Source organism: Butyribacter sp. (genome assembly GCF_056818865.1).
Genome location: NZ_DBLYGC010000002.1, coordinates 115,344 through 173,014, shown reverse-complemented (window position 1 = coordinate 173,014; position 57,671 = coordinate 115,344). Strand labels below are relative to the sequence as shown.

General features: G+C 36.0%; 52 protein-coding genes and 1 other RNA gene (2 of these 53 cut by a window edge). 10 read left to right on the top strand and 43 right to left on the bottom strand.

Annotated features, from left to right (window positions below):
- The 4 genes from ACZLXV_RS01715 to ACZLXV_RS01700 form a co-directional block, all read right to left on the bottom strand.
- Positions 1-705, bottom strand: the 5' portion of a protein-coding gene (locus tag ACZLXV_RS01715) for a LytR/AlgR family response regulator transcription factor (RefSeq protein ID WP_022225741.1). Its footprint begins 42 nt before the window's first position; 705 of the gene's 747 nt are visible here — the first part of the coding sequence; the start codon lies at positions 703-705; the stop codon falls past the left edge of the window.
- A 156-nt stretch (positions 706-861) separates the two neighbouring features.
- A complete protein-coding gene (locus ACZLXV_RS01710; protein ID WP_367335471.1) occupies positions 862-1,677 on the bottom strand; it encodes an ABC transporter ATP-binding protein in 816 nt (271 codons plus the stop codon).
- A gap of 8 nt (positions 1,678-1,685) precedes the next feature.
- On the bottom strand, positions 1,686-2,654 hold the full coding sequence (locus ACZLXV_RS01705; protein WP_022225739.1) for an ABC transporter permease: 969 nt from the start codon (positions 2,652-2,654) through the stop codon (positions 1,686-1,688).
- Between the two features lie 107 nt (positions 2,655-2,761).
- Positions 2,762-3,808 carry an ABC transporter substrate-binding protein gene (locus tag ACZLXV_RS01700; RefSeq protein WP_482382298.1) on the bottom strand — a complete coding sequence of 349 codons (1,047 nt, stop codon included), beginning with the start codon at positions 3,806-3,808 and terminating at the stop codon, positions 2,762-2,764.
- 267 nt (positions 3,809-4,075) lie between these two features.
- Here ACZLXV_RS01700 and ACZLXV_RS01695 point away from each other — a divergent pair, with 267 nt between their 5' ends.
- The 3 genes from ACZLXV_RS01695 to ACZLXV_RS01685 all read left to right on the top strand — a co-directional run bounded on the left by ACZLXV_RS01695 (position 4,076) and on the right by ACZLXV_RS01685 (position 6,935).
- Positions 4,076-5,626 (top strand): ABC transporter substrate-binding protein/permease, encoded by a 1,551-nt coding sequence (locus ACZLXV_RS01695; RefSeq protein ID WP_482382297.1) that lies wholly within the window; start codon positions 4,076-4,078, stop codon positions 5,624-5,626.
- Positions 5,613-6,377 carry an amino acid ABC transporter ATP-binding protein gene (locus ACZLXV_RS01690; protein ID WP_367335450.1) on the top strand — a complete coding sequence of 255 codons (765 nt, stop codon included), beginning with the start codon at positions 5,613-5,615 and terminating at the stop codon, positions 6,375-6,377. The genes ACZLXV_RS01695 and ACZLXV_RS01690 overlap by 14 nt, the downstream gene beginning before the upstream one ends.
- A gap of 84 nt (positions 6,378-6,461) precedes the next feature.
- Positions 6,462-6,935, top strand: coding sequence for a COG2426 family protein (locus tag ACZLXV_RS01685; RefSeq protein ID WP_482382296.1), 474 nt, complete (start codon positions 6,462-6,464; stop codon positions 6,933-6,935).
- Between the two features lie 93 nt (positions 6,936-7,028).
- Here the strand turns inward: ACZLXV_RS01685 and ACZLXV_RS01680 are convergent, their stop codons facing one another.
- A complete protein-coding gene (locus tag ACZLXV_RS01680; protein WP_482382295.1) occupies positions 7,029-7,181 on the bottom strand; it encodes a hypothetical protein in 153 nt (50 codons plus the stop codon).
- A 78-nt stretch (positions 7,182-7,259) separates the two neighbouring features.
- Positions 7,260-7,727, bottom strand: coding sequence for an ABC transporter permease (locus ACZLXV_RS01675; protein WP_482382294.1), 468 nt, complete (start codon positions 7,725-7,727; stop codon positions 7,260-7,262).
- Positions 7,728-7,765: 38 nt separating this feature from the next.
- Between ACZLXV_RS01675 and ACZLXV_RS01670 the strand changes: the two genes are divergently transcribed.
- Positions 7,766-8,305 (top strand): histidine kinase, encoded by a 540-nt coding sequence (locus ACZLXV_RS01670; RefSeq protein ID WP_022225733.1) that lies wholly within the window; start codon positions 7,766-7,768, stop codon positions 8,303-8,305.
- Positions 8,306-8,457: 152 nt separating this feature from the next.
- On the opposite strand, the gene ACZLXV_RS01665 is transcribed toward ACZLXV_RS01670, so the two are convergent.
- The gene (locus ACZLXV_RS01665) at positions 8,458-8,898 is read right to left on the bottom strand and encodes a hypothetical protein (protein WP_022225732.1); all 441 of its coding nucleotides are present in this window, start codon (positions 8,896-8,898) and stop codon (positions 8,458-8,460) included.
- A gap of 188 nt (positions 8,899-9,086) precedes the next feature.
- Here ACZLXV_RS01665 and ACZLXV_RS01660 point away from each other — a divergent pair, with 188 nt between their 5' ends.
- Positions 9,087-10,352 (top strand): sensor histidine kinase, encoded by a 1,266-nt coding sequence (locus ACZLXV_RS01660; protein WP_482382293.1) that lies wholly within the window; start codon positions 9,087-9,089, stop codon positions 10,350-10,352.
- Positions 10,353-10,446: 94 nt separating this feature from the next.
- Positions 10,447-11,157, top strand: coding sequence for a LytR/AlgR family response regulator transcription factor (locus tag ACZLXV_RS01655; RefSeq protein WP_482382292.1), 711 nt, complete (start codon positions 10,447-10,449; stop codon positions 11,155-11,157).
- A 119-nt stretch (positions 11,158-11,276) separates the two neighbouring features.
- Here the strand turns inward: ACZLXV_RS01655 and ACZLXV_RS01650 are convergent, their stop codons facing one another.
- From ACZLXV_RS01650 to ACZLXV_RS01560, 19 genes are all read right to left on the bottom strand, one after another.
- A complete protein-coding gene (locus ACZLXV_RS01650) occupies positions 11,277-11,723 on the bottom strand; it encodes an RrF2 family transcriptional regulator (RefSeq protein WP_482382291.1) in 447 nt (148 codons plus the stop codon).
- 104 nt (positions 11,724-11,827) lie between these two features.
- Complete coding sequence (locus tag ACZLXV_RS01645; RefSeq protein WP_482382290.1) at positions 11,828-13,471, bottom strand: sulfate adenylyltransferase subunit 1; 1,644 nt, start codon at positions 13,469-13,471, stop codon at positions 11,828-11,830.
- Between the two features lies 1 nt (position 13,472).
- Positions 13,473-14,372, bottom strand: a complete 900-nt coding sequence (cysD, locus tag ACZLXV_RS01640) for a sulfate adenylyltransferase subunit CysD (RefSeq protein WP_022225727.1) — start codon at positions 14,370-14,372, stop codon at positions 13,473-13,475.
- Between the two features lie 22 nt (positions 14,373-14,394).
- Positions 14,395-14,709 carry a 4Fe-4S dicluster domain-containing protein gene (locus ACZLXV_RS01635; protein ID WP_022225726.1) on the bottom strand — a complete coding sequence of 105 codons (315 nt, stop codon included), beginning with the start codon at positions 14,707-14,709 and terminating at the stop codon, positions 14,395-14,397.
- Positions 14,690-16,417 (bottom strand): adenylyl-sulfate reductase subunit alpha, encoded by a 1,728-nt coding sequence (locus ACZLXV_RS01630; protein WP_022225725.1) that lies wholly within the window; start codon positions 16,415-16,417, stop codon positions 14,690-14,692. Before ACZLXV_RS01630 ends, ACZLXV_RS01635 begins: the two co-directional genes overlap by 20 nt.
- A 234-nt stretch (positions 16,418-16,651) precedes the next feature.
- Complete coding sequence (locus ACZLXV_RS01625) at positions 16,652-17,905, bottom strand: fibronectin type III domain-containing protein (RefSeq protein WP_022225724.1); 1,254 nt, start codon at positions 17,903-17,905, stop codon at positions 16,652-16,654.
- A gap of 173 nt (positions 17,906-18,078) precedes the next feature.
- Positions 18,079-20,073, bottom strand: coding sequence for an aryl-sulfate sulfotransferase (locus tag ACZLXV_RS01620; protein ID WP_022225723.1), 1,995 nt, complete (start codon positions 20,071-20,073; stop codon positions 18,079-18,081).
- A 78-nt stretch (positions 20,074-20,151) separates the two neighbouring features.
- Positions 20,152-20,787, bottom strand: a complete 636-nt coding sequence (locus ACZLXV_RS01615; protein ID WP_022225722.1) for a methylated-DNA--[protein]-cysteine S-methyltransferase — start codon at positions 20,785-20,787, stop codon at positions 20,152-20,154.
- 23 nt (positions 20,788-20,810) lie between these two features.
- Positions 20,811-21,788 carry a porphobilinogen synthase gene (gene hemB / locus ACZLXV_RS01610; RefSeq protein ID WP_022225721.1) on the bottom strand — a complete coding sequence of 326 codons (978 nt, stop codon included), beginning with the start codon at positions 21,786-21,788 and terminating at the stop codon, positions 20,811-20,813.
- A gap of 66 nt (positions 21,789-21,854) precedes the next feature.
- Complete coding sequence (gene hemA / locus ACZLXV_RS01605) at positions 21,855-23,030, bottom strand: glutamyl-tRNA reductase (protein ID WP_022225720.1); 1,176 nt, start codon at positions 23,028-23,030, stop codon at positions 21,855-21,857.
- Positions 23,027-24,310: a glutamate-1-semialdehyde 2,1-aminomutase gene (gene hemL / locus ACZLXV_RS01600; RefSeq protein ID WP_022225719.1), complete on the bottom strand. Its 1,284-nt coding sequence runs from the start codon at positions 24,308-24,310 to the stop codon at positions 23,027-23,029. The genes hemA and hemL overlap by 4 nt, the downstream gene beginning before the upstream one ends.
- Positions 24,311-24,393: 83 nt before the next feature.
- The gene (gene hemC, locus ACZLXV_RS01595) at positions 24,394-26,892 is read right to left on the bottom strand and encodes a hydroxymethylbilane synthase (protein WP_482382289.1); all 2,499 of its coding nucleotides are present in this window, start codon (positions 26,890-26,892) and stop codon (positions 24,394-24,396) included.
- Positions 26,893-26,986: 94 nt separating this feature from the next.
- Entirely contained in the window at positions 26,987-27,613 is a 627-nt protein-coding gene (locus tag ACZLXV_RS01590) for a precorrin-2 dehydrogenase/sirohydrochlorin ferrochelatase family protein (RefSeq protein ID WP_482382288.1), read from the bottom strand.
- A gap of 15 nt (positions 27,614-27,628) precedes the next feature.
- On the bottom strand, positions 27,629-29,287 hold the full coding sequence (locus ACZLXV_RS01585; protein ID WP_482382287.1) for a sensor histidine kinase: 1,659 nt from the start codon (positions 29,285-29,287) through the stop codon (positions 27,629-27,631).
- Positions 29,288-29,360: 73 nt separating this feature from the next.
- A complete protein-coding gene (gene murI, locus ACZLXV_RS01580) occupies positions 29,361-30,152 on the bottom strand; it encodes a glutamate racemase (RefSeq protein ID WP_022225715.1) in 792 nt (263 codons plus the stop codon).
- A gap of 211 nt (positions 30,153-30,363) precedes the next feature.
- On the bottom strand, positions 30,364-31,341 hold the full coding sequence (locus tag ACZLXV_RS01575; RefSeq protein WP_367336445.1) for an aldolase catalytic domain-containing protein: 978 nt from the start codon (positions 31,339-31,341) through the stop codon (positions 30,364-30,366).
- A gap of 75 nt (positions 31,342-31,416) precedes the next feature.
- A non-coding RNA gene (gene ssrS, locus ACZLXV_RS01570) (6S RNA) lies at positions 31,417-31,598 on the bottom strand.
- A gap of 64 nt (positions 31,599-31,662) precedes the next feature.
- Positions 31,663-33,174 (bottom strand): sensor histidine kinase, encoded by a 1,512-nt coding sequence (locus ACZLXV_RS01565; RefSeq protein ID WP_482382306.1) that lies wholly within the window; start codon positions 33,172-33,174, stop codon positions 31,663-31,665.
- The gene (locus ACZLXV_RS01560; RefSeq protein ID WP_022225712.1) at positions 33,158-33,859 is read right to left on the bottom strand and encodes a response regulator transcription factor; all 702 of its coding nucleotides are present in this window, start codon (positions 33,857-33,859) and stop codon (positions 33,158-33,160) included. The genes ACZLXV_RS01565 and ACZLXV_RS01560 overlap by 17 nt, the downstream gene beginning before the upstream one ends.
- A gap of 206 nt (positions 33,860-34,065) precedes the next feature.
- Here ACZLXV_RS01560 and ACZLXV_RS01555 point away from each other — a divergent pair, with 206 nt between their 5' ends.
- Positions 34,066-34,785, top strand: a complete 720-nt coding sequence (locus ACZLXV_RS01555) for an Ig-like domain-containing protein (protein ID WP_482382286.1) — start codon at positions 34,066-34,068, stop codon at positions 34,783-34,785.
- 110 nt (positions 34,786-34,895) lie between these two features.
- Here ACZLXV_RS01555 and rfbC read toward each other — a convergent pair whose 3' ends face one another.
- The 8 genes from rfbC to ACZLXV_RS01515 all read right to left on the bottom strand — a co-directional run bounded on the left by rfbC (position 34,896) and on the right by ACZLXV_RS01515 (position 44,048).
- On the bottom strand, positions 34,896-35,459 hold the full coding sequence (rfbC, locus tag ACZLXV_RS01550; RefSeq protein WP_482382285.1) for a dTDP-4-dehydrorhamnose 3,5-epimerase: 564 nt from the start codon (positions 35,457-35,459) through the stop codon (positions 34,896-34,898).
- A gap of 124 nt (positions 35,460-35,583) precedes the next feature.
- Positions 35,584-35,940 (bottom strand): 50S ribosomal protein L20, encoded by a 357-nt coding sequence (rplT, locus tag ACZLXV_RS01545; RefSeq protein WP_022225709.1) that lies wholly within the window; start codon positions 35,938-35,940, stop codon positions 35,584-35,586.
- A gap of 17 nt (positions 35,941-35,957) precedes the next feature.
- Positions 35,958-36,158: a 50S ribosomal protein L35 gene (gene rpmI / locus ACZLXV_RS01540; protein ID WP_022225708.1), complete on the bottom strand. Its 201-nt coding sequence runs from the start codon at positions 36,156-36,158 to the stop codon at positions 35,958-35,960.
- Between the two features lie 80 nt (positions 36,159-36,238).
- Positions 36,239-36,733 (bottom strand): translation initiation factor IF-3, encoded by a 495-nt coding sequence (gene infC, locus ACZLXV_RS01535; protein WP_022225707.1) that lies wholly within the window; start codon positions 36,731-36,733, stop codon positions 36,239-36,241.
- A gap of 279 nt (positions 36,734-37,012) precedes the next feature.
- A complete protein-coding gene (locus tag ACZLXV_RS01530) occupies positions 37,013-38,251 on the bottom strand; it encodes a hypothetical protein (RefSeq protein ID WP_482382284.1) in 1,239 nt (412 codons plus the stop codon).
- A gap of 69 nt (positions 38,252-38,320) precedes the next feature.
- Entirely contained in the window at positions 38,321-39,175 is an 855-nt protein-coding gene (locus ACZLXV_RS01525) for a tetratricopeptide repeat protein (RefSeq protein ID WP_482382283.1), read from the bottom strand.
- 15 nt (positions 39,176-39,190) lie between these two features.
- Positions 39,191-40,474 carry a DUF5716 family protein gene (locus tag ACZLXV_RS01520; protein ID WP_482382282.1) on the bottom strand — a complete coding sequence of 428 codons (1,284 nt, stop codon included), beginning with the start codon at positions 40,472-40,474 and terminating at the stop codon, positions 39,191-39,193.
- A gap of 25 nt (positions 40,475-40,499) precedes the next feature.
- Positions 40,500-44,048 (bottom strand): DUF5717 family protein, encoded by a 3,549-nt coding sequence (locus tag ACZLXV_RS01515; RefSeq protein ID WP_482382281.1) that lies wholly within the window; start codon positions 44,046-44,048, stop codon positions 40,500-40,502.
- 207 nt (positions 44,049-44,255) lie between these two features.
- Between ACZLXV_RS01515 and proB the strand changes: the two genes are divergently transcribed.
- On the top strand, positions 44,256-45,050 hold the full coding sequence (gene proB, locus ACZLXV_RS01510) for a glutamate 5-kinase (RefSeq protein WP_022225702.1): 795 nt from the start codon (positions 44,256-44,258) through the stop codon (positions 45,048-45,050).
- Positions 45,051-45,168: 118 nt separating this feature from the next.
- On the opposite strand, the gene ACZLXV_RS01505 is transcribed toward proB, so the two are convergent.
- The 7 genes from ACZLXV_RS01505 to ACZLXV_RS01475 all read right to left on the bottom strand — a co-directional run bounded on the left by ACZLXV_RS01505 (position 45,169) and on the right by ACZLXV_RS01475 (position 54,300).
- Positions 45,169-46,278: a pyridoxal phosphate-dependent aminotransferase gene (locus ACZLXV_RS01505; protein WP_022225701.1), complete on the bottom strand. Its 1,110-nt coding sequence runs from the start codon at positions 46,276-46,278 to the stop codon at positions 45,169-45,171.
- 57 nt (positions 46,279-46,335) lie between these two features.
- On the bottom strand, positions 46,336-47,232 hold the full coding sequence (locus ACZLXV_RS01500; protein WP_022225700.1) for an ABC transporter permease: 897 nt from the start codon (positions 47,230-47,232) through the stop codon (positions 46,336-46,338).
- Positions 47,201-48,163: an ABC transporter ATP-binding protein gene (locus ACZLXV_RS01495; protein ID WP_022225699.1), complete on the bottom strand. Its 963-nt coding sequence runs from the start codon at positions 48,161-48,163 to the stop codon at positions 47,201-47,203. The genes ACZLXV_RS01500 and ACZLXV_RS01495 overlap by 32 nt, the downstream gene beginning before the upstream one ends.
- On the bottom strand, positions 48,157-50,748 hold the full coding sequence (locus ACZLXV_RS01490; protein ID WP_482382280.1) for a DUF8725 domain-containing protein: 2,592 nt from the start codon (positions 50,746-50,748) through the stop codon (positions 48,157-48,159). Before ACZLXV_RS01490 ends, ACZLXV_RS01495 begins: the two co-directional genes overlap by 7 nt.
- A complete protein-coding gene (locus ACZLXV_RS01485) occupies positions 50,732-51,961 on the bottom strand; it encodes a sensor histidine kinase (protein ID WP_022225697.1) in 1,230 nt (409 codons plus the stop codon). The genes ACZLXV_RS01490 and ACZLXV_RS01485 overlap by 17 nt, the downstream gene beginning before the upstream one ends.
- Positions 51,951-52,646 (bottom strand): response regulator transcription factor, encoded by a 696-nt coding sequence (locus tag ACZLXV_RS01480; protein ID WP_022225696.1) that lies wholly within the window; start codon positions 52,644-52,646, stop codon positions 51,951-51,953. The genes ACZLXV_RS01485 and ACZLXV_RS01480 overlap by 11 nt, the downstream gene beginning before the upstream one ends.
- Positions 52,647-52,854: 208 nt before the next feature.
- Positions 52,855-54,300: a citrate/2-methylcitrate synthase gene (locus ACZLXV_RS01475; protein WP_022225695.1), complete on the bottom strand. Its 1,446-nt coding sequence runs from the start codon at positions 54,298-54,300 to the stop codon at positions 52,855-52,857.
- Between the two features lie 280 nt (positions 54,301-54,580).
- Here ACZLXV_RS01475 and epsC point away from each other — a divergent pair, with 280 nt between their 5' ends.
- Positions 54,581-55,501 carry a serine O-acetyltransferase EpsC gene (gene epsC, locus ACZLXV_RS01470; RefSeq protein ID WP_022225694.1) on the top strand — a complete coding sequence of 307 codons (921 nt, stop codon included), beginning with the start codon at positions 54,581-54,583 and terminating at the stop codon, positions 55,499-55,501.
- Positions 55,502-55,597: 96 nt separating this feature from the next.
- Entirely contained in the window at positions 55,598-56,029 is a 432-nt protein-coding gene (locus ACZLXV_RS01465; RefSeq protein ID WP_022225693.1) for a hypothetical protein, read from the top strand.
- 118 nt (positions 56,030-56,147) lie between these two features.
- Here the strand turns inward: ACZLXV_RS01465 and ACZLXV_RS01460 are convergent, their stop codons facing one another.
- Both ACZLXV_RS01460 and ACZLXV_RS01455 read right to left on the bottom strand, forming a co-directional pair.
- On the bottom strand, positions 56,148-57,077 hold the full coding sequence (locus ACZLXV_RS01460) for a GTP-binding protein (RefSeq protein ID WP_022225692.1): 930 nt from the start codon (positions 57,075-57,077) through the stop codon (positions 56,148-56,150).
- A gap of 14 nt (positions 57,078-57,091) precedes the next feature.
- Positions 57,092-57,671, bottom strand: partial view of a 5'-methylthioadenosine/adenosylhomocysteine nucleosidase gene (locus ACZLXV_RS01455; RefSeq protein WP_022225691.1) — the 3' portion only. The gene runs 107 nt beyond the window's last position; 580 of the gene's 687 nt are visible here — the last part of the coding sequence; the start codon falls outside the window, past its right edge — the gene reads right to left on this strand; it ends in the stop codon at positions 57,092-57,094.

Genomic DNA, 57,671 nt, shown 5'->3' with positions numbered 1-57,671 from the left:
ATTATAAAACTTCTGAATAATCTCCTTCTTGTCTCTCTTTCTTATGGGAACAAGTTTATTGTCCGGCATATAAAAATCATAATCAACAATATCTTTTACCCAAAGAATATTAACAATATAACTCTGATTGCACCTTAAAAACATCTCGGAATCAAGTTTTTCTTCCAGTTCTCCAAGTCTGGCATATACCTTAAATACATTATTTTTGCAAAAAATACTTACAACCCTTCCCATAGATTCAAGACAATAAATATCTCTCTGTCTTATAAAAATCTTCTTCTGCTGAATAGTGACTTCCAGCATCGCTGCTGTGCTGTTTTCCTTTTCAACATCATACTTTTTCAGATAATACACAAGCGTTTCCCTGACTTCTTCAAGCATATACGGTTTCAGCATATACGCCAGTGCATGAACATCATATCCCTCTTTCATATACTGCCCACTGCTTGTCGCATATACGATTTCAACCTGTGCATCTTTTTCTCTTATTGCCTTTCCTGTTTCAATGCCATCTAGCTGTTTCATCTGGACATCTAAAAAAATCAGTTCATAATCGCCCCTTGAATAATTTCTGAGCAATTTTTCACCTGAAGAAAACTCAAATATCTGTACTCCATATCCGATTTCCTTTAATAATCCCTCAATGACGTTTTTCAGGATGCCCCTCTCGATTTCATTATCATCACATAACGCAATCTTTATCATCCCATCACTCTCTTTCCCATTTTAAGTACAACTCTCTGTACCTTTTACCCCAAATAAAACATATAGTTAATTTTACCAAAAAATAACTTTTTTTTCAAAGATAATATCCTATATATAACCCCCTTTTTCGATATGTTTTCGACATTTTTCACCATTTCACTCATTTTCGGCACTTGATAATAAAATACGGTCATTGTCAAGACTTTTTCCTGCATTGTCTTTGAACTTTCTGAGAAGGTCATCAACAGTCAGCTTCGCTCTCTCCTCACCTTTCACATCAAAGACTATGTGTCCTGAGTCCATCATAAGCGTTCTGTTTCCAAGTTCAAGTGCCTGATGCATATTGTGCGTAACCATAAGGCATGTTATATTTCTTTCTTTTATTATATCTTTTGTCAATTTCAGCACCTTTTCCGCCGTCGCAGGGTCAAGAGCTGCCGTATGCTCATCAAGAAGAAGCAGTTTCGGCGTTACCATTGTCGCCATAAGAAGCGTAAGTGCCTGTCTTTGTCCTCCCGATAAAAGTCCGACAGGATTTTTCATTCTGTCCTCAAGCCCCATGCCAAGCAATGAGAGATGTTCTCTGAATTTCTGTTTCTCTTTTTTGGAAATCCTGCTTAAAAATGCAGCTTTTCCAGTTGACGCCCTCAGATAGGCAAGTGCCATATTTTCTTCTATAGTCATATGCGGTGCCGTTCCAAGAAGCGGATCCTGAAAAAGATGACCTATATCCTTACTTCTGAAATACTCTTTTTTAAATGTTATATCCTCACCGTCAAGAATAATAGCGCCTTCATCAGTAAAAAATGCACCTGTTATCGCATTGAACATCGTAGATTTTCCTGCCCCGTTACTTCCGACTATGGTAGCAAAATCACCATGTTCAAGTACAAGATTAAGTCCTGTCAATGCCTTTTTCTCGTTAACCGTACCCGGGTTAAATGTCTTGCATACATTCTTTAATTCCAGCATCTTTTCCATTATACAGCACCTTCTTTCTTTCTTCTGGCAATCTCAGCATATTTATGTTTTGCAAACTTTGCCTTCTCTTTTATGTACGGAAATGCTATTGCAACAGCTACGATAATCGCAGACACAAGTTTAAGACACTCTGCCGGAACATTTATTCTTATTGCTATTGCAACTATAAATCTATAAAGACAGCTTCCGAATACAACACCTATTATTCTTCTAAGCATTGTACCTTTTCCGACAAGTGTCTCACCGATTATCAGACTGGCAAGGGCAATAGTTACCATACCTGTTCCAAGATTTATATCACAGGATTTCTGGTATTGTGCGAGAAGTCCTCCGGATAATGCCGTCATGGCACTTGAAAGACAAAGTCCAACCGTTATCGTAAATTTAGGATTTATACTTGAAGCCTTTACCATCGCATCATTATCACCTGTCGCTCTTATTGACAAACCAAGTCTCGTCCCTAAAAATCCGCTTAAGAGCACGCTCACTATAATTACTATAACTGCAACAAGAATAAGCTTATACCAGCCTTTTCTTACCAATATCTCAACCGCACCTGCACCCATGTGATTTTGTATGAAATCTCTCACAAGTGTAAATATACTGTCACATTTAAACAGATTCATATTTGACGAAAATCCCATTGCAGCAATATTTATTGTATACAATCCCGTATTTACAATAATACCTGCAAGTATTGATTCAACTCCCATTCTCGTCTGTAAAAATGCCGTGATAAAACCTGAAATTATTCCGGCACCCATAGCCATAAACAACGCAAGTATCGGATGACCTGAAATAGTCACTGAGGCTGCGACCGCACATCCAAGCGTAAAACATCCGTCAGTCGAAAGGTCAGCGATATTTAATATACTGAAAGACACAAAAAGTGCAAGAACTACAAGCGAATATATAAAGCCCAGTTCCAAAGCACTCTGTAATATTGAAATAGTAAAAATAGAGCCCATTTTTTCCTCCATGCCATATCAAGCACGCCTAAGCGTGCTTGATATGGGTTATCTTAATAAATTTTAGATACTTCTATAAATGCCACGGATTGCTCCATTGCATAATTTTATTCAAATTCTTTTGCTGTTTTTGTCTCAACAACTTTTTCACACATATCCTTAAAACCGCTGTAATCAAGACCAATCTGCTCAGCAATTTCTGTATTTACTGTTGCGATACCATTGTTGAGTGTTTTTACTGCTGTCTCTCCCGGTTTTGCACTGTTTACAAGAATATCAACTACCATATCGGCTGTCTCTGTACCAAGTTCTTTGTAATTTACACCATAACCCGCAAACGCTCCGTTAAGTGCAAATGAATCGGCTCCTGTGTAGTGAGGTATTTTAGCATCTGCAAACTTTTCATAAATTGCAAGCTCAGCTTTCATTATGGTATTGTCTGTCGGTGTAAATACAGCGTCAACCTTTGCAGCCACAAGTGCATCTGCTGCAAGAGCCACCTCATCATTTGTAGTACCTGTCTTTTCAACCACATCAATGTTATTTTCCTCACAGAATTTCTTAGCGTCCGCTATAGCCTGTTTTGATGAATCCTGGCTCTTGTCATACAACAAACCGATTTTCTTTGTCTTACTATTGGCTTTAAGTATAAGCTTCATAATAGCCTGTGTGTCAATCGCATCACTTGTTCCGGTAATATTTGCTCCCGGACTATCCATGCTTGAAACAAGTCCTGCCGAAACCGGATCTGTCACGGCTGAAAATACAACCGGTATCTGGTTATCCTCTGTAGCTGACTGTGCAATAAGCGCTGTCGGTGTTGCAATAGGAATAATAAGGTCTACCCCGTCAGCTACAAGTTCTGTCATAATCTGATTTAAAGTAGACTGGTCTGCCTGACCGTTGAAAGTATAATCTTTATAACTGAACTTTACTCCGAGTTCCTCTCCTTTTTTATCAAGCTCTTCCTGAACCGACTTCTGAATCTGATTGAGTGATGCATCGTCTACATACTGAACAATACCTACTTTGTATGTCTTTGACCCTGATTTATCATCGCTCTTTCCTGATTTTGAATTTCTGTCTGAACCACATCCTGCCATACATAAAATTGCAAGTACAGCCGTAAGCAATAAAAGTAATTTCTTTTTCATGTTGTGTCCTCATCTTTCATAATATCATAAACATAATTAAGTAAACCATGATTGGAATGTAAAGTCAAGTATATACGCATTTTAAACTTTGCTTTTATACGTATTTTAAACTAAGTTTTTCATTATATTTTTTGACCGCGAAATAAATATATGATATTATAAAATTTATATGTTCCATTGCAATCGGTGGTAAACATGTATCAGCATTTTTCATACCTGCCACTGATTGCAATATAAACGCATTTTACAAATATTGAAAGGACTACGATGATGACAAGAAAGAAAAAAAATCTAATCAGCTATGTGGTATTTGCAGTTGTCTGCGTTGCCATTATCATCGCCGGAATATGTTACAAAAACTATTCTAACGAACAGAAACTTAAAAAAGCCGAGAAAAATGCCATTACATGTGTCGATGACATAACCGGTAAAAAAATCGGTGTTCAAATCGGTACAACCGGTGACATATATGCATCGGATTATGAAGGTGACAAAGAAGGTACTGTTGTTGAACGTTACAATAAAGGTACTGATGCCATACAGGCACTCAAAGATGACAAAATAAACTGTGTTATCCTTGATGAACAGCCATCCCTTGCATACACTGAAAAAAACACTGAATTAAAAATTCTTGAAGAAGAATTTGCAGTTGAAGATTATGCTATATGTATAGATAAGTCAAACGGCGAATTAAAAAGCAAAATAAACGACGCATTAGCTAAGCTTCAAAAAGACGGAACTCTTGCAGACATAAAGAAAAACTATACAGGTAAAGATGAAGAAAAAGGTAAGTTTCCTTATAAAAAGAAAAATGTCTCAGGCAAAAACGGCACTTTAAAAGTCGGTACAAATGCCGCATTTAAACCTTATGAATATTATGACAACAATCAGATTACAGGTCTTGATATAGACATGATGCAGGCTGTATGTGACGAACTTGATATGAAGCTTCAAGTTGAAGATATGGAATTTGATTCAATCATTGCCGCTGTTACATCAGGAAAAGTTGATGTCGGATGTGCCGGAATGACCGTAACTGAGGATCGTCTTAAAAATGTCGATTTCACAGATTCATACACAACAGCAAAACAGGTAATTATCGTAAAAGACTACAAAGCAGCAATAAAAGCTCAGTCTTTAGCACAGAGATTTCACGATAATTTCATATCAGACCACAGATACAACTACCTTGTAAAAGGTTTTGCAAATACTATAGTAATTACAATATTTGCCGTTATCATGGGAATTATCCTCGGCGCAATTATCGCACTTATAAGAACAACTCACGACAACAACGGCACACTGCCTATTCCTAATCTTATATGTAAGATTTATCTTACAGTTGTCCGTGGAACACCTGCAATGGTACAGCTTTTGATTTTCTACTATATTATACTTGTATCAGTAAATTCAAAAATACTTGTCGCAATTATTGCATTCGGATTAAACTCAGCAGCATATGTTGCCGAAGTTATACGTTCCGGTATCAATTCAATAGACCACGGACAGTTTGAAGCCGGCAGAAGTCTCGGTCTTAACTATAGACAGACAATGACTTCAATCGTACTTCCACAGGCATTCAAAAATGCACTTCCTGCACTTTGCAACGAGTTTATAAGCCTTATAAAAGAAACATCAATCAGTGGTTATATTGCTATCGTTGACCTCACTAAAGCAGGTGACATCATACGAAGCAATACATACGATGCTTTCCTTCCTCTTATAACTGTCGCAGTAATCTACCTCGTAATAGTTATTGCACTCACATCTGTTGCAAATGCACTTGAAAGGAGACTTAGAGCAAATGAGCGAAACTAATAATACTTTAAATAACGAAAATGTACCATTGATAAAAGTAAATGATCTTCACAAATCATTTGGAAAACATGAGGTTTTAAAAGGAATTTCGACGGCAATCAAAAAAGGTGATGTTGTAGCCATAATAGGCCCATCCGGATGCGGTAAATCAACATTTCTGCGCTCCTTAAACCTTCTTGAAAGCACAACTGACGGACAGATATTATTTGAGGGCACAGATATTACAGATGATTCTGTCGATATAAATACAATACGTGAAAAAATCGGCATGGTTTTCCAGCAGTTTAATCTCTTTGAAAATATGACGGTACTTGAAAACATTATGCTTGCACCCGTCAAAAGAAAGAAAATGACAAAAGAGGAAGCTGCAAATAAAGCAAGAGAATTACTTAAAAGAATCGGACTTGAAGACAAGGAAAACGCATATCCTTCTGTTCTTTCAGGCGGGCAGAAACAGCGTATCGCAATTATTCGTGCTCTTGCCATGAATCCCGACGTTATGCTCTTTGATGAGCCTACATCGGCACTTGACCCTGAGATGGTCGGTGAGGTATTGGAACTTATCAAAGAACTTGCAAAAGACGGTATGACTATGGTTATAGTTACACACGAAATGGGATTTGCCAGAGAAGTTGCAAACAGAGTCATGTTCTTTAATGAAGGTGTTATTATGGAGGAAAATGAACCTGCTGAACTTTTTGGAAATCCACAGAATGCACGACTGAAAGAATTTTTATCAAAAGTCTTATAATCAAATATATTGATGTTGTGGTCAAAAATCGAAAATAATCACATATTATTTGTATAACAACCATATATAAGAAAGGATTTTTTAATGCAGTTTATTATTGTTTTTTTTATTTCAATGTTTCCGTTAGTTGAACTTCGTGGTGCTATTCCCTATGCAGTTGCCCAGGGACTTCCTCTTGTTCCGTCCTACATTATATCAATAATCGGAAATATGCTTCCCGTTCCCATTATCTTTTTATTTGCTAGAAAAGTTCTTGAATGGGGCGCAGATAAGCCGATTATAGGCGGTTTCTTTACATTTTGTATTGAAAAAGGTGACAAAGGCGGAAAAAAACTTCAGGAAAAAGCAGGAAGAGGATTATTTGTTGCTCTGCTACTTTTTGTAGGCATCCCTCTTCCCGGTACAGGGGCATGGACCGGCACACTTGCTGCAAGTTTCCTTGATATGGATTTTAAATCAAGCGTTATCGCTGTTATGCTCGGTGTTATGCTTGCAGGCATCATTATGGGATTGGCATCTGCAGGTGTATTCGGAGCAATCAGTGCACTTATTTTATAATTTTTCTTTGTATTAAATGTTTAATTTATACGCATATTTTCAGTAACCTGTGCAGCCACATTTACATCCATTTTTTCAAGTATGGCGGCATGTTTATTTGCAGGCAGCTCTTGCGGATGCTGTTACTATAGCTTGTGCTTTTGCTGTTGCTCTCGCTTCAGCGGCGGCGGATGCCTTTGCTTCTGCCGCAATTTTTTTCTGCTGTTCTGTCGCATCTTTAGCAGCCTGCATCCATCTTAATTTCAAAGACAATCCCTCCCAATATCAGCGCCGTAAATGACAACGGGCTTCGTATTTCCAAAACAGGTATAATCAATAACAGCGTTAAACCTGAAATTCCCTCTTATATTTCACGATAAAGAGTGCTCCTCCGATAAGTACCACGGCAAAAAGCAGCTGCAATAAGAGATTTGTATACACTGTGTTCAGCTGATTTTTACTCAGTTGCTTAAATCCCGAAAGCATATCATTTAAATCTTCATACCAATAGACCGGAATAAATCTCGCTATTTTCTTCACTGTACTTCCAAGCATACTAAGTGGTACAAACACTCCTGACATAAAACTTATTCCAAGAGATACCGGTGTAACAATGAGACTAATCATATTTGCCTTTTTTATTAACATTCCCATAAAATAGGCTATCGCAAGTGCCGTTATAGTCATCACAAAAGAATTTAATATATATATGGATATATTTGGTGCTCTTAATAAATCCATTCTTCCATACATAAAAAATGCAATTACAAGACTTAACAACCATATTACAATTCCAAATATTATAAATATCAAGAGTATTTGAAAATTCTGATTTTTCAGGCTGACAGCCGATGCATTATCAGAATTATGAAATAAACAATGCTACTCTTACTGAAAGAAATCGTATTGCCAGAGAAATTCATGACAATGTAGGACATATGCTTTCAAGAGCCATCATGATAACAGGAGCTATCAAAGTTGTAAATAAAAATGAAAATCTATACAACTCAATTGATAACCTTGAAGAATGTCTGTCAAACGCAATGACAAACATAAGAGAAAGCGTCCACAATCTCCACAATAATTCTATAAGCCTTCAAAATACCGTGCAAAAAATTGTAGACGATTTCAAATTTTGCAATATTAATTTAACCTATGACATGACAGACCACATTCCAAATGATGTAAAATATGCATTTATAACTATAATAAAAGAAAGTCTGACAAATATAGAAAAACACAGCAATAAAGAGATTGCTGCAAACCTTTATCTAAGCGAAGGTACAGTGAGAAATTATCTAAGTACCATCCTTGATAAACTTGGACTGCGTGACAGAACCCAGCTTGCAATTTTTTATTATAAACATAATAAAAAGACTTTATTATACTAAACATTTTCTTAAATTTAGTGTAACAAAGTCTTTCCATGGAAATATTTAATTGTAACTTTTGGCAATAAAAATGTAATTTTTAGCAATTTGCTAACAATTGCTTTCATAAATCAATCAGATAGTGCTGTAAATGTTGATTCTATTTAATATAATCAACCTGCCTCTTCCTCTCCATTTGACTGATCACCAGACACATATCCAACTGTTGCACTCTTAGATGTCACGGTAACTTTAACTTTTGTAGCTTTTGTGGCATGGTTTCCAAAAATCAGATTTCCATCACCTTTTTTATACTTTCCTTTTAATGTAACCGTTTCAATATTAGGTGTAATGAATAAAGAATTTGTCTCATCTCCGACTACTACAGCAAGTGACCTGTCTTTCTGAGCTTTTACAGGTGTTATTTTAACGCTGACATTAGATGCTTTTTTGAAATTCATCTTAATGTAATACTGATAACCCGCTTTAACTGTGATTGTTTTTGTAAACGATTTTACATATGTAGTCTTTGCATCCGCTGTGTTTCCACAAATCATAATAGTTGTCAGACACATTGCAAGCATTACGCTCAGGATTTTTTTTGCTCTTTTCATGATAGTATCCTCCCTTTTTGATTTTTTCTAATAAGTTTACGAATATTATACTGTGTTTACGGAAAAATCAAGAAAATTTGCGTGAATGGTAAATATATGGTGTGAGTTGTTATTTGCCAGAAAATATTTTATAATAGCAATATTAAATCACAAAACAACAAAAAGATTTATAAAACAGAGGAGACAATATGTTTGTTCATATATTATCATGGATACATAATATAACAACTATGTTGTTTGGAATATATATTTCAGCGTTTTTTCTGGGAGTAAAACAAAATAAAAACAATATTACAAAACTGGCTTTATTTTCATGTCTCGAAGGAATATTTTATCTGACTGCCATGTTCATTTTAGGAGAACAGGCAGCAAACAATATGTATCCGTTTTTGATACATGTACCATTATTCATATATTTATTTTTTTATTACAAATTTCCGCTGCTGTCATGTATGATTTCAATCTGCTCTGCATACCTATGCTGCCAGATAAGCAACTGGTGCGGACTGTTTATCATGAACATAACAAAATATGAATGGGCTTATTATTTTACAAGAATAACTGTAACAATAATAACATTTATAATCCTATGCAAATATGTATGCAGTACAACGTCAGCCGTTTTTGCCAAAGGAAAGCGTGAACTATGCATAATAGGTTTTCTTCCACTTATTTACTACATATTTGATTATGCATTTACTAAATTTTCAAATCTGCTCTATACAGGAAACAGGGTAATTGTAGAATTTATGGGATTTGCATTCTGTATTGCATATCTTGTATTTCTTATTATATACTTTAAGGAATTCGAGGAAAAACAGGAATTCAGGCAGTATAGTGATTTGATGGAACTTCACCTTCAATCGCTTCAAAATGAGATTGACCATGTAAAAAACAGTGAACGTACCCTCTCTATACTTCGTCATGATATGCGGCATAATCTTAATATAATCCTCACTTTTTTACAGAATAACAATGTAGAAAAGGCAATAGATTATATAAAAGGTATAAGCGATTCATATGATGATACAGTAGTTAAAGAATATTGCTCTAATGATATAATCAATTCTGTAATTTCTATGTATGATATGAGATTCAGAAGTAAAGGCTTTAACCTTATATGTGATATATCCTGCAATGATGTGGTAGTTTCAGAAAGAGATTTTTCAACATTGTTGTCAAATGCCTTGGAAAATGCTTTTCATGCGCTTCAATCAGGGAAAGATGGTGAAAAGTGGGCAAAACTTACTATCGCCAATAAAGGAGACAGTGTACTACTCTGCATAGAAAATCCGGCATCCAATAATCCAAAATTTGTCGATGGAATACCGGTATCTGAAAAAAAAGGACATGGCATCGGAGTCAAAAGCATAATTTATTATGTTGAACGTTTAAATGGACAGTGGCATTTTTCTATGTCGGGAAATATCTTTGTACTCCGTGTAATTATATAAGAAACTGACATTCAACTAAAAATTATTTAAATATTAGTGCAACATATAATTAATAATTGATATATTGAACATTGTACTAATCGGAGATATACATATGAAAATAGCAGTTTGTGATGATGAGGTAGAATTTTTAAATTCAGCCTGTTCAATGATTTTGAAATGGGCAAAAAAACATGATATACATGTCAAATTATATAGATTTGATAATGGCGATGATTTGATAAATATACACAAAAAAGAATGTATGGATATTATATTTCTTGACATTGTAATGCCTTTATTTAACGGAATAGACACCGCAAAAGAGCTGCGGAGTGAAAATCATAATGTTCCTATTGTGTTTCTGACATCATCAAGAGAATTTGCAGTAGAATCATATGAGGTAAAGGCATTAAATTATCTTCTGAAACCCGTTGATGAAAGCAGAATGTTTGATGTCCTTGAGAATTTCAGAAAAGAATATCAAAAAAAGGATGAATATTTTACAGCTAAAACTCAGACAGGTTTCAGCAGAATAAAAATAAAAGATATTGAATATCTTGAAGCACAGAATAAAACCGTTATTGTACATCTTATCAACTCTACGACAATAGAAATCCGCGAACTTTTTTCAAAGTGCGAAAATATATTCAGCATAGATAATGGTTTCTTTAAATGTCATAGAAGCTACATAGTAAATATGGAGTATGTGGAACAGTTTACCAAATCACAGATAATTACATATAATAAAGAAAACATTCCTATCTCAAGGAATAATTATGTGGCATTTAAAGAAGTATATTTTGAGCATATGTTTAATGACTGAATACGAACTCACATTCGTCACCAACTCAAACGCCCCCGAAAATCAGATTTTATCCATCTGATTTTCGGGGGCGTTACAAGCTGATAATTTGTTTTTGAATATATTCTATTTTCTAAAATCTAGATATAATACATCTCATCAGCATCTCTGTCCGTATTTGAATACTCATCAGCCAGTTTTCTCAAAGTTACGTTTTTGATAACCTTTCCTGTCTCAGCATTTATACGGTCAATGACAAGTCTCTGAAGTGCTTTGGAAATACCTTTTACCATACAGTTTTCGGAAATTTCCTCATCTTCGATTTTGTAGTCACCTTCAACTGCATTTAAGACATCTTCCACACTTATGTCTGTTGATGGTCTAGCAAGAAGATAACCTCCATTTATACCTGCCACACTTTTTACGATACCGGAGCGTTTTAGATTTGAAAAAATCTGCTCAAGGTATTTGGTAGATATATCATTTTCTTTTGCAATCTTGCTAAGTGTCATTTTCTCTTTATCGCTGTTCAGCGAAAGATAAACCAATGCTCTTAACGCATATCTGCCTCTCTTGGATAATTTCATATCTAACAAGCCCTCCATATTTTTACTGCTTTTATAATTTTTCTGACAGATGTTTCTGATTTCAGCTCAAGCTTCTTACCTCAATCTTACTATCTGTCTTCACTTCAAATAAATTCACCGTTTCCTGCTACTCTTACATCATATGCTGAAAGCTCATCAATATACTTAACTACCTCGTCTGTCTCAACTTTTAAGTCCTCAGGAATCACATGGTAATATTCTTCGCTTGCTATTCTTACTGTAGATGCATATTTTTCTTCTACAAGGAGTAACGTGATTACACCTGCATGGTGAAGATGTTTGATAACATCTGAAATATTTTCCTCTGAACCGGGAGCATAAAGGTATGTATGCTTACCCTGAATTGAAAGCTCTTTTTCAACTTTCTCAAGAAGACTTCTTGATACGCCCTGTCTTTCAACCGGGAATGCTACTGCAACTGCCTTCTGACCGTTTAATGCTGCTCTCACATTTCTGTCAACTTTTCCTGCAAAAAGTCCCTCGCCGCCTTCATTTACCTTTTCAACAACACCACATGCTGATGTCATGTTTGTTACACGGTCAATGAGAATAAGCTCTCCGAGTGTTTTATGATTTTTAAATTCATCTACTACTATTTTATCTGCAAGTGAGATTGTGCAAAGTGCAATTTCATTCTTTGAAAGTTTATCAGCTTTCTTTTCCTCACCTGTATTCACATCTACTGTATGAACAATTTCAGTTACGATACCCGGAATAAGTTTTGTTCCAAGTTTTACAAAGTAGTTCTTTCCATTCTCAAGAATATCATCATCCATCCAAAGAAGTGTTGCAGTAATTAATGATGATACTTTTATATCTGTATCTTTTTCAAGTACGCATCCTCTTGATACATCAACTTCTCTGTCAAGCTGAATTGTAACAGGCTGACCTTTTTCAATTGTGTCTGCTTTTTTGTCTCCTACAAGAAGGCTCTTTACATGTGCCTTTTCATTGCTTGGAAGAGTTGTTATCTCATCACCTACGCTGATAGTTCCAGCTTCAACCTGTCCCTGAAATCCTCTAAATGTATGATTTGGACGGCTTACTCGCTGCACAGGCATATAGAAGCCCTTTTCTGTTGTCTTTTCTTCTACGTCAACATTCTCAAGATACTCAAGAAGAGGTACACCTGTATACCATGGTGTGTTTTCTGATTTTGTTGTGATATTGTCACCTTCTGTTGCTGAAACAGGTATAATAACATAGTTTGCAAGATTAAGTTCTTTTGCAAGTTCAGCAATCTGTGCTTCTATTTCTTTAAATCTGTCCTCACTGTAATCTACAAGATCCATTTTGTTTACGGCAAATACAAAGTATTTGATTCCCATAAGTTCACAGATTCGTGCATGTCTTCTTGTCTGTACCAACACACCCTGCTTTGCATCAATAAGTATAACCGATAATTCTGCAAATGATGCACCTACTGCCATGTTTCTTGTATATTCTTCATGTCCCGGTGTATCTGCAACGATGAAGCTGCGGTTGTCAGTCGTAAAATAACGATATGCAACGTCTATAGTGATACCCTGTTCTCTCTCTGCCATAAGTCCGTCAAGAAGAAGTGAGTAGTCAATTTTTCCTTCTCTGCTTCCAACCTTTGAATCAAGCTCAAGTGATTTTTCCTGGTCGGCATAAAGTAATTTTGAATCATATAATATATGTCCAATAAGTGTAGATTTTCCATCATCTACGCTTCCGCATGTAATAAATTTTAATAATCCTTTCATCCTAGAAATAACCCTCCTTCTTTCTTCTTTCCATGCTGCCTGCTGCCTCATGGTCAATTACACGGCTTGTTCTCTCTGACTCTACCGCACTAAGTGTTTCCTCAATGATTTCATCAAGTGTCTCTGCATTTGACTCAACACCACCTGTAAGAGGATAGCATCCAAGTGTACGGAAACGAACTTTCTTGTACTCGATTTTCTCACCCGGTCTGAGTTTAAGTCTGTCATCATCAACCATGATAATATTTCCGTCTCTCTCAATTACAGGACGCTCTTTTGCAAAATAAAGCGAAGGAATCTCTATGTTTTCTCTCTTTATATACTGCCAGATGTCTTTTTCTGTCCAGTTTGAAAGCGGGAATGCTCTTACTTCCTCACCCTTAAATATTTTACTGTTGAAAAGTTTCCACATCTCAGGACGCTGGTTCTTAGGGTCCCACGCATGAGCTTCATTTCTGAATGAGAAAATTCTCTCTTTTGCACGTGATTTTTCTTCATCTCGTCTGCCGCCGCCAAATGCTGCCGTAAACTGATATTTGTCAAGTGCCTGTTTAAGAGCCTGTGTTTTCATGATATCAGTATAAGCTGAACCGTGGTCAAAAGGATTGATTCCTTTCTTAACTCCATCTTCGTTTGTATATACTATAAGGTCAATTCCGAGTTTCTTTGCCATTTTGTCACGAAACTCTATCATTTCCTTAAACTTCCATGTTGTATCTACATGAAGAAACGGAAATGGCGGCTTCTCCGGATAAAATGCCTTCATTGCAAGATGAAGCATTACTGAACTATCTTTACCGATTGAGTAAAGCATTACCGGTTTTTCAAATTCTGCCGCAACTTCTCTTATTATGTAGATTGCCTCTGCCTCTAATTCATCAAGATGAGATAAATTTCCCATAACGAACCTCCTGTTTCTTTTATCAATATTTATTAGCATCTTTCTTATTTATGATTATCTCCTCTACGCTTCCATCAGCCTTCGTGATAGTCCATGTATTTATATCACCTTTAGAAGATACTGACAGAACACTCCCTGCACCTCCAACGTCAGCACCAAGGAAAAAGTCAATCGCTTTTATTTTACACTCTTTTATGCAGGATGTACACCCCCAACAATCTTTTTCATGTTTAATAAGAGCTTTCCCATGTTCATTTTTTTTAATCAGATTTCCCGGACAGGCTTCTATACAAAGTCCGCATCCGACACATTTTTCATCATTTATCCGAATGCTCATAAACCTTACCTCCTGTCACCAAATCTCTGTAAATAATTTTTATTTTTCCATCCTCATATCTTGAATTTACATATTTGAGATAATCGTCGCTCTTATTAGGATAATCTAAATTTTCGGCAAAACTGTGCCATCTTGTCTCTTTTCTTGCTTTTAAATGCTCAATCAAGACTTTACATACGACTAATCTCTCTTTTAATTCGTAAATTCTGAGCAAATCGTCCATATCATCTGCATGAAGATTTACTGAAAGTTTTTCTATATCATCAATTTTTCTTTTTGCTATCTCAAGTCTACTCTCATTGTATTCGTAATTTGTACTGATACCGCCTGCATACTGATCCATAATCTTCTGCATCGTTTCTTCAAGCTGTTCTGTATCGATAAATCCTTTTGGATTTGAAAAATAGCTTTCATACTCGGCTTTTTTATCTGCTGATGATAATCCATTGACCGCATTATCACTGTTTTTGGAAACATTGCCGTAATCAGCTTTTTTATTTTCTGAATCTTTAATCACCCTAATATATTCAACAGCCGACTGTGCTGCTATCTCGCCCTCAACCAAAGCTCCTGTCACATATTTCTGCGGACATCCGCCTGCAACATCACCGGCTGCATAAAGCCCTGTAATCGTTGTCTTTCTGTCATTGTCTATCCAATAACCGCTCGCTGTATGTCCTCCTACTATATATGGCTCAGTACCTTCTATCTCAACATTTTCATTTTTAGGTCCTCTGCCCGATTCAATCCATTTAAGTGTCTGGCTTGGTGCCATATTAAGATACGCTTTATACAAATCACTTTGCTGTTCATCTGATATTTCATCCGTCTTTAAGTAACATGGACCCCTGCCTTCTTTGTTCTCTGTTACCGTACCGTAAAGACGCTGTGATGTTGTAAGACCATACTTATCTTCATATATCTCACCGTCAGAATTTAACTGCTTTGCATGAACTCCCTGTGCAATAGTTCCCGTAGGAGCTATCGTATCTTTACACCTGAGTGCTATAAATCTCATCTCAAATGTTGTCATCTCTGCACCGGCTTTGATTCCCATAGCATATCCTGCTCCCGTATTAAACGGAGGATACCACATTTTGTGTCTTGAAAATCCCGGATTGTTTGGTCTGTAAAGACCTGCCGCACCACCTGTCGCACAGATAACTGCTTTTGCATTTATCTTATATGCCGTTTTATCATTTACATCAAATCCGTAAGCACCATTTATGACACCGTTTTCAACTATATAATCTGTAATATTTACATGATTTATAACTGTTGTGTTCTCAAGGCTTTTTACCGCATCGGCAAGAATAGGTTTAATGTTTTCACCATTTATTTTTATATTTCGGTTTCCCCTTGCAACATATTTGCCATCTTTGTCTTTTAAAATAACAAGACCGAGACGTTCCATATGCGCTGTAACTTCATTTAGTCTTTCTGACATGGAAAGAAGTAAATCCTCTCTGACTATACCGTCAGCATCTTTCTTCGCATAGTCCACATAATCCTGTGGAACATGTCCTTCAGTTATATAAGCGTTTATGGCATTTACGCCTGCTGCAAGACAGCCGCTTCGCTTAATATTGGCTTTCTCTACGATAAGGACCTGTATATCCTTTTCCTGTCCAAGTGTAATTGCAGCATAACAGCCTGCTGTACCGCCGCCGACAATTAACACATCGGTTGTCAGTTCTCTAAAATCCATTGGGCAACCCCCTTCATTTTTCGTATCTCCTACTTTTTCTATATGTTTTAGTAGTTCATGGCTATAACTATACCCTACTTTTCCTATCATGTCAATAGGAATTATATATTTTTTATCAAAAAACAGATTGCCATGGTCTATCTTTAATAAGACAAACCATAACAATCTGTTCTAAATCTTTTAATGCAATTCAAATATCCTCATTTTAGTTTTTAGCCGAAATTCGGTGATACATTAGTATTTTGAAACATATACACTTGTCGTATTAAACAACTCACTCTTATATGTCTTTTTTCCGACTTTTGCATTTGTGCATATTCTTAAATAATAACGCTTATTTGCTTTAAGTTTATTTTTTCCGCATTTTGTGATTGTAAGACTTCTTGACTTATTGCTTACTGTTTTAACCTTCTTGAAACCTGCATTTTCATTTGTGGAAATGTAAACTGTATAACCGTTTGCATTTGCAACCTTTGACCAGTTAATTTTAATCTTCTTTTTTGATGATGTAACACTAAGACCATTAGTCTTGATAGCACCAAAGTAACGATATCCTGACCATGCACTATAAGCTTTTCCCTCTGTTCCGCAGTCTACATATGTACGAATACGATAACGATAGAAAGTTCCGTTAGTGTTATTTACACTTGTTGAAGTTCCGCTGCTTGTCAATGTCTTTTTAACCTTACCTGCCGGTGTCTGAAGCTGTACCTGTACACCATCGAAATCACCTAATGCATCACTTGCTAAAACACCCACACTATATGAATTGATATTGTACCAAATGCTTGTAAAACCAAAATTATTTGTTGCAACTTTCTTTGTCAATGTCTTTTTGCCATACTGGCTTGTATGACCGTCTCTTGCTATAAATCCTGTAGATTTTGCTACACGACAAGGATAGCAGTATATTGAATATGACGTTCCCGGTGTGAGAGCTTTATCTTTAGATGTTGTGATGATTGTAGTATTGCTCTCACCTATTACAGAAAAATCGTTATAGGCATCGTTGCTAAGCTGATATAAGTTTGCTCCCGGAACTTCTGAACACTTCATTGTAATTGAAGTTGTACTTGCACCAATCTGAGTAAGCGTCATATTATTTACACTTGGTGCAGTAACCATCTCGACCGGATCAGACCATCCTGTAACTGCTTCCGGAGTATTTTCTTTATCAATGTCCCATGAATAAGAATTAAATCCTCCAACTCTCACATAATAAGTGTGACCTGATGCTAGATTTCTTATACTTTCATTTGTACTTGATGTTGTCTCCATAGTAACCCAGTTTGAATTTCCATCCTCGCTAAGCTGTATCGCATATGACTGTGCTCCAAGGGCTGCTGACCACTGAAGAGTAATCTTTGTGTCCTCGGCATCTGTCTGTGCAACATCTACAACAGCAGCTTTACTTTCTGCCTTTGAAAAAGCAAGCACCCCTGCGGTAAGTGCTACCGTTGTCATAAGAAATTTAATTGATTTTTTCACTTCATATCCTCCTTTTAATTCCCATTCCTGTATTATATATTATCCATATGGTATTATAAAAACCTTAGCACACTGCAATCTCATTGATTAAACACCTTTTTCCGGTGTACTGTATCTCTAAGGCACCTCAATATACCATACACTAACTACAATACACAATTTCTATTTTTATGTCAAATAAATATTGTCTTTTTTAACCAATAATCTGTTGTATAATTATACTCCCCAATTTTAAAAGCAATTTTATAATTTCCGTTTTCTATTTCATCTAATGGCACATTTATGTAATACTTATGTTTTACGAATATTTCGCTTTTTTGTTCTGTGTCAGAATAATCCTGTTCATAAAATTCTTTTTCATTATATAAGTATACTTTTTTTATTAAATGATCCCTGCTGTAAATCTGAAGTATATCTCCGGTTATACGCGGTATAAACGGCAGACCGTTCTCAAAACAATCCTCTTCGTTCTTTTCTTTATATAAACTTATATCAATGGCGTTTTCAAATTGTCCAAAAATCCTTTTACTTCGGTTCAGATTTTTTAATTTTCCAACTACTATAGGTTTATCCCCAAGAATAGGTTCTGATAATCCTCTAATGTCAAATTCCATTTCCATTCCACTAAAAAAATCTTTTTTACACAATATCTCGTTTACACATTCTCCTGATTTATAATCATATTTGTATATTTTAGCCCTATATCCGTCAATCTGCTCTTTTAAATTTCCACACATTGCAAATATATAATCACCTTTGTCGGTCACAAATGCATTTGAACGGGTAATGCTTAAAGAAGTCGGTATCCTTTTCTCCTGTGAAACCTTTCCGCTTTTTTCATCTATATTTAATATCAGCACATTTGACTTTTCTACTTTATCAAAATATTTTACGGGTCTTCTGTTCGCCGTGTGATTGTCAAATAATATAATTTTGTAAGTATGTGCTGTACTGTCACACTCCAGTATTGATACTGCATGCTGCTGGAAAAACCAGTCTATATGTCCATCCGGTTTTAAAACTTTATCTTTTTGCTCTGTTTTTTTATAAAATTCCGGGTTTGCAATAATCCAGATTAATTCGTTACTCTTTAAACTTATCTTCGCGATAGTGTGAATATTTCTCATCGAAACTATAACACAGTCCTCTTCAGGTATATACGCAAATGCATTTATATGAGCCCAGTCACTTCTTGTAACGTATGTCTTATCAAACAAATCATTTACATTTATACTTCTTAAAACATTTCCGGTTTCCGGGTCTATTTCAATTATCATATTTTCACATGATAAATCCTGAACAGAACTTGATGCTACAAGATAATTTCCGCTGTTTTCTTCCCTGACAGCCCAATGGTGGTATCCGTTTGGATGCAGAAATGTTTTGTATACTCTGCCCATATAATCCATTTCATGCATAACGACTGAATGTGCATTTCCGAAATTTGGACGACGCATGCTTTTTTCTGCATACAAAAATTTCCCGTTGCCAATGTCATGTATTCCATAAGGATGAGACGGTCTTCCCAGTATAAAACGTACATTTCCGTTTTCGTCAAAAGCATAAGTTGAACCGCCATAACCGCCTGTCACAAGCATAAATTTACTGCCTTTATTTTCTGCCTGTCCCATCACTTTTACTTCTGTTTCAAGCTTTCCCTTTAACTTAGGTGTATGTATCATAATCTTATTCATGTCGATTATCTGCCCATGTGAGTCTAAAAGATATATTTGAACGATATTATATGCATTTTCATAGAGCCCCATTATCGGAACACGATGTCTCGTCGTACAGATATTGTCACACATAGAATAATTTTTAGAACCACGAATACCTTTAATTTCGTATTTAACCATGCACTCAACATCCGTATTGAAAATTAAAAGTGCTGTTAATAATGATATTTTATATGGATTTAATATTAAAAGAGAATTTCTGAAATCATAAGTCCCGTTATCAAGCATATGCTCTATGACCAATTCTTTTTTATAAGTCTGCACCGCCAAAGACTGCTGAACATTTTCAATATTTGTTTCGTATCTGTATTTTTCCTGTTTATCTGAAAGCTGTTCTTTTTCAGCCATGAGAGAAAATACATCTTCGTTTATAATAAATGTGTTAAATAATTTCTTTTTTATAGCATCACTTATCTGACTCTTAATTTTCATTCTAATGACTCCTTTTTCTCTTGTTATAACTAAATTAAAAAAAATTCATGTCACTAGAACGAAAATTTTGTGTCAGTTTTATATTATTTTTGTGTCAATCCCATATTTGCTCAAATCTACTTTTCCGTTTTTAACCTCTATTCCGTCAGCCTCAAGTCTCTTCTGCTGTTCATTTTCACCGCCAAATGCAAAGGCTCCCGAAAGTTCCCCTTTAGAATTGACCACACGAAAACATGGTATCTCCTCCGGATTCGGATTTTTGTGAAGAGCATTGCCGACCGCTCTCGACATTTTAGGATTTCCTGCCATCTTTGCAACCTGTCCGTATGTCGCAACCTTTCCTTTTGGAATTTTTTTGACCGCTTCATAAATCCTTTTTGTCGGACTGTCAGTTACAATCTCATAGCTCTCCGTTATCATCCTTTTAACATCTTCATCCGGAATTGAACCGTCAAGGATTATGGTATTCCAGTTTTCTTTGTTCTGATGCCAGCCGGGTATGACAGACTCAAATGCATCTCTCCAAAAATCACGCCACTCACTGTTTACTTTCACGTTTAAATTTATATAGCCGTTTCTTTCATATGTCCACAGAAAAGCTTTTTTACTTCCTTTCACACGCACAAGCTGCCAGTTTTCATCATGAAACGGTGCACTCTTGTATGTGTCCGGAAACGAAAGTCCAAAATTTAATGCTTCTTCTCTTGTTGTCATGTATTTCCCTCTTCTGTTTATGTCTACCCAATCAAACCCTTATCCATATATTCTGCAATCTGCTCTGCAAAATATGTAAGATATATGCTTGAGCCCGCTCTGTATGTTGCTGTTGCCATCTCACACACAATCTTTTCCTCATCAATGCATCCTGCTTTTGCTGCCGCTTTTACCATCGCATACTCTCCGCTTACGCTGTATGTAGCTACAGGAACATCTACTATATCCGCAACTTCTCTTACAATGTCAAGATAACTCATCGCCGGCTTTACCATTATAATATCTGCACCTTCTTCTACATCCTGCAAAGCCTCCTTAATGCCCTCTTTTCTATTATGGTAATCCATCTGGTAAGATTTTCTGTCACCAAATGACGGTGCTGAACCTGCGGCATCTCTAAACGGAGAATAAAAAGAGGACGCATATTTTACGGCATATGACATTATCGGTGTATTCTTAAATCCATTTTCATCAAGTGCATTTCTGATTGCAAGCACTCTTCCATCCATCATGTCAGATGGTGCTACCATATCTGCGCCTGCTTTCACATGGGAAACTGCTGTCTTTGTAAGAAGTTCAAGTGTGGAATCGTTGTCCACATCATGACCGCAAAGTACACCACAATGTCCGTGTGATGTATACTCACACATGCACACATCAGTTATAAAATACATATCAGAAAAATCTTTCTTTGCAGCTCTAAGTGCCTTTTGCACAATTCCCTCATCATCATAAGCACCTGTTCCAAGTTCATCTTTCACATCAGGAATACCAAACAAAATAACACTGTTCACTCCTGCTTTTTTCAAGCTTTCAAGTTTTTCAGACATCCTGTCAACACTATAACGGAATTGTCCCTCCATTGACGGAATTTCCTCAACAATATTTTTTCCCTCTCTGACAAACATAGGATAAACAAGTGACGATTTGTCCATTCTTGTCTCTCTTACCATCTTTCTTAATATCTCATTCTGTCTCAATCTTCGTGCTCTCTGAATCATATTATCCTCTTTTCTGCTTACGTTCTTTGTAAATAATTTATTTATCAATAATTTCTGATTTTTATATCAACAATTCGCATTAATATTTGAAATTATATCAACAAAACTCTCAAATTCCTGTGCATTACTTTTTTCTTTTATATCAAATATCATTTTATAGATTACCGCATCCAATGATTTTTTCTCAGCATTCTTTTTGATATATGTTATAAAACCATCTATCTGACTGCGGTTTGTCCTGAATATTTCATTCTTAAGATAATCCTGTTCATATGTCTTAATAATCTCTTTTGCATCGCACAGATAACTTCTCTTTAATTCATTATTCTTTGCTGCAAGCCTATCCATATCTTCCATTGAATATCTTACGACACCGGGTATTTTCTCTATATCCGGCGATATGTCAAACGGTACTGCAAGGTCGATAAATACAACTCTTTCTTTATCCTTTTTTTCTTCATAATGTTTTTTTGTAATTGTATAATGCGGGCTTGATGTCGCACTTATAATTACGTCCATTTTAGGCATATGTTCATATCTGTCCGCATAGTCTATTATCCTGCATCTGGCATTCTTCTCAGGAATATGATTTCTTGTCGTAACATAAACATTTACACCTTCTATGTCAAGTGCATCTCTCATAACAATATTCCCGATTTTTCCTGATGCACCTATTATCATAATATTTTTCCCTGATAATGAACCAAATTCCTCACATGCCTGTTTTAATGCAAGACTTGCCGTTGACACGGAAGTTTTTGACATAGGTGTATCGGTCTTAACTCTCTTTGCCGCTGCCATCGCCGCCTGGAAAAGCGAATGAAACACCTGACCTATATAACCCTTTTTGTCACTTTCAAGATAAGCATTTTTTACCTGACCTAAAATCTGGTCTTCACCAAGCACAACAGAATCAAGACCTGCCGCTACCATAAAAAGGTGATGTACAGCTTTTTTTTCTTCATATCTCAAAATTACATCCTGAATTTCTGAATTGTCAGATACCCCGGCTTCTTCTAAAAGCACCTGCTGCATATAAAGCACGTTTTTTTCCGTCTTTTCTGCTACTTCACAATAAAGCTCGGTTCTGTTACATGTCGCAAGCAGTACCATCTCATTTATGTCAGCCGATTTGATAAGCCTGTCCATTATTCTTAATTTGGCATCATCATCAAATGCAAACAATCCTCTTATCTTTGTATCCGCCGTTTTGTGGCTTACACAGAGCAATTGTATACTCATAACCCGATAACCTCACAAGTTCTTTTAATATCTTCCTCTGTATGTGCAACAGACACAAACATTGCTTCAAACTGTGCCGGTGCAACATAAATTCCATTGTCAAGCATCTTCCAGAAATACTCTGTATATGCTTTTGTATCGGATGTAAGCGCACTGTCATAATCATCCACAGTCTCACCTGTCTGGAATGCCGATAAAAGCGAACCTATCTGATTTACATGCAGAGGAATACTTTTTTCTTCTGCCATTTTTCTGTATGCATCCGCAATTTTTTTTGCACTCTCGTCTATCTTTTTATAATATTCAGGATGTGCTTTTAATATTTTAAGTGTCTCAATTCCGGCTGTTGTTGCAATAGGATTTCCTGATAATGTACCTGCCTGATAAACAGGTCCTGTAGGAGAAACCCTATCCATTATCTCTTTTCTTCCGCCATATGCTGCTATCGGCATACCACCTCCGACTATCTTTCCAAGTGTAGTCATATCAGGTTTTACACCAAAATATTCCTGTGCTCCGCCAAAACCCAGCCTAAATCCCGTGATAACCTCATCAAATATAAGAACTGTCTCATATTTTAAGGTAATCTCACGAAGGAATTCCAAAAAGCCTTCTTTCGGTGGAACAACACCCATATTTGCAGCTACAGGCTCAACTATAATTGCAGCAACATTGCTACCATACTGCTCCATAAGTTCCCTGACTGACTCTTTATTATTGTACTCTGCAACAAGTGTATTTTGTGTATATGAGGCAGGCACACCCGCACTATCCGGAACGGCAGTTGTAAGTGCCGCTGAACCTGCTTTTACCAGAAGTCCATCAGAATGACCATGATAATTTCCCCTGAATTTTATTATCATATCTCTGCCTGTATAACCCCTTGCAGTACGAATTGCACTCATTGTAGCTTCCGTACCCGAATTTACTAATCTCACTTTCTCTATTGACGGCATTGCATCCGTTATAAGCTCTGCCAGTTCAAGTTCTTTTTCAGTAGGTGCACCAAATGTAAGACCATCTGTGCAGGCTCTCTGCACTGCCTCTATAACCTGTGGATGTGCATGCCCGAGTATTCCGGGCCCCCACGAACATACATAATCAATAAATTCATTGCCATCAACATCATAAATATGGGATGCTTTCGCATTTTTTATGAAAAGCGGTGAACCGCCGACACTTCCAAATGCTCTTACCGGACTGTTTACTCCTCCCGGAATTTTCTCTAACGACTTCTCAAACAAAACCTTAGATTTCTGTATATTCGACCTTATATCCATAGCAAAATGTACCTCCATATCTATAATTTTCCATTTAAAAATTTTATACCTACTGTAAATGGCTTTTAATCAACCTGACTTTATCACTTGTCTGGTTTTGTAATTGTACTATCTCCATTTTTCTCACATTCAAAAACATCACCTGCTATAACATCTAAAATTCCCTTTGCATCAAACTCTTTTGCAACAAGTTTTACTGAAAGTCCCAATTCTTCGCAATCCTTTTTTGTCACCGGACCTATCACAACAATATTTTCGTGTTCACAGCCTGCCATATCTTTTAAGGCTCTCGCTCCTGAACCGCTTGTGACAACAATATAATCAACATCCTTGCATATTCTTCTAACTTCATCAGCACGTCTTTCATCCTGTATTGTCTCATATATACAGATTTTATCAAAATCAACCGCCATTGAAGTAAACTTATCCTCAATAAAATTTTTGCCCTGCTTTCCTCTTACAATAAGTACTCTATCCTTATCTGTCAATATCTGCGCTAATTCATCGGCTAATGTTTTAGATGTAAATTTTGAAGGAACAAAATCAGCATATAAACCATATTTTTCAAGTGCTTTTCTGGTCGATGTACCCACTACGGCAAACTTGATATTCGCCAATTTTCTAACATCTGTTTTTAAATCCCTAAGTCTTTCAAAAAATATATTAACACCATTTGCACTCGTAAATATAAGCCATGAATACTTTTCTATCTCATTGAGTTTATCATCACAACTGCTGTAGTCAGGTATTGTCTCAACAAGACTTATCGCAATTGTCTCGCCACCATATTTCTTGAATTCTTCTTCAAGACAGGAAGCCATATTTCTTGAACCTGTTACGAGTATGCGTTTTCCGCTAAGCAGCTTTTTATCATTTTTAATCTGCCATTCGTTTATATGAAGTCCAACCTCTACGACATCACCGACTACTATTATTGCAGGTGCTTCTATTTTATTTTTTCCCACTTCAGCTTCAATAGTCAACAGATTTCCAAAAACGGTTTTCTGCTTTGCAGTCATTCCTTTTGAGACAACTGCCACAGGTGTTTCCGCATCCTTGCCGTTTTTTATGAGTTTGTCACATATATTTCCAAGACTTCTAAGCCCCATCATAAATACTAATGTTCCTTCCTCTTTCGCTATCACTGAAAAATCAATTGCTTCTGAAGGCTTCCCCGGATGTTCATGACCTGTAATTATATGAACTGACGATGCGGCTCCCCTATGTGTAACCGGAATGCTTGCACTCGCCGGCACACTATATGATGATGAAATTCCGGATACTATTTCATAGTTTATACCGGCTTTTGCAAGTGCCAGTGCTTCCTCACCACCTCTGCCAAATATAAACGGGTCACCACCTTTAAGACGAACAACATACTTTCCCTGTGATGCACATCCCACTAAAAGTTTATTTATCTCAGGCTGCTTTTTATAAATTGTGTCAGCTCTTTTTCCTACATAAATAAGTTCTGCATCCATCTTCGCCTCATTTAATATTGATGGCGAAATAAGTGCATCATAAATTATTACATCCGCATTTTTAATACATCTTAGAGCCTCGACACTCAGATAATCTCTTTTTCCGGGACCTGCACCTACAAGCGAAACTTTCCCCTTTCCGACCTCGTCAGGCTTTTTTTCTGAATCATTATTTTTATCTGAGCTATCATCATCTGATTTTAAAATGTTGACAAGTTTTCCCGCCAGACTAATAGCCTGTTTTAAATCATCATCATTGATGTTTACGCCAGCTGCTTCTCTCCTCTCTTTTATTTTTGCATACTTTGGATTTTCCCCATCTGCGGCATACATTCCCCTAAACTCAAAGTTTTCTCTACTTATAATACAATGCGCTCCACAAGGGGCATTGCAGCTTCCGTCAAGGCTTCTTAAAAATTCACGCTCAGCTTCAAGACACACTCTTGCCGCTTTATCGTCAAGAGCCTCCATTACTTCTTTCAAGTCTCCGTTTCTGCATTCAATTGCAAGAATCCCCTGCCCTGCCGCAGAAACAAATTTTTCATTGTCAGTATAAATATAATCAAGTGCATCATCATTATCAAGACCAAGTCTTTTTAAACCTGCTGCTGCAAGGATAATCGCATCATACTCTCCTGACTTTAATTTATCAATTCGCGTTCCTACATTACCTCTCAAAGATTTTATCAAAACACCCGGATATATCTGCTTTATCTGAAGTTCCCTTCTCAGGCTGCTTGTTCCGATTATACTTCCCTCACCTATTTTTTTCGTTTCTTTTCTTTTAAGAATAACATCCCTGTTATCATCCCTAAGCAGAACTGTACCAAGACAAAGCCCGCCTGCAAGTTCCATTGGAACATCTTTAGCACTGTGAACAGCAATATCAATCGTTTTATCGAGCAGCTTTTCCTCAATCTCTTTCGTGAAAACGCCCTTACCGCCAATCTCGCCAAGCGGCTTGTCTAAAACTTTATCGCCATGTGTAACCACATGCACAATCTCTATCTCTTCATCTGGAAAATATTTTAAAATCTGAGCCTTGACAAGCTCCGTCTGAATTAAAGCAAGTTTACTTTTTCTTGTTCCTATCCTAATCATACTGACCTCATTTCTGTATATATCAGAGTTATTATAATTTTATTTATAATAACTCTGATATAACCTATCGGTCAAGTATGCTTTAAAAAGCTTATTATACTTCCCGCTTCAGGATTTCTTCCAATTCATCCTGATACAGCACATCTCCTTTTTTTTCGCATTCCGCATAAATTTTTTCAAAATACTTTTTTCTTTCTATCTCATCTGATATTTTTTCTTTTATGTACGGTCTGATTTCGCCAAGCCATCTATTTATGTTGTCGAGATTTTTCGGTATAACACCTTCTATTTTTTTTCTAAGCTCTCTTGCAAGCACCGGACTGTTTCCCCCACTGCTTACCCCAACTACTATATCCCCGTCCTTTATTATTGACGGAAAATAAAAATTACAATATTCTTTTCTGTCAACAGTATTTACAAGAGTATTTTTCCTGAAACATATCTCAGACACTTTTTTATTTACCTGTTCATCATCTGTAGCGGCTACAACAAAAAATTTATCTTCAATATCCTTTTCTTCAAATTCCCTTTCCAAAAGTTCAACAGCTTCTTTATATCTCTCTTTCAGCTTGTCAAAACCATCACATATACAGGGTGCCACCACCTTAACAACGGCTCCATATTCAAGCACTGACTGTGCTTTTCTTAAAGCAATCGTTCCGCCTCCCACTATCAGGCATTTTCTTCCTGACAAATCAACAAAAAAAGGAAAATATCCCATGCAGTCACAACCTCCCTAAAATTTAACAATTCCATCTGAAATTTCATTTTCATCCGGTTTTATATCTTCATTTGTATCAGGCAATTTAAGCCTGAACGTAACATCAAATCTGGTTCCCTCATCCTCAACACTTTTAACATAAACTTCTCCGCCCATAAGTCTTGCAAGATTTCTCGCAATCGGCATTCCAAGTCCTGTCCCCGGTATTGTTCCGCTATGGACTTTTTTATCTCTCTCAAAAGGTTCAAATAAATGAGGAATAAATTCTTCTGATATTCCTATTCCGTTGTCCTCGACAACCATCTCATATTCCATATAAACTGTATCTGCCTCTTCTTTTTCTCTGTGCGCACCTCTTTCTGCTATAGAGAAAAAGATACTTCCACCATCTCCCGTATATTTTACGGCATTGCTCAACAGATTCAGACACATCTGTGTTATACGTTTCGCATCACCTATCACAACATCACAATTTATTCCCGAAAAATCTGTATTCAAAGTATGTTTTTTCTTTGCAGCTAATGGCTTTATCACATGTATTATCTTATCAAGTTCACTCCTCCAGGAAAAAGCACTCTCTTTAAACACCAATGCTCCATGTTCAAAGTTATTTATGTCCAGTACATCATTTACCAATTCCAATAAATTCTTACTTGAATACAAAATGCTGTTTAAGCTGTCCATTACAACTTTTTTCTCGTTTATATGCGAAGCAGCTATCATATCCATACCTATTATTGCATTTAACGGTGTTCTCATATCATGGCTCATCCGTGACAAAAAATAACTTTTGGATTCACTTGCTCTTTTTGCCTCCTGATATGCAAATTTTATCATATCATTCTTTTTTTCTTCTTTTTCTATCTGGTCAGTAACATCCATCTGAGACATAAGAATAGTTTCTTTTTTATCATCCAGATATACAAACCTGTATTTTTTATGATATAACCTGCCGCGTATAATTAGAGAAGTATAACAATTATATGCTTCTTTTTTCTCTAACTGAATCAAGATATTTTCCAAATCCATATTTTTATATGTTTTGTCAACACTCTCAGGTTTAACGTACTTTTTTATTCTATATCTCAGAAAATCATCATAAAATATATTAAAAAATATAGGTTTATGAACACGATTCATATTATAACTATAGTTATATACACTTATTTTTCTATTGGATGCATTTATTCCGATTACATAATCATAATCTTCCATAATAGCTTTTTTCTGCATTTCATTTACACATGCTTCATCCTCATTTTTCATAAGAAAAATAAGTCTTCTGGAATCAACCGGATTTCTTATAAGTGTAACTATATACCACGCTTTATTTTTTGATATTGTACGAAGCCTGATAAACTTTTTTTCAAATTTTTCCTCTCCCGATTCTATAAATCTTCTTAATGCTTTCGGTTCAAAACAAGATATAAAATCATCACAATCATGCGGATATACTCTCGCATCTACATACTCCCAAAAAAATGATGAGTAACATATTGTAAGTCCACATACTTTTTTGTCATACTGGCTGTTTAATATGTATATGTAATCTTCATAAGGATTTATCTCAAATACTTCATCGTATATTATCTGCAATGCTGCCGTAAATGACTGTTTTGTTTCCATTGAACACTTAAAAAAACATTCCTCAACCTCTTCTTTACTCTTACTCATATTCCCTTTTTTCTTTTCCTCTCTGAACTTTTTTGCGTTACAGTTCACACCTGCGGTATTCCTATCAGCTTTATTACTGCATTTTAAGATTTAATAAAAATTCACATAATTTTTTCTCTTCTTCAGTATCTTTGCTGTTTATGAATTTCACTTTTCCCTTTTTACCACTGTTATTTATAAGACCTGCTTCAGCAAGCCTTCTTCTCATCTCTCTGGCTGTTCCTTCTCCCCCATCAAATATTTTTACATCATCGCCAACAACATTTTTTATCGCATTTATCGCAAACGGATAATGTGTACACCCAAGAACTACTGAATCTATTTTTTTCTGATTTACTGAACCGAAAAGTATGTTTAAATACTTGTAAAGATCATCCCCCTCCAAGTCTCCACGCTCTACAAATTCCATAAGTCCCGGACAAGGTAACGGAACTATTTCTGCCTGCCCGTCATATTTTTCCATCAGCTTTTGAAACTTTTCCTGTTTCAATGTCATAGGTGTTGCCATAACTACCACTCTTGAGTTTTCCTTGTATTCTACCGCCGGTTTTATCGCCGGTTCTATCCCGACAAGAGGCATATCCGGGTACATCTTCCTAAGCACTCTGACTGCTGCACTCGTTGCCGTGTTACATGCAACAACAATGGATTTTGCCCCCATCTCCATAAGCTTTTCAACATTCTTTATGGTAAGTTCCCTTATCCTGCTTATTTCCTTTGTACCATAAGGTGCATTTATTGAATCCCCAAAATAAAGATAATCTTCATTTGGCATAATTTTAACCAGTTCTCTAAGTACACTTATGCCGCCAACCCCTGAATCAAATACTCCTATCGGACTTTCACTGTCTGTCTTAACACTCACTTTTAAATCTCCCTTAATATAATCATTATTTAGTGCCTGTTTTATCAAATGATATTAGTGTCAAAAAGTATTTTGACCTCTGTATCATTAAATTTTATAATACAACATTTTTATTATAATCTCAAACAAAAAGGAAGTATCAGTTTTCTTATTTTAAAGAATACTGACACTCCCCTGTAATATCATCATATGAATATTTTATGATTGCTTATCAATCATCTCTATCAATAATCTCACGATAAAACTCTGTGTAATCTTTTCTTCCTGCTTTCATGGCTGCTATAGCTGTACGAGGATGCTGGTTTAAATGACCTGTAAGAAGATATGGAATAGCAAATCCCCATTCAACTCCCGCTGCTCTAAGCGGTTCAATGTTTTCTTCAATAAATTTAATAATTGGGAAAAGATTATACTGTGGATTTTTAAGAAATCCAAGTAAAAGTTCCATCTGGCAGTTTCCCGCACCTCTTCCCATTCCACCCATTGTAGCATCAAGATAAGATACACCCTGGGTGCATGACTCTATAGTATTTGCAAAAGCAAGCTGCTGATTGTTATGTGCATGCATACCGATGTATTTGCCATATTTGTCAGCGATTTCCATGTACTGCTCTGATATTTTTCTAATCTGCTCCGGGAAAAGAGAACCGAAACTGTCTACTATGTAAATTCCGTCTACAGGACTGTTTCCAAGCATTTCAAGTGCTGTATTTATATCAGACTCTTTTGCGTTTGAAATAGCCATGATATTACATGTAGTTTCATATCCCTTTTTATGAGCATCCTCTATCATATCGAGTGCTGCCGGCATAGTGTTTACATATGTTGCAACTCTGACAAGGTCTACTGGACTGTCTGCTCTGTCATGTATATCCTGTTTATAGTTGCATCTTCCGACATCTGCCATAATGGAAATCTTAAGGTCTGTATTATTATCACCAACGATTTCCCTGATTGTCTCATCTTCAGCAAATTTCCATTTTCCAAACTTGTTTACATCGAACATTTCCTTATCGGCACGATAACCAAATTCCATATAATCTACTCCTGCCTTTACATTTGCAAGATATAAATTTCTGATAAACTCATCTGTAAAATAGAAATCGTTGACAAGACCTCCGTCACGAATTGTTGCGTCCAAAACTTTTATATCTGGACGAAATGATAATAAATCACCTTTCTGTGCCACTTTTGTTTCCTCCATTTCATTTTAACTGCTGTACAGTATTTTTTAGGAAATACAAGTTTCCCATACTTAAAAAAAAGCATACCCAAAGTGCCGTGTCCCGAATTTTGAGTCCTAGCAAGCGCTAGGTGGGCAACCGCACATGTAATTCTGCCTTCCGCTGCTATAGGTGGCGGCTTGGCATCCTTACATAAATATAGGAATCCCAATTCAAAAGTGTAGGTTCAAAATATCAGGAGTATCGAACACCCCAGGCATGTATGCTTTTGTTAATAATAGTATATACACTTTCCATTAAAAATACAACTGTAATTTTTATTTTCTCTATTCATAATCATCCATGGCGGTACACTCATAAAATGAGAAAGAGAATTTTGTACCTTTTCCCGGTTCACTCTGCACTTTGATGTCACTGCCGTGCCTCATTGCTATCTGTTTGGCTATCATGAGACCAAGACCTGTTCCTTTTTGATTTTGTTTAAGCTTTGATTTATAAAATTTTTCAAATATATACGGTAATGCCTCTTTAGAAATTCCGACACCAAAATCCTCTATAGACACATTTATCCTGTCATCTTTTCCTATGCAGACTATGACCTCTCCATCCTGACTTGAAAATTTGACAGCATTGTCTATGATTATCATAAACATCTGTCTAAGCCTTTCGTAGTCTCCAAGTATCATACACGGATTTTCCTCATCAACCATAAGATTTAAAGTGATTTTGATATTTTTCTCTTTTCCTATTTCTTTGGCACTGCGTATCACATCTCCAAATATCTGCCTTATGCTTACCGGTTCTTTTTCTATACAAAAATCAGGGTTCTGCATTTTTGACAATATAAATAAATCTCCTACAAGCCTTTCCATGCCACGGCATTCAATAAGCATTTTCTGGTAAATATCTTTTACCACATTTTCTTCCGAGACAATGCCGTCATTTAATGTCTCTGCATAACCACGCATTACCGTTATCGGTGTCCTCAATTCGTGTGATACATTTGCAAAGAAATCCATCCTTAACTGTTCCTGATTTTTTCTCTCTACTCTCGCACTTTCCAGCTTCTTTGTCAAATTGTCAAGATTTGTTTCAAGTCTGCCTATCTGGCTCTCCGGATGTTTTACATTTATTCCAGAATAGTCTCCAAGTGCAATATTTCCTATATCTTTACCAATCTTATCAAGAGGTTTTGTCAGATATCTCGACAAAATTATTACTACGATAAGTGAAATAAATGCAGATAAAAGCACACTCATACTTATAATGGATTTTCCCTCATTTATTCCCATAGTCTGTCTGTCTACCATGGAAACCATCATAACGGCACCAGATACTTCTGTTGACCGGATATTCTTTATCGGAACAGCTACATACAAAATAACCATCCCATACACTTTGTCATATGCCGTATTTGACGCAATCTTCCCATCATAAGCACAGTCAAGCACATCATTCATCTTATTTGTAATCACATCTCTCGATATTTCAGAATTTGTATAATCATCACTAAGCAGTTCTTTAGCATTTTTATTACTTACTATCCAGATATCCGTTTTCTCTGCTCTTTCAAGTTCATCAATATAAACACTGTATTTCTGAAACTGATTTTCTCTTTTTCCATCTTGAAACTTTGCAACTCTTCTTGCTATTGTTTTTCCCTGTTTCGTCAACAGTGATGTATAAGAACGTATATAATTTTTCTCATATATTTTGATAAAAATCGCACCCGTAAGTATGCTTGTAAAAACAAGAATAAACGCAAAAGACAAATAAATTCTTAAAGAAATGTCATTTTCCTTTATCTTTCCGATTAATTTTTTAAATATCTTCTTCATTGATTGCAAATTTATATCCAACTCCCCAAATTGTCTTTATGCTCCACGCAGGATGCTCAACCGAATCAATCTTTGCACGCAGTCTTTTTATATGTGAATCAACTGTTCTGCTATCGCCATAATAATCATATCCCCAAAGGCTGTCCAAAAGATTGTCCCTAGTAAATACCTTGTTTGGATTGCCGGCGAGTGTCCACATAGTCTCTATCTCTTTTTTCGTGAGTGGAATTTTCCTGCCGTCTATCATAAATGAATATTCCTCAAGATTTACTTCCATGTTGTTGACCTTTAATACAGAGGCAGAATCTTTAGAAATTTCATCCCTGTTTATACGTCTTAAAACGGCACGCAGCCTTGCCATTACCTCACTCGGACTGAACGGCTTTACAATATAATCATCAGCACCTATGTCAAGTCCCATAATCTTATCATAGTCCTCCCCCCTCGCTGTGATAAGAATAATAGGTACACTTGATTTTTGTCTTATACTTTTGCAGACTTCATATCCGTCCTTAAACGGCATCATAACATCAAGCAGTACTGCTACAGGCTCATTTTTAAAGTACATATCTTCAGCCATAACGCCATCTGTAGCTATAAGCGGCTCATATCCTTCTTTCTTAACATACACGGATAAAATGTCCGTTATATCCTTATTGTCATCTGCTATCAAAATATAACTCATTTCAAACATCCTCCATTCTGTACAAATTACTTATAAGTTTAATATCACAAATTTACTTATTTTTATAATACCACCAAAATGTGTCAGAATAAAGATTGCAATTTTAATGTAAATGACAACAAATTGCCATTTACCGATGATAACATATTTTTTGAGGTATATTAGTGTATTGGATATTTATGGGACAAATAGGAAAGGGAGCATATATGTTTAAAAAGAATCAAAAATGGTGTTACAGGAAAAAAGCCGCCCGGTTACTGGCTGTCTTTTTTATTTCATCTACGATTGCAACATCTGCTTTAGGCAGCATTTCACATGCAGCTTCAAAAGGTGCTGCAGACACCGGTACAACCCAAAATCATGCAAATATTATCAAGTCAAGACGCTCAACTCAAAAAACAGACTCCATTACACTCAGCCATAGAAAAGATACTATTCTGACTGATACGGTAAATACTTTATCAGTAAATAATATGGCTAAAAAATGGACTGCTTATTTTGAAAGTTCAGATGAAAGTATTTTAAAAATTACTAAAAGCACTTCTTCGTCTTGCGAATACCGTGGTGTACGTCCCGGTACTGCTGAAATAAGAGTAAAAGTATCAAAGCCGGGCTTTTTATTTGTTCCGAATAATGTATATCTTCATTGTGACGTTACGGTCTCTCCAAAAGCCGTAAGCATTAAATTTACCAAAAAAAAGTACAGAGTACAACCCGGAACAAAGAAAAAACTTAAACTTACGACAAGACCAAGCATATCAAAAGAAAAAGCAACATTTGAGTCATCAGATACCGAAATCGTTGAAATTGATACGAACGGCAGAATTTATGCAAAGAGTATCGGTACTGTAACTATTACTGCCAAAATATCAAATGGCAAGACCGCCAAGTGTAAAGTTATAGTAAGAAACAAAACTGCTCAATAAAAAGACACTTAAAATTGATATTTTGATTTAAGTGAATGCTCCTGCAAAAAAAGCGATACACAATAGTGTACCGCTTTTTTTCGTAGAACAATTACGTTTCTGTTTTTATATTAATAATCCAATGAAATTTCACTTGTAAATGCCGGATGTTTTCCATCCTTTTCTGAAATATTTGGTGTTGTACCCTCAGGAATAGGCCATTTAACTCCAATAGTAGGATCATCCCACTTTATTCCTGCCTCTGATGAAGGGTCATAAAAATCAGTGCATTTATAAGCAAATTCTGCCGTATCAGAAAGCACATAAAAACCATGTGCGAATCCTTCTGGAATATAAAACATGTTTTTCTTTTCAGCACTAAGTGTAACTCCAAACCACTTTCCGTATGTCTTTGAACCTTTTCTGATATCTACGGCTACATCATAAACTTCACCTGAAAGAACTCTGACAAGTTTTCCCTGTGTATGATTTTTCTGATAATGTAATCCTCGTAAAACACCTTTTGTAGAACTTGACTGGTTGTCCTGTACAAATACCATATCAAGTCCTGCTTCCTTAAATTCCTCATAGTTATATGTTTCCATGAAGTAACCCCTTGAGTCACCAAAAACTGTTGGCTGAATCAAATATAATCCTTCAATATCTTCACATTTTTCAATCTGAAACTTTCCCATAATAATCTAATCTCCATTTCTTATTTTTCAAAATTCACTATTAAATCCGTTTATTTTTGAAAAAAGGAAGCTGCTCACTGATTACAATGTAACAACTTCCTGTATATTAAATGCTATATTTTAATTAAGCAAGCTTAGATTTTGCAACTTCTACGAGTGCTGCAAATCCTTCAGGATCGCTGATTGCCATCTCTGAAAGCATCTTTCTGTTAAGATCGATGTTTGCAAGTTTAAGACCATACATAAATTTGCTGTATGAAAGTCCGTTCATTCTTGCTGCTGCATTTATACGAGCAATCCAAAGTCTTCTGAACTGTCTCTTTCTTTCCTTTCTTCCAGCGAAGGAAGATGTAAGAGCTCTCATTACAGACTGCTTTGCAACTCTATACTGCTTAGATCTTGCTCCTCTATAACTCTTTGCAAGCTTTAATACTCTATTGTGTTTCTTTTTTGCATTTAAACCGCCTTTAATACGTGCCATTCGTCTATCCTCCTAAATTATTTTGAATATGGTAAAATACGTTTCATCATCTTTGCATTTGTAGCGTCAACCTCTACTGCTTTTCTAAGATTTCTCTTTCTCTTTGTAGATTTCTTATTTAAGATATGACTCTTATAAGCCTTCATTTTCATGAGCTTACCTGTTCCTGTTGTCTTAAAACGCTTAGCTGCAGCTCTTTTGGTTTTCATTTTTGGCATGATAATTTCCTCCTTAACATATGTTTATCTATCGGAACTTTATTAATTCCATTTAAAGAATGTCTTTTAGACAAGCTTTATTAACGCTTCTGTGACAAGAACATAACCATAGAACGTCCTTCCATTTTAGCATTCTTATCAATCACTGCGATATCTTCAAGTTTTTCATAAAAACTGTCAAGTATCTGTTTGCTATAATTTACATGTGCCATTTCTCTTCCACGGAAACGAAGTGTAACCTTAACTTTATCTCCCTTTGTAATAAATTTTCTTGCCTGATTTGCTTTAGTATTCAAATCATTTGTATCAATATTTGGAGAAAGTCTCACTTCCTTGACTTCCATAGTCTTCTGTTTTTTCTTTGCTTCTTTTTCTTTACGCGCAAGTTCATATCTATACTTACCGTAATCGATTATCTTGCAAACCGGTGGCTTAGCATTTGGCGCAATCTTTACAAGATCTAAATCTGCTTCTCTTGCAAGCTTTAATGCCTCCCTCGATGACATAATACCAAGCTGTTCTCCGCTTTCGCTTACCAATCTTACTTCTCTGTCTCTGATTCTTTCATTAATCATTAAATCGCTAATTGTAGTGCACCTCCAAATAATTATAAGCTATATACAATGTCTAAAATAGTAAAAAAAAAGTGAATAGCAAAGTCTATCCACATTCATCAATAATATATAATAAATATAAATTATATTCAGTACTCATTCAGAACCCGAGTCACTCGCTTGTGCTAAGGTGAGAGTGGATAACTCTACTTCGTCATTGTTTACACAACAAACATTACTTTATCATATAAAAAGAACTGTGTCAAGTGTTTTTGGCACAATTCTTTTTAATTTTATGATTCATTTATTATTACTAAAATCCTTTACGATTTGTATAAGTTCATCTCTTATCTGCGGAGATTCGTTTATAACGTAATCTAACTGTTTTATTATATTTTCCTTTAACTGTTCATTATTTTCTATGCGTTCTCTGAGCATCTGACGCCTTTGATTAAGTTCATGACGTATTTCAACCATTTCTTTAGGGTCAACTATCGCAACACATCTGCTAAGCCAGATGTCTGTATCAACCACTCCTACGTCTTTTAACATAATAACCAGATTTTCATTGTTCGCATTGAGCATTTCAGTATTTTCACGGAATTTTTTTTCATATTCACGCATCTTGCAATACTCGTTCCACTTCTGCTCAAAATCCTTGGCATTTTTTACTCCGAATTTGTTACAATTGTAATCAAGAACATTTATATTGTTGATATATTTGATTTTTACTTTATTTAAGAGCGTGACTGCCCTGTTTATCTTTTTTTCTATCAATATGACATCACGCCTGTTTTTTTGTGACTCAAATATAAGTGCCGCCGCTGAAACAGCCGCAAGAAATACAACTCCTAAATACGGAAGCGTCATATCAGCTTTTAACGCATAAAAGATTACTATAAGAAGGACTATAAGTGAAATGATGAGTAGTGCAAGTATCTTTGTCATTCCTTTTATTGCATTCTGCTTATTAACAACTTCTTTTTTCTGCGAATACAAATTTTCCTTTTCTTTTTTCAGGTTCGATATATCACTTTCTATAGCTGTCTGATAAAACTCTGCATTGTACATCTTTTTTATCTCATCTACAAGTTCATCCTCAAACGGCTCAAATTTTCTCATCTGTGCATCACTTATAGTAAGATTTCTGTTTTTGTACTTGTTTCTCTCACTTGTCAGTGTCAGAATGCTTTTGCAGACATCATCTATTTCTTTTCTCTCAGCATCAGAAGCCATGTCTATGCGTTGAATATCCGTGAGATATGACGTTACTTTCTCATACTCTTTCTTTGCTTCCGCTATCTGCCTTTCATTTTCGGCTATTGCCTCGCAGTTTTCTCTTACAAACCTTACCGTATCATTTTTATCAACAGTTACAGGCACATCCTGTTTTGTAACCTCCGGTTCAAGAATCTCTTTTTTTAAATCCGCTTTATGATTGCTCTTTTCCGGTTCAACAACTGTCTGCGTGTTTTCCTGTATACTCTCTGATACATTTTCTCTCTGTTTATCTTTCTTTCTTTTTCCTAAGAAAAACATATATCCCCCTTTTCAACCTAATGTACATTAGTTTAATGTATCATTGTCACTGCGTTATTTAACTGAAAATCATTTATACCGTATACCGGTAACAATTTCATTCCTATAATCTTCTTTCCACTGATTTATATAATTTCCTACCTTTTCATAATACTCTTCCACATAACCTGCTTTCATAATTCCTTCAAGTTTCATAATCCGGCGTATTTCTTTTGAATTTCTTGTCTCTTCATCAGTCTTTGCGAAATCTTCCATTATATTGTTTAAAATTTTAATATCAATATCAAACTTTTTTACCCCTTTATCGAAGAGTTTTTTATCTCCCGTAAGTTTGAGTGCATAAAAATATGAGCGAAGCGATTCTTCTTTTCTGTTTTTTTCATATGCGTGCTCAAAGCTGTCCGACGCTTTTATAAACGAACCCATACCGCAAAATGCCGTACCCATATTGTGATATACTGCCCCGTAATCTTCCTCCGTGGCATTTAACATATCGTCTGTGCCAAGTATCTGCGTATATTCTTCAATTGCTTTTTCATAAGAGCCGAATCGGCAGTAATTGTCTGCTTTAATCTTAGCTTTCTCCCATTTTGAAAGGTCAGCTATCGCATCCATTATCCCGATAAGTTCATTTATCTGTTCTTCATCATAATAATCACAACTGCAGCATATTGTAACGACTATATCTTTAAGATTATTTTTGTCATTCCGCATACTGTCTATCTTGTCTGCAACAATATCCATATTTAATTCATCTCTAAGCCATACCGTAAATGCACTATCAAATATTTCTTCCTGTATTATGTATATATTGTTGTAAACATAATAGCATACTTCTTCTATTGAATATACATTCGTATCTGTCAATCTGAAATGATATGGTTTCTCTGCTATCTTTCCAAAGCACTCGATTAGCTTACCCATATTTTTCCTCCATATTTAACCCTGTTTTGCATTGTCCTGTGCATCAAGTTTTATATAACGCTCCCATATCCTGTTTGTGGATGGAGAAAACTCACCAAATCCGTTATCTTTTAATGTTACAATACATGTATTTCTGTCCGCAAATCTTATTCTGACAGTAAATCGTGTCATTTTATTTTCACGGGCGGCAAATCCACTCAACGAAAGTATGTGTGCTCTTGTCTCCCTGCTTAAAATATTCCTGTCTGTTATCTGAATTTCATCTTCATTGTCAGGTATAATATCTATTGAAGCATCAATGTCACTCCACAGCGTACCTGCTCTGGCAAGCACAACATCATGTATTTTTGCATCATGATATGTTGTAATTGATATGTCACTTGTAAGCATATCATCATCAAGAAAAATAAATTCTTTTAACTTCTCTTCCTCTGTCAATGCTCTTGCAGCATAACACGCTCCCTTTGTGAAAAGATTCTGTCCTCTGAACACACGCCTTCCGTTGCATAATTTTCTCAACGCTTCAGTAGCCCATGCTTTCTCAAATCCTTTTCCTGTAACATATATTGTTGTAACCATTTTTTTGTGAAGAATCGTGTTTGCTGTATTTAAAAACATATACTCTATATCTTGATTTTCTTCCAGTGCCTCATATGGCATTATGTGCGATAAATCCTGCGTATCCGTTCCCACTATATATGGAAGTGTTCTCTTATCTACAGTGAGATTTGTATATCTGAGACCATCTTCATCATATTCAAAAAGTCCTACATTATTTGCCCACAGTTCTTTTGACTGGCTGACAGCATAGTACATATAGCTCTGTTTTCTTCCAAAAACCACCATTCTGTCATTTTCTATTCCAAGCGAAACACCGACACTTTTCAGCATATCAACAACAGCCGGTTCCCGTTTAGGTACGGTTATCACAAGTTTTAATATCGTCTCATTTGGAAAATATTCTTTTAGTAAACTCAACAGTTTAATCATAAACTTTTTTACTACATCTTTTGTTTTAAAAATATAACTTCCTGCCTGAAACTTTTCCTCACCTGAAATTTTATCAAGAATATTGTCTATGAGTGTATATCCTCCAAGTTCAATATTCTTTTTTGTCTTCCACAGCCATTCATTTGTGTTTGGATTCACAAGCAACGCAAAGGGTATCTCATAAATTCTGTCTTCTCCTTCTGGAATCCCCACCGGTACAGGCTCATATATCTTTTTGTCATAATACGAAATCTGAGCAAAATCCCTGCCCAAATCAACTCCAACCAACAGCTGTCTCCCCGTCTCCATATAAGCTGCCCCTTTCATCAATTATCTATAAAAGTTTAAACATTTTTCTGACATTTTCTATCTCTGATTCATAATCTGCCATCATGTCTACAAGAGTTTTATCATCGTTCATCTCTTGTGCTATAAGCATCATGTTTATATTATGAAATCTGCTGCCCGCTCTCTCATTGTCCATTGTCTCATCAAAATGAACACTGTTTTTACAGGTAACTACTTCACCCTCATCTCTCAATTCCGTTATATAATATTTGAGCACTTCATCCTGAAACATCACAAATTCTTTCACTCGTATTCCCTCAAACACATTCGGCATAGTCTCTATAATATACTCATCTTCACTTATTTCTTTTTCTTCTTTTGAGGATGCTATATAATAATGTATCTTTACATCATATTCAGGATTTGCCGTATACTCAACATAATGTTCGTCAAGTATGTGCACCGGAAGCGGAAACTTTCCATAATAATCCTTGAAGAATGGAAATATTTTCCCACTGTTATAAAGCTTGTTCAAATTGTAATCCGCAAAATTCAGTTTTTCCTGACTGAGTTCTTTCTGCGTGCTGAAATATTTAAGTACAGCAATGAGACAAGGAAGATTATCCTGTTTTCTTACTTCCCTGTAAAAATATTCAAAAATCTTTTCAGGAAGCGGATATTTTTTTATAAGATACTTATAAGCAAGCATCTTCATAAATGATACCGTAAGTTTTCTGTTTGAATCATGCTCATAAAAACTGTAAAAGACACTATAGCTCTCCGGACTGAATTCCTCCGTAAACACAAGCTGGGCTATTATCCTTTCCTCCAGTTCTTTAACATCAATTCCGAAACCGTCAGCAGCCTTCCACAAATCTATCATGCTGTCAAGGTTTCCATTATAAAACATGCACATATATTTAAGCATATTTTCATCGAATTTACCATTCGCAAATATGTGGTATGCAAGTTTTATAAGCGAACCATCCTCTGTTTTCTGATTTTCAAAATAACCGGATGATATTTGCAGCAGTCTCTTCGGTTCTATATTCTGATAGCCAAACAGCATTATTCCTTCCATTGCCTTATCGTAACAGTGTCTTACAGTACAATACTCTATATACTGTTTCCTGTCTCCCGGACTCACTTCATTCCAATCAATAGTCTTTAATGCCTCATCAAGCAAATCACCCTCAAAGTTGTCAAAATAATATCTGAGCATAGCCGAAAAGATTTTTCTTTTCTGATATGCACTTACGATATCAAGTTCATAAACTCTTCTAAGCACATCGACAGTGTCCGCATTTATCTGTCTGAAATGTTCTATTTTGTCGTACATGAAAAGCAACAGACATGCATTTGTCTTGTTCATCTCAAAGCACTTGTCAGCAAGATAATCGAGGTGTAGAAGTTTGTTCAATGTGTAATCAATAGACATTGCATATCTGTTATCAAGTGCATCTGCAAGAAATACCTGTGCATTTTCAGTAAACACCTGCACAACCGCCTTTCCGTTCACTACCGGCACAAACTGTTCATCCTTCAATTCCCTATGTCTTACATACACACCGACTATATCAGGATTCGAGCATTGTATCTCATGAGCAAACATAATGTCAGGAAGTTTCTGAGCCACATCGTCTGTAAGATTGTCCTCATTTAAAAACTGCTCATAGCACACGGCAAGATTTTCACTTATTCTTCCTGCCTCAATCTGTGCAAATGCAAAATCTTCGATAATATTCTGGTATGAAGCATAAGTATCAGGGTCATTCTCACGATTTTTTATGATATATGCATACAACATCGCCTTTTTTGATACCGACAAATGATTGTCATACATAAAATAAAGCAGCACTGATTTTGTAAGTTTTATACTGCTGTCCTGTTTTAACGAATCCATATAATACTCAAATAGTTCAGTTATTTTAAGGTTGTGCTCTATGGCAAGACCATACCATTTATTTGCTTCCTGATTTATTTTCTGCCCTCTCATATACATTCTGCATATTCCTGCAAGCACTTCGTCATCAGAAAATCTCGCATATGTACTTATCATATCTCTCAGTACGACTTTATTAAACTCTTTTGAACGCCCTGCAAGGTAAACATATCTGAGTGCAAGTTCCTTTGACAAGAATTCATTTTCACAGCCCCAGTGAAGACATCTTATAATAGCAGGAGTGATTTCTCTGAGTGCACCTGCTGATGTATTTAACGCACTGCACATTTCAAAATAGATAACCGGACTGCTGCATCCACCCTCCACACAGTCAAGTACATCCTCAAGTTTTCTTCTGTCTGATTCATAGACCGGGTCAAGATAAAGCAAGAACCATAATATCTGCCAGCTGTTATCCTCACTTTCATAACATGCCCTGACTTTTTCTATGCACTCGTCTTTTATATCATTTTCTTCTGCCCATAAAGCTTTAAGATACTGATATGCACAGTAATTTATCTTTTCTGTCTCATATAATCTGTTCTCTATCTCATCAAAATATGACAATCCGCTTTTAACTCTGCTGTTGTCACCTGATAATATACCCAGATGTATATCATAAAGTTTTTTGGCATTTCCATCTATATGTGCCAGATTTTTCTCGGCACTCAAAATGTAATCTTTCTTTTCTATTCTTCCCATGGAAAATTCAAGATACATCTTCATTAAATCATAATACGCCGTCTGTCTCGCAAGAGATTTGACAACAATATCATGGTCAGTACCTCTTTTCTGTGCCATAACCTCTATAACAAGTGTCTGCCTTACAGTCTGAATCATCACTCTTCCGTAATTGATACCGGCAGCCATCTTGTCAACATCAACAAGAAACTTTATTTTATATGAATTTCCCGAAAATTTATCTGTCCATATTATTTTGTGCTCTGGCTGCAGAAACTTTGCATCGGAGACAACATGCAGTTCGCAAAATCCCCAATTATCCTTGGTGATAGTGACCTCTTCCTCAAATGATTCAACACAGTCATCATAAATAAAATTTGTCTTATCAAGTGTAAATTGAATAGGAAGTTTTTTGTGAATTGCAATGAGAAATTCTTCCATTGCTATGCCCTTGCTCGTACCCGAAAGAAGCCCTCTGTACAATGCTATATTCCCAGGTTCTTTATATAAAAATACTTCTTCAAATTTTTTATTTTTAAATAATGCCACTGCCTCCGATTCATCTTCACGCGCAAGGTTTGCAAAATGAAACATATCTTTTATCTTTCCAATGGAGGCATTGCATGCAGGAACACCTATTGAAATACTAAACGGTATTTTAAGGCTTCCACAGTCTGATATAATATCAAAACTGCCTTTTATCACTTCTCCCGGAATACATTTTTCTCCAACAAATGTATATTTTATCTCGCACTCTTTTCCCTCAAAGCTGTCATTCTCAAGCATCATATAATGACAGTCTGTTACTGCCATGCCTCTTATAACAGAGCCTTTATCCGTCCACACTCTGATATTTCCTGAAATATTTTCCCCTGCCTCCGTTTCAAGCGAGATTTCTGAGCTGTCACATTGTATAACAGACTGCTCATATTCAAATTTGCCATTTGCATAAAGATTTATCTTTTTGTTCATACAACCCTCCGGAAAATGATTACCACTCTTACTGATGGCATTAGTGGGTATATTATATCACTTATCGGCTCTTTGTGTAAAGAGACGTGATTACTTGTATTTTCGCGTAATCTCGAAATCTATTCTTACTCTTGATGTATCCCAGCAAAGCAGATATAATAAAGGGGTTGCATATGAAGATTTTAACAGTGAAAGGATTTTATTATTATGAAAAATATATCTGACAGAAAACGTATAGTTGTAAAAGTCGGTACATCAACTCTTACGCACCGCACCGGTATGCTCAATATCAGGAGAGTGGAACAGCTTGTTAAAACTCTTGCTGACATTCAAAATTCCGGTCATGAGGTTATTCTTGTTTCCAGTGGTGCTATCGGTCTTGGGATGGGTAAACTTGGTCTCAGGGAACGCCCAAAGGATACTCCCGGCAAACAGGCTTGTGCCGCTGTCGGTCAGTGTGAACTCATGTACCTTTATGATAATCTTTTCGCTGAATACAGTATAACCGTCGCACAGATGCTTCTTACAAAATATATCCTTCTTGAGGACAGGCGGAAAAATGTTGAAAATGCTATGGAGAGACTTATTGCTCACGGTGTCATTCCTATAATCAATGAAAACGATACTGTTGCCATAGATGAGCTTGAACTTGAAGTTGGCGAAAATGATTCGCTTGCTGCTACCGTAGCTGCAATTGCAAAAGCTGATTTACTTATCATCATGTCAGATATAGACGGACTTTACGACAAAGACCCTCATACATATGATGACGCCAGACTTATCCCTGTCGTACATGAAATAACAGATGATATAAGAGCACTCGCAGGCGGTGCCGGAACAAAACTCGGAACAGGCGGCATGATTACAAAATTAAATGCCGTTGAGATTGCATATGACTCAGATATAGATGTGGTTCTAATGAACGGTCAGCATCCTAAAACTTTGTATGATTTGTTTGACGGTAAAACTGTCGGTACATTCTTCTGTAAAAAACCGGATTGAATATTTTAAATTAAGAACAATATTTATTCGATATAAAAAATAAAATAAGCACATACGAACACACATACAAACAGCAGAGATTGATATAAATTTTCAATCCCTGCTGTTTATTTTAAGTCTATGACAATTTATCAAGTAAAATTTTAACCAGTTTATCATTGTCCTCAGGATTCATGAAACAGAATCGGATATATTTGTTATCAAGGAACGGAAATGTTGAACAGTCTCTTATCATAAGTCCCTGTCTTATAGCCGTATCAAAAAGTTCCTCCGATGTCACATCCTCTTTTAGTATTTTCACAAGAATAAAATTAGCATGCGGCTTATAGAATTTTAAGTTAGGACATTTTTCTAATATTTCACATATTCTCTTCCTCTCGGATGATATAAGTTCCCATGTCTCATTTATATACTCAGTATCTTTAAACATTATCTCACCTGCTATTGCTGCAAGCGAGTTTATAGTCCACGGATTTTTTCTGCTGTCTATCTCTTTTAAAAGTTCATGATTTCCGCATATTGCATAACCAAGTCTAAGCCCCGGCGCTGCAAAAAATTTTGATATTCCACGCAGAATGATAATGTTATTGTAATAACCCGTAAGCGGAATAGATGTTATTTCAGAGGTATTCTCCGAAAATTCCACATAAGTCTCATCAACCATAACAAATATTCCTTTTTCTTTACATGTGTCAAGAATTATTCTCATGGATTTTCTATCGATTTGAGACGATGTAGGATTGTTCGGGTTGCATACCACGAGCAAATCTATATCGTCTGTCAATGCTTTCTGCAGTCCTTCTATATCAAGTTTGAAATCATCTGTTTCTTTAAGCCTGAAATACTGTGAGCGTCCGCCGCCAAGTGCAACTTCATGCTCATATTCCGAATATGTCGGTCCTACAATAAGTGCTTTCGCAGGTTTCTTAATCTGAATAACAAGTGAGATAAGTTCAGTTGAACCATTACCCACAAGGATATTTTTATAATCCGTTCCAACATAATCCGCTATACATTTTCTAAGTGACGTATATTCTCTATCAGGATAAGATGTAATCGCATCTATGTGTGATGCCAGCTCTTTTTTTAATTTGTAAGAAATTCCCAAAGGATTGACATTGGCAGAAAAACTTGTTATGTCTTCTTTTTTTATGCCGTATATTTTTTCTATCTTCTCCAAATCGCTCCCATGAAAATGCTCTTTATGTTCAATTTTATCTTTGCTCATCTTAATCTCCCTCACAATCCATGTTATTATTTTCCAACAACAAGTATATCACTGCATTCATTGTATGTGAATATTTTTTATCGGTTTCAGGAAAAATGCTGACATTTTCAACAGGATTATGGTGATTACCACCTGTGATACCATGCTGATTTTAAACCAGTTATCCTCGATAAAAACCGGAACCGAGCCATTGAGAATTTCTGCCAGTTTTGAAATTGCCGATACTGATTCGCATTGTTCCATTGTCATCTGTATTACCGTAAATACAGGATTTACAAGCAGTACCAGACATGCCCCACTGACATCAGGCATGTTTCCGACAGCTCCCATATAATTATAATAATATAATTTTGCTATGATATATGTAACTCCGATTATTATAACCGTCCCTACACATACAAGCATAACTTCAACCATTGAGCAGACCATTGCCGGAACGGTTTTCTTCAAGACAGTGGATGCAAGCATTCCCATACTTCCGATAAAGAATGATATGACGAGTATTGCAAGCATAAACTGTACAAGATCCTCCATCCCAACTCCTCCTATCGTAAATACAATAGATATAACAGGCAGGCTTGATACCACCAACAACAGCACCATGCTGACCGATGAAAGCAGTTTTCCCATAACTATTTTTTCAGGTGTCAGCACTGTCGTAAGCAGTATATCAAGCGTCTGCTTCTCCCGTTCGCCAGCTATACTTCCAGCCGTAAATGCCGGAACCAAAAACATTACTGCTATTATCTCCATGCTTATAAGTATATAAAATACCTTTGCGGCTCCCGAATAATCGACATACGGATTCAGATGCATATTAAACATTACCTCAAATCCTGTTATTGCGATAATTCCAAGCATGAGATTAAAAAGAAATATTATTATTGCAAATTTAACCGAGCGCACCTTGAGCTTTATCTCTTTACCATAAACCGGATTTATCCTTATTTTCATTAAAAAGAACCTCCCTTTTTTCGGTAACTTTCATAAATATTTCTTCCAGATTACCCGACTGTCTTATAAATGATGCAACACCTACATTGTTTGTAACAAGCTGTTTCAATAATTCCGCTTCATCATCAATTGTCCCCAAAAAGCCTATTGTAATATCGTTATCCGATATCGAAATATTACTCACCTTTTTATCAGCTTTTAGCAAATTTACCGCTGTCTGTTTTCCTTCTGTTACATGAATATGAATCGGATTAGATGCATTCAGATGAAGCATGATTTCATCAACTTTTCCCTTTACAAGCATTTTCCCCTGGTCTATCACGCCTACAGATGTACATAATTCCGTAAGGTCATGCAATATATGAGAACTTATAATTAGGGTCTTTTTTTTATCTTTTAGTCTCTTTAAAATATCCTGTATTTCAAGTCTTGCCCTCGGGTCAAGTCCCGAAGCCGGCTCATCCAATATAAGAAGTTTCGGGTCATGCACCAGACATCTCGCAAGACACAGCCTCTGTTTCATTCCTCTCGACAATTCATCAACAAAAAATTCAGATTTATCTGCCAAATCCACAAGTTCCAAAAGATTTTGACATAATTTTTCTGATGCCGAACCCGTTATACCATATATTGAAGCATAAAATTCCATATATTCTATAACTTTGAGATTATCGTACACACCAAAAAAATCGGGCATATAACCTATAATTCTCTTTATTTTTTTACTGTTTTTTACCGCATCTGTTCCTGCAATTGTTATACTCCCTCTATCAGGCTGATTAAGACCAGCCATAATTCTCATGGTTGTTGTCTTACCTGCACCATTTGGTCCTACAAAACCAAATACTTCTCCATCAGCTACATCAAAATTCAAATCATCAAGTGCAACAAAATCTCCATATTTTTTACAAAGATTTTTAACTTCTACCATACATTCTGCCCTCCCGTCTCAGTACTGTCGTTCGAAAAATAATATTTCTCCGTTTCTTTTTCGTACTCTCCAACAAGTTTTACTTCCGGAAGACATATATTGCCAACCTCCTTATTACTCTTGTGTTCAATTGAATAATAAAGTATAAGTGAACCATCAGGTTCAAGATAATCATTCATGTTTCTTATTTTTATTTCCTTACCTGAACTAAACAATTTTTCCAGCTTATTTGTCTGCTTATTTCTGACACTGACTGTTCCAAAAAAGCCATAATCAGAATATTTATTACCTTTTTCTAAAAATTCACAGCCACCACTTGTCTGTTTTGAATACAAAAGCTCTTTAAGTATGAACGATTTCGGAAATTTGTAAGTTACTGAAAATCTTTCCGGTGTACCTGAATATACGTCATATCCGTTTGTATATTCACTTTTATAATTTGCGGCATATGTTTCAAGTGACTCTATGACATCGTATCCGTCAATCTGCTCACTCATCTCAAAATTTCTGCACACACCTGTAACTCCATACAAATCATAGTTAAATTTATCTCTAAAACCTGTTTTTGTATCATCACTCACAAATCCATAAAACCATGCTTTTGCATTTGAGTTATCCTCAAGATATTCTTCTACAACTCCAACTTTTCTTCTGAGACTTGCCGCCATACTGTTTGAGTACATATTTCCACCCATAGCCGATTCAATCATCGAATTTACCGAATTACCATAATCCGAACTATTGTATGTACCCGACTTGGCATACTTGTTTACGTCTATTGTCTCCCCTTTCTCTATATCACCTATATAAAGAAGATTTCCCTGATAATATATCATACAGTTATTAAGAGCATATCCCAATGTATTTGTCACTGTTCCGATAAGCCGCATATCATTTTCTGATACATTTATTGATACAGTCCCCGTATCCCTGACTCTTTGCTTCATAAGAAATTCGGCTCCCTGAAATGAAGATAATCTGTTCATGAGAAGTCTTGTATTATTTTCATTATACTCAACCCCATATTCATAGTCAGAAACATTGTCGCCTTTTATTTTGCTGTCAATATAATATGCATCCGTATTTTTAGGAGTGATATTACATTCTCCTCTCAAGCTTATGGAAAACGGATTATTTGAAATACTGGTAACACTGAATAATGTACTCATATCTTTTGCTTTCGCATTTTTATCATTACCAAGTACGATTTGCGAAAGATAATTTATATATGGCCTTTGTATTCTCGTGCTTGTTCCTACTATGTATATTATCGCCGAAAAAGCAACTGATAAAATAGGCACCGCTATCCATAAATACCCTCTTTTTTTTCTTCTCCTAAAAAAAAGATACATGCCTGGTCCTGCAATTATCACATATATTCCCAATATACAGCCATATAACTTCATGTTCGGTAATACATCATTCTCATTTATTTTTAATGCCTCATCCATATATGAATATCCCATATTGCCGTATGAAACATTTTCACTCTGCATCAATAACTTTTTCTTCGTGCCTTCACTCAGATTACTCTCTATGGTATAAATTAATGCCTTCCCATAGCTTTTCCAGAATTTTTTAGGAATATTAAAAGAAAACTCAGCAACAATAATACTTCCATTGCCAAGTTCTTTTGAAATCATAAGTTTTCTGCCATCGTCTATTAAAACCGAATCTTCATTAAGCCTGAGATTTACAATATCTATTTCCATACTGTCAGTCTCATTCGTGCTTTCTGTGTCAGTCTCCTCTTTCTCATTCCAGCCAAAACTTGTTGAAATTCTCTCTGTCTTTCCTATATATCCCCGTATAAGCGTGCTGTGCAGCTTTTCAAATTCCTTTTGGTAATTACTCCCTGTTCCTACAACAAGCGTACCTCCTGTAGCAATCCACCTTTTTAATACCCTTATGTTGTTTCTGCTGAATTTACCGGTATCATAGTTGTCAAGCAAAATAATGTCTACACTGTCCAGCATGGAAATTGTCTCAAAATCACAGGCACTCATATCAAACACCCTGCCGGTAACACCATTGTTATCATTGTCAATGTCGTCTTTTCTTCTCAGGCTGTCAGATACATAACCGAGTTTTGCCGGTGTATCCGACAAAATCCCCATATAAATCCCTGTAATGTCTGTATCCGCATCGACTTTCGTGTGTGCTCTCATATATACATTTCCACTATTATCACATATAGACACTATATATTCCTGACTTTCAGAGAGCAGCGGAATTGTAAACTGAACTCTTTTACTTTCCTGCATACCGACAACAAATGATTTCTGAATCATTTTCATGTCACTGTTTTCTCCCGATTGATATGTCAGTCTGAATTTGCCGGAAAACGGCTTGCCCTCATTGTTTATCACCGCTGATACTTTCATATCTTTTCCGTATTTAGTATAACCTCTGTAACCAAAAGAAACCTGTGCTGTGATTTCTTTTGCGCTCATCCTCATTGCACCGTTTTTTAATTCTGTTATATTTGCCGCTTCTACATTACACTGATAATGCCTGTCAGCAATAATTAACAATGCAAATAAGATGAGCAGTCTGATCATCCGTAATTTATATCTTGATTTCATCTTTTACCTGCTCATCACTATTTAATAATTCTTTTTTCTGCATATTTAACGGAAGTGCTATCGTAAAACATGTTCCGTCTGTATCACTTTCTACTTTTATCGCTCCATCATGCAGAAGCACTATCTGTCTGGCAATATTGAGACCAAGCCCTGTACCTCCTGTCTGAACTGAACGTGAATCCTCTACCCTGTAAAATCTGTCGAATATACGCGTTAAACTCTCTTGTGGAATTATAAGACCAAAATTTGTTACCCTTATTTGAATTTCCTTTTCAAACTTTTCTACTTCTACAAAAACTCTCTTTCCATCCCTGCCGTATTTTATCGCATTGCTTATAAGGTTTTGAACTGCCCTCGCCATAAGTTCTCCGTCAGCATATATAATACACCCGGAAACATTCTGCGATAAATTATATTCAAGCCCATTGTCATGAAACTGCGGATAAAATTCCTCAACCATCTGCTCTACAAGCTTAACTATATCTATCTCGCTTCTGTGAAGCGTAATCTCGCCACTCATAAGTTTAGTATAGCTGAATAGTTCTTCTATAAGTCCCTGAAGCCTGTTTGCCTTACGCATGGCAATCTCTGCATATTTATGCCTCTCCTCCTGATTGTATTTTTCCATATCAGTCGCAAGCTGAAGATATCCTATTACCGATGTGAGTGGTGTTCTGAGGTCATGTGCGACACATGTTATCATATCTTTATTTGCCTGAAGTGCTTCTCTCTCTGATTTCATAAGCGCATCCAGTTTTTCTGACATCCTGTTTATCTGTATCGCAATCTCCCCGATTTCATCTTTTCTTCTCACTTCAATCCTGCCACCGCCATCACCGAAAGCCATGTGTGCTATACTTCCCGATATATAGCCTATATCGGCTGTAAGCTTTCTTGTTATGAGCATGAAATACATGACAAAAAACAAAAACAGAAAAAATAATATTACAAGCATCAAAAATATTAATGTATTTTTGTCCCACCTTTTAATCGCCTGATAATTGAATATCCTTCCTCTTTCGCCTGTCGTTTTTTGAAACTTTTCAATCATTCTGCCGCCACGACCATACCCACCGTACGAAATGCCGAGTGCCGTACTCAAAAGATAAAGCCCAAAGCCACACACAAGCTCTGTGATGACTGATAAAAACATACTTAATGCAACATAAAATATCAGTTCTGCCCTAAGGCTCTTGAATAAACTACGCTTCAATTTTATATCCAACTCCCCAAACCGTTTTAATAATCTGCGTTTTTCCCGTTCCTGACTCAATCTTCTCCCTGAGTCTTCTTATGTGAACCATCACAGTGTTGCTCATCTCAAAACTTTTTTCTTTCCAGACACGCTCAAAAATCTCGTCTGTAGAAAAAACCTTGTTTGGATGCGAAGCCATAAGAAAGAGAATATCAAATTCTATAGGTGTAAGTTTGACCGGCTTATCATATGCCTTTACCTCATGTGACTTCTTGTCCATCCATAAATTTTCTATGTTTACAACATCTGATGTTTTTGCTTCTACTCCCCCAAAGCTCTGGTATCTTCTCAATTGTGATTTAACTCGTGCTATAAGTTCGCTTGTATTAAAAGGTTTCGTCACATAGTCATCTGCTCCGTTCACAAGACCTGAAACCTTATCGTTCTCGCTGTCTTTGGCACTTAACATAATTATGGGAATCGTGCTTGTCTCCCGTATCTTTGCACATACCTCATTTCCATCTATTCCCGGCATCATAATGTCAAGAATTGCAAGGTCTACTTCTTCCCTGTCAAACAATTCCAAAGCTTCTCTCCCATTATACGCTTTAAAAACATGATAACCCTCGCCCCTTAAATGGATTTCCACCAAATCCGCTATCTCATGATCATCATCAACTACTAAAATATTTCCGTCTGACATATCAGCCTCCTTCCCGGACAGTTCATATGTAATTCATTTACTCTACAACTGTAATAATAACATATGCGCAGTCCTTAAATCTTTACTTTTTTCTTAATATTTGTATACATTGTGCTCATTATATCATAAAAATACCGACCTCAAATCGTTAGATTTTAAGTTCTAACTTTTTGGAGCCGGTATATCTTTTTTATTATATGTATAAAACTTAACAGCTTTCATCTCTCATTGTAAGCTGAAGTTTTTCTCTCTCTTTTGTATCAATTTTAGGAATTGAACGGTCTTTAAGTGACTCATATACTTTCGGAACCATGATACTCTGGTATGCCGGTCTGATAATCTTATCGACATTTATAAGTTCTTCCATTCTGTGTGCACTCCATCCAACTATACGTGCCATTGCAAATATAGGAGTAAACAATTCATGCGGTATTCCAAGCATAGTGTAAACAAATCCGCTGTAAAAATCCACGTTTGCACTTACGCCCTTGTAAATAGCACATTCCTCTCCTATAACTTCAGGTGCAATTCTCTCTATCATTGAATATAATTCAAATTCTTTCTTCTGGTGTTTTTCATTTGCGAGCAATTCAACAAACTGTTTAAATGCAACTGCTCTAGGGTCTGATATTGAATAAACTGCATGACCCATACCATAAATAAGACCTCTCTTATCAAAGGCTTCCTTACGCACAAGTTTTTTAAGATATGCTCTTACTTCATCCTCGTCCGTAGTGTCTTTTACATGTGCCTTGAGATCCTGCATCATCTCGACAACTTTAATATTTGCTCCACCATGTTTTGGCCCTTTAAGTGACGAAAGTGCTGCAGCTATTACAGAATATGTGTCTGAACCTGCAGATGTAACTACTCTCGTTGTAAATGTCGAGTTGTTTCCACCACCATGCTCCATATGAAGTACAAGTGCAAGGTCAAGAACTTTTGCCTCAACATCAGTGTATTCTTTATTCGGTCTGAGCATACGCAAAATATTTTCTGCCACTGAAAGCTCGTCTGACGGTCTGTGAATATAAAAACTCTCATCACATTCATAATGGTTGTAAGCGTGATAACCGTAAACGGCAAGCATCGGAAATACACTTATAAGCATAATGCTCTGGCTAAGTACATTTTCAAGTGAATTATCCGTAACCTTATCATCATAAGATGCAAGTGTAAGAACACTCTTTGTAAGAGAATTCATAATATCCTTTGAAGGAGCTTTCATAATAACATCCCTTACAAAGTTTGTAGGGAGTCTTCTGTTCTTTGCAAGAACAGTCTGAAACTCCTTAAGCTGTTTGTCTGTAGGAAGCTCTCCAAACAAAAGCAGATATGCTGTCTCCTCAAAACCAAATCTGTTATCTTTTCTGAAACCTTTTGTCAAATCATATATATTGTATCCTCTGTAAAAAAGCTGACCCTCACAAGGTATAACTCTGTCTCCGTCCATCTCAGTAGCTTTTATAAGAGAGATATTTGTGATTCCTGACAATACTCCTTTTCCGTTTTTATCTCTAAGTCCCCTTTTAACGCCAAATTCATCAAATAGTTTTCCATCTATGGAATTGTTCTCCACACATACTTTTTTGTAACGCTTTGTGTATTCCTCCATCATCTGTTCATGACTTCCCTGAAATATTCCATCCTGCATATATCACTCATCCCTTTCTCTTTTTTTGTCATTAATAAATTATACCTCTGTTGTATAACAACTGTCAAATTTGTCTGACATTTTTTAATAAACTTTTAATAAAAATTAAATCTTTATAACTGCTTTTGACCCCATTATCTTAAAGTTTGCTGATTATAAAAGGCATACTTGAAAATATCTCTAATTACCTTTATTATATTATGGATACATTTATTGTTTTATAATTGAAATCAATACATAAAATTGAAATATACCAAATATATCAGAAAGGTTGTGTATTATGTTAGAAAAAGAAGTTCTTGACAATATCGTAAACGAGATTACCGACAACTATCACAGCGAGGAATTATTTTATTTAAAATCAGGGCACTGTATGCCAAACCGTGACACTATAACACATATCATAATGGGGCTCAGGCAGCTTATGTTTCCGGGATATTTCGACAATGAAAATCTGAACAAAACTGTACCTGAATTTTTTGTAGGTCACAATATCACAAAAATCTACAATGACCTTTACTGCCAAATTAAAGCGGCATTTTTACAGCAGGCAAAAGATAATGCAGATGAAGCTGAAATTGAAAAACATACAACTGAAATATGTTCAAACTTTTTTGCATCATTCAGCCACATTCAAAATCTTTTATTAAAAGATGTAAATGCTGCTTTTGACGGTGACCCTGCCGCAAAAACAAAAGAAGAGATAATCTTTTGCTATCCGGGACTTTTTGCAATTTTTGTTTACAGATTTGCACATGAGCTTTATAAAATGAATGTTCCGTTCATACCAAGAATAATGTCTGAGTATGCGCACGACCACACGGGTATCGATATAAATCCGGGTGCTACAATCGGAGAATATTTCTTTATCGACCACGGTACGGGCGTTGTTATCGGAGAGACAACAGAAATCGGAAACAATGTTAAGATATATCAGGGTGTAACACTTGGCGCACTCTCAACAAGAAGCGGTCAGCTTCTTCGCAACATCAAACGACATCCAACCATTGAAGACGATGTAACCATCTACTCAAGTGCATCAATACTTGGCGGTGAAACAGTTATCGGAAAAGGGTCGGTCATTGGCGGAAATGCATTTATCACAGAATCTGTTCCTGCCGGAACAAGAGTAAGCGTTAAAAATCCTGAACTTAGTTTTTCCACAAAGAAAAAACACAGTGCCGATGAACTTCCACGATAATAAAGAATTTAAAAATACTTGAAAATAATATAATACATGGGGCAAAATACATTTTGACCACAACATCATAATATAAATATACGAATGGAGAAGAAAATGAAAACGTTTTTAAAAAGACTTTTAATCACAGCACTTTTAATTTCAATAATCATACCACACACAAACACACAATACGCAAAAGCCGAAGAAAAAACAAAAGACATTATTTGTCTTTCAATAAAGGGCAGCACACTCACTTATGCCGACGCTGTATGGACTTATGAACTTGGAATGGAAGATGAAAACATTGTAGGCAGACCAAAAAAACATACAATAAAACTCGCTTCAAAAGTTTCCTACAACCTTTTAAAACCAACCGATATATCAAAAACACATAGTGTAAGCAAAGCAAAATTCATAAAATCCATAAAATATTACGAACCTAAACTTACAAAAGACGGAAAAATAAAATATTACTGGGGCATGGCAGCAAGAATTACTCTATCAGGAAAAAAAGTCAAAAAAATCAAACAGATATATCAGGCATAATGCAAAATCTAAAACGGACAGCTTATACTAATTTTAATTTTCATGAATAAGTATAAGCTGTCCGTTCTCTATACGCTATATTCAATCAGGCATTACAAATTATATAATCAAAATTTAATCAATCCCAATATTTGTTTACAGCCTCTTCATTTAAATCCTCACCTATAACTATAAAAATCTCCTGACCTTCTTTTATAGGCTTAATCACCGTTTCTTTTTTAGTTGCATTAAGCTCCAGCCATCCGCTGCCATCAGACATAAATCCCTTAATTCTAAAAACATTTCCACAATTTTTATCAGAAAATGTTTTATTTACACAATCTTTGAGTTTATCAACAGTCATCTGTTTATTCATATAGTAAAGCGATGAAAATTCCACATCATCCGCATGATACCTTTTCTCTATCCCTGCACCTGTGTATTCGCAATTTTCAATCTTCTTATAGTCATCCTCGTCAAACTCATCCCAAGACTTTGCCATAACTATATTGTCAATTTTTCTTGAGCAATGAAATTCCTCAAGACTTTTATTTATATATGCTGTGACTTCCTCTATCCTGCTTTCAGAAACACCTTCTGTCTTGCTAAAAAGAATTTTTCCCGCATTCGCTGCCTCTGACGCAAGAATATATCTTGAATGTTCCGACATATCAAGTTCAAGATGTGCATCAACTATGGTTATGACATTTCCAATCTGATACCACCTTTCCAGCGGGTCCTCATGAAGTGTGTCGAAAAACTCATCCATGTCAAAAACACCCGATGGCTCTACCAAAACCCTGTCAAATCCCTGCATTCCCATTGCAATGAGTTTTGTCTTAAAACGCCTTTTATGACAGTCGGCGTCACATCCACCCGCAACCATCTCAAGCTCACATTTGTCACCAAGTATATCCTGCAGAAGCATTGCATCAACATTGACGGCACCGTAATCATTTTCAAGGATTCCTATTTTAAGACCTTTATCTGTTAGATGTTTCACATATTTTCTGATAAAAGTTGTCTTGCCTGAACCAAGAAACCCCGTAATCAAGTCTATCTTTATCATTATTCCCCCATAATTTATGCGATTTTTTGAATAAATTCAACTACAATCTCAATACCTATCTGGGCTGCTTTCTCCGCAAATGTTGCATAATCCATTGCACCGCCCTCACCGTCAGAAATTGTTCTAAGTATGGCAAATGGAACTTTATTTACATAACATACATGACCTATGCTTCCACCCTCCATCTCTGCCGCTATAGCATTGAAACGCTCATGAAGCTTATCTTTCTGATGTTTGTCATGCATAAACATGTCACCTGTAGCAATAGTTCCCACTTTATACTTTCTCTGCTTTTCATCGAGACACTTTTTAAGTGTATCCATCATTTTCTTGTCGCAAGGAAGATAAATCTCATTTATTCCTGACAAAAGACCTATCGGGTCACCGAGTGCCGAAGTGTTCATATCATGCTGTACAACCATATCTGCAACGGCGATACCCATTACTCCAAGTTCTTTGCACAATGTTCCTGCAACACCGATATTTATAACCATATCAACATGATATGTAAGTATCATAGCTTCCGTACATATAGCCGCAAATACTTTTCCAACGCCGCTTACGGCAGCGACTACTTCTGTGTCACCGATGTTT

Bases quoted from the DNA above. Each gene is read 5' to 3' on its own strand.
- ACZLXV_RS01710 (WP_367335471.1), bottom strand. From the start codon at position 1,677: ATGCTGGAATTAAAGAATGTATGCAAGACATTTAACCCGGGTACGGTT.
- ACZLXV_RS01705 (WP_022225739.1), bottom strand. From the start codon at position 2,654: ATGGGCTCTATTTTTACTATTTCAATATTACAGAGTGCTTTGGAACTG.
- ACZLXV_RS01700 (WP_482382298.1), bottom strand. From the start codon at position 3,808: ATGAAAAAGAAATTACTTTTATTGCTTACGGCTGTACTTGCAATTTTA.
- ACZLXV_RS01695 (WP_482382297.1), top strand. From the start codon at position 4,076: ATGATGACAAGAAAGAAAAAAAATCTAATCAGCTATGTGGTATTTGCA.
- ACZLXV_RS01690 (WP_367335450.1), top strand. From the start codon at position 5,613: ATGAGCGAAACTAATAATACTTTAAATAACGAAAATGTACCATTGATA.
- ACZLXV_RS01685 (WP_482382296.1), top strand. From the start codon at position 6,462: ATGCAGTTTATTATTGTTTTTTTTATTTCAATGTTTCCGTTAGTTGAA.
- ACZLXV_RS01670 (WP_022225733.1), top strand. From the start codon at position 7,766: ATGCATTATCAGAATTATGAAATAAACAATGCTACTCTTACTGAAAGA.
- ACZLXV_RS01665 (WP_022225732.1), bottom strand. From the start codon at position 8,898: ATGAAAAGAGCAAAAAAAATCCTGAGCGTAATGCTTGCAATGTGTCTG.
- ACZLXV_RS01660 (WP_482382293.1), top strand. From the start codon at position 9,087: ATGTTTGTTCATATATTATCATGGATACATAATATAACAACTATGTTG.
- ACZLXV_RS01655 (WP_482382292.1), top strand. From the start codon at position 10,447: ATGAAAATAGCAGTTTGTGATGATGAGGTAGAATTTTTAAATTCAGCC.
- ACZLXV_RS01650 (WP_482382291.1), bottom strand. From the start codon at position 11,723: ATGAAATTATCCAAGAGAGGCAGATATGCGTTAAGAGCATTGGTTTAT.
- ACZLXV_RS01645 (WP_482382290.1), bottom strand. From the start codon at position 13,471: ATGAAAGGATTATTAAAATTTATTACATGCGGAAGCGTAGATGATGGA.
- cysD (WP_022225727.1), bottom strand. From the start codon at position 14,372: ATGGGAAATTTATCTCATCTTGATGAATTAGAGGCAGAGGCAATCTAC.
- ACZLXV_RS01635 (WP_022225726.1), bottom strand. From the start codon at position 14,709: ATGAGCATTCGGATAAATGATGAAAAATGTGTCGGATGCGGACTTTGT.
- ACZLXV_RS01630 (WP_022225725.1), bottom strand. From the start codon at position 16,417: ATGGATTTTAGAGAACTGACAACCGATGTGTTAATTGTCGGCGGCGGT.
- ACZLXV_RS01620 (WP_022225723.1), bottom strand. From the start codon at position 20,073: ATGAAAATTAAGAGTCAGATAAGTGATGCTATAAAAAAGAAATTATTT.
- ACZLXV_RS01615 (WP_022225722.1), bottom strand. From the start codon at position 20,787: ATGACAACAAGAGAAGAAGCATTAAATTTTGGACTTTCGTTTCCGGAC.
- hemB (WP_022225721.1), bottom strand. From the start codon at position 21,788: ATGATTCAGAGAGCACGAAGATTGAGACAGAATGAGATATTAAGAAAG.
- hemA (WP_022225720.1), bottom strand. From the start codon at position 23,030: ATGAGTATACAATTGCTCTGTGTAAGCCACAAAACGGCGGATACAAAG.
- hemL (WP_022225719.1), bottom strand. From the start codon at position 24,310: ATGGATATAAGGTCGAATATACAGAAATCTAAGGTTTTGTTTGAGAAG.
- hemC (WP_482382289.1), bottom strand. From the start codon at position 26,892: ATGATTAGGATAGGAACAAGAAAAAGTAAACTTGCTTTAATTCAGACG.
- ACZLXV_RS01590 (WP_482382288.1), bottom strand. From the start codon at position 27,613: ATGGGATATTTTCCTTTTTTTGTTGATTTGTCAGGAAGAAAATGCCTG.
- ACZLXV_RS01585 (WP_482382287.1), bottom strand. From the start codon at position 29,287: ATGAGTAAGAGTAAAGAAGAGGTTGAGGAATGTTTTTTTAAGTGTTCA.
- ACZLXV_RS01565 (WP_482382306.1), bottom strand. From the start codon at position 33,174: ATGAAGAAGATATTTAAAAAATTAATCGGAAAGATAAAGGAAAATGAC.
- ACZLXV_RS01560 (WP_022225712.1), bottom strand. From the start codon at position 33,859: ATGAGTTATATTTTGATAGCAGATGACAATAAGGATATAACGGACATT.
- ACZLXV_RS01555 (WP_482382286.1), top strand. From the start codon at position 34,066: ATGTTTAAAAAGAATCAAAAATGGTGTTACAGGAAAAAAGCCGCCCGG.
- rfbC (WP_482382285.1), bottom strand. From the start codon at position 35,459: ATGGGAAAGTTTCAGATTGAAAAATGTGAAGATATTGAAGGATTATAT.
- rplT (WP_022225709.1), bottom strand. From the start codon at position 35,940: ATGGCACGTATTAAAGGCGGTTTAAATGCAAAAAAGAAACACAATAGA.
- rpmI (WP_022225708.1), bottom strand. From the start codon at position 36,158: ATGCCAAAAATGAAAACCAAAAGAGCTGCAGCTAAGCGTTTTAAGACA.
- infC (WP_022225707.1), bottom strand. From the start codon at position 36,733: ATGATTAATGAAAGAATCAGAGACAGAGAAGTAAGATTGGTAAGCGAA.
- ACZLXV_RS01530 (WP_482382284.1), bottom strand. From the start codon at position 38,251: ATGTTTTTCTTAGGAAAAAGAAAGAAAGATAAACAGAGAGAAAATGTA.
- ACZLXV_RS01525 (WP_482382283.1), bottom strand. From the start codon at position 39,175: ATGGGTAAGCTAATCGAGTGCTTTGGAAAGATAGCAGAGAAACCATAT.
- ACZLXV_RS01520 (WP_482382282.1), bottom strand. From the start codon at position 40,474: ATGGAGACGGGGAGACAGCTGTTGGTTGGAGTTGATTTGGGCAGGGAT.
- ACZLXV_RS01515 (WP_482382281.1), bottom strand. From the start codon at position 44,048: ATGAACAAAAAGATAAATCTTTATGCAAATGGCAAATTTGAATATGAG.
- proB (WP_022225702.1), top strand. From the start codon at position 44,256: ATGAAAAATATATCTGACAGAAAACGTATAGTTGTAAAAGTCGGTACA.
- ACZLXV_RS01505 (WP_022225701.1), bottom strand. From the start codon at position 46,278: ATGAGCAAAGATAAAATTGAACATAAAGAGCATTTTCATGGGAGCGAT.
- ACZLXV_RS01500 (WP_022225700.1), bottom strand. From the start codon at position 47,232: ATGAAAATAAGGATAAATCCGGTTTATGGTAAAGAGATAAAGCTCAAG.
- ACZLXV_RS01495 (WP_022225699.1), bottom strand. From the start codon at position 48,163: ATGGTAGAAGTTAAAAATCTTTGTAAAAAATATGGAGATTTTGTTGCA.
- ACZLXV_RS01490 (WP_482382280.1), bottom strand. From the start codon at position 50,748: ATGAAATCAAGATATAAATTACGGATGATCAGACTGCTCATCTTATTT.
- ACZLXV_RS01480 (WP_022225696.1), bottom strand. From the start codon at position 52,646: ATGTCAGACGGAAATATTTTAGTAGTTGATGATGATCATGAGATAGCG.
- ACZLXV_RS01475 (WP_022225695.1), bottom strand. From the start codon at position 54,300: ATGCAGGATGGAATATTTCAGGGAAGTCATGAACAGATGATGGAGGAA.
- epsC (WP_022225694.1), top strand. From the start codon at position 54,581: ATGTTAGAAAAAGAAGTTCTTGACAATATCGTAAACGAGATTACCGAC.
- ACZLXV_RS01465 (WP_022225693.1), top strand. From the start codon at position 55,598: ATGAAAACGTTTTTAAAAAGACTTTTAATCACAGCACTTTTAATTTCA.
- ACZLXV_RS01460 (WP_022225692.1), bottom strand. From the start codon at position 57,077: ATGATAAAGATAGACTTGATTACGGGGTTTCTTGGTTCAGGCAAGACA.